The 57,671-nt window shown below is 37.1% G+C and carries 52 protein-coding genes (1 of these 52 cut by a window edge); 26 read left to right on the forward strand and 26 right to left on the reverse strand.

Annotated features, from left to right (window positions below):
- The 6 genes from ACJJVU_RS13940 to ACJJVU_RS13965 form a co-directional block, all read right to left on the reverse strand.
- A protein-coding gene (locus ACJJVU_RS13940) for a rhomboid family intramembrane serine protease (RefSeq protein WP_405226613.1) crosses the window boundary here: on the reverse strand, positions 1-428 show its beginning. Its footprint begins 457 nt before the window's first position; 428 of the gene's 885 nt are visible here — the first part of the coding sequence; the start codon lies at positions 426-428; the stop codon falls past the left edge of the window.
- A 9-nt stretch (positions 429-437) separates the two neighbouring features.
- On the reverse strand, positions 438-1,217 hold the full coding sequence (locus ACJJVU_RS13945) for a rhomboid family intramembrane serine protease (RefSeq protein ID WP_339847965.1): 780 nt from the start codon (positions 1,215-1,217) through the stop codon (positions 438-440).
- Positions 1,218-1,219: 2 nt separating this feature from the next.
- Positions 1,220-3,094, reverse strand: a complete 1,875-nt coding sequence (mutL, locus tag ACJJVU_RS13950) for a DNA mismatch repair endonuclease MutL (protein ID WP_405226617.1) — start codon at positions 3,092-3,094, stop codon at positions 1,220-1,222.
- 12 nt (positions 3,095-3,106) lie between these two features.
- The gene (locus tag ACJJVU_RS13955; protein WP_035334344.1) at positions 3,107-3,394 is read right to left on the reverse strand and encodes a hypothetical protein; all 288 of its coding nucleotides are present in this window, start codon (positions 3,392-3,394) and stop codon (positions 3,107-3,109) included.
- 180 nt (positions 3,395-3,574) lie between these two features.
- A complete protein-coding gene (ribH, locus tag ACJJVU_RS13960; protein WP_108878091.1) occupies positions 3,575-4,072 on the reverse strand; it encodes a 6,7-dimethyl-8-ribityllumazine synthase in 498 nt (165 codons plus the stop codon).
- A gap of 50 nt (positions 4,073-4,122) precedes the next feature.
- The gene (locus ACJJVU_RS13965; protein WP_108878090.1) at positions 4,123-4,908 is read right to left on the reverse strand and encodes a tetratricopeptide repeat protein; all 786 of its coding nucleotides are present in this window, start codon (positions 4,906-4,908) and stop codon (positions 4,123-4,125) included.
- A gap of 143 nt (positions 4,909-5,051) precedes the next feature.
- On the opposite strand from ACJJVU_RS13965, the gene recF reads away from it, so the two are divergent.
- The 3 genes from recF to ACJJVU_RS13980 are packed head-to-tail and all read left to right on the forward strand — an operon-like array spanning position 5,052 to position 6,900.
- Complete coding sequence (gene recF, locus ACJJVU_RS13970) at positions 5,052-6,143, forward strand: DNA replication/repair protein RecF (protein ID WP_339847977.1); 1,092 nt, start codon at positions 5,052-5,054, stop codon at positions 6,141-6,143.
- Positions 6,144-6,190: 47 nt separating this feature from the next.
- Positions 6,191-6,607 carry a hypothetical protein gene (locus ACJJVU_RS13975; RefSeq protein WP_405226623.1) on the forward strand — a complete coding sequence of 139 codons (417 nt, stop codon included), beginning with the start codon at positions 6,191-6,193 and terminating at the stop codon, positions 6,605-6,607.
- A complete protein-coding gene (locus tag ACJJVU_RS13980; protein WP_013749967.1) occupies positions 6,607-6,900 on the forward strand; it encodes a DUF721 domain-containing protein in 294 nt (97 codons plus the stop codon). Before ACJJVU_RS13975 ends, ACJJVU_RS13980 begins: the two co-directional genes overlap by 1 nt.
- Before the next feature lie 69 nt (positions 6,901-6,969).
- On the opposite strand, the gene argS is transcribed toward ACJJVU_RS13980, so the two are convergent.
- Complete coding sequence (argS, locus tag ACJJVU_RS13985) at positions 6,970-8,748, reverse strand: arginine--tRNA ligase (protein WP_405226626.1); 1,779 nt, start codon at positions 8,746-8,748, stop codon at positions 6,970-6,972.
- 177 nt (positions 8,749-8,925) lie between these two features.
- Between argS and ACJJVU_RS13990 the strand changes: the two genes are divergently transcribed.
- Positions 8,926-9,357, forward strand: a complete 432-nt coding sequence (locus ACJJVU_RS13990; protein ID WP_405226629.1) for a hypothetical protein — start codon at positions 8,926-8,928, stop codon at positions 9,355-9,357.
- Positions 9,358-9,362: 5 nt separating this feature from the next.
- The gene (locus ACJJVU_RS13995) at positions 9,363-10,796 is read left to right on the forward strand and encodes an SDR family oxidoreductase (protein WP_405226632.1); all 1,434 of its coding nucleotides are present in this window, start codon (positions 9,363-9,365) and stop codon (positions 10,794-10,796) included.
- Between the two features lie 308 nt (positions 10,797-11,104).
- On the opposite strand, the gene ctlX is transcribed toward ACJJVU_RS13995, so the two are convergent.
- From ctlX to trkA, 4 genes are all read right to left on the reverse strand, one after another.
- Positions 11,105-12,043 carry a citrulline utilization hydrolase CtlX gene (ctlX, locus tag ACJJVU_RS14000; RefSeq protein WP_298326617.1) on the reverse strand — a complete coding sequence of 313 codons (939 nt, stop codon included), beginning with the start codon at positions 12,041-12,043 and terminating at the stop codon, positions 11,105-11,107.
- 157 nt (positions 12,044-12,200) lie between these two features.
- On the reverse strand, positions 12,201-13,175 hold the full coding sequence (locus tag ACJJVU_RS14005) for a YpdA family putative bacillithiol disulfide reductase (protein ID WP_405226636.1): 975 nt from the start codon (positions 13,173-13,175) through the stop codon (positions 12,201-12,203).
- Entirely contained in the window at positions 13,175-14,671 is a 1,497-nt protein-coding gene (locus tag ACJJVU_RS14010) for a TrkH family potassium uptake protein (RefSeq protein ID WP_405226639.1), read from the reverse strand. The genes ACJJVU_RS14005 and ACJJVU_RS14010 overlap by 1 nt, the downstream gene beginning before the upstream one ends.
- Before the next feature lie 5 nt (positions 14,672-14,676).
- Complete coding sequence (trkA, locus tag ACJJVU_RS14015) at positions 14,677-16,026, reverse strand: Trk system potassium transporter TrkA (protein WP_298326623.1); 1,350 nt, start codon at positions 16,024-16,026, stop codon at positions 14,677-14,679.
- Positions 16,027-16,275: 249 nt separating this feature from the next.
- Here trkA and ubiE point away from each other — a divergent pair, with 249 nt between their 5' ends.
- Positions 16,276-17,004: a bifunctional demethylmenaquinone methyltransferase/2-methoxy-6-polyprenyl-1,4-benzoquinol methylase UbiE gene (ubiE, locus tag ACJJVU_RS14020; protein WP_108878081.1), complete on the forward strand. Its 729-nt coding sequence runs from the start codon at positions 16,276-16,278 to the stop codon at positions 17,002-17,004.
- Positions 17,005-17,008: 4 nt separating this feature from the next.
- Positions 17,009-17,713 carry a porin family protein gene (locus ACJJVU_RS14025; RefSeq protein WP_405226642.1) on the forward strand — a complete coding sequence of 235 codons (705 nt, stop codon included), beginning with the start codon at positions 17,009-17,011 and terminating at the stop codon, positions 17,711-17,713.
- A 3-nt stretch (positions 17,714-17,716) separates the two neighbouring features.
- Here the strand turns inward: ACJJVU_RS14025 and ACJJVU_RS14030 are convergent, their stop codons facing one another.
- Positions 17,717-18,457: a TrmH family RNA methyltransferase gene (locus ACJJVU_RS14030; RefSeq protein ID WP_405226645.1), complete on the reverse strand. Its 741-nt coding sequence runs from the start codon at positions 18,455-18,457 to the stop codon at positions 17,717-17,719.
- A gap of 37 nt (positions 18,458-18,494) precedes the next feature.
- Between ACJJVU_RS14030 and ACJJVU_RS14035 the strand changes: the two genes are divergently transcribed.
- From ACJJVU_RS14035 to ACJJVU_RS14050, 4 genes are all read left to right on the forward strand, one after another.
- The gene (locus tag ACJJVU_RS14035; protein WP_405226648.1) at positions 18,495-21,065 is read left to right on the forward strand and encodes a BamA/TamA family outer membrane protein; all 2,571 of its coding nucleotides are present in this window, start codon (positions 18,495-18,497) and stop codon (positions 21,063-21,065) included.
- Between the two features lie 176 nt (positions 21,066-21,241).
- Positions 21,242-22,309: a class II fructose-bisphosphate aldolase gene (gene fbaA, locus ACJJVU_RS14040; RefSeq protein ID WP_144783219.1), complete on the forward strand. Its 1,068-nt coding sequence runs from the start codon at positions 21,242-21,244 to the stop codon at positions 22,307-22,309.
- 207 nt (positions 22,310-22,516) lie between these two features.
- The gene (gene accD, locus ACJJVU_RS14045) at positions 22,517-23,374 is read left to right on the forward strand and encodes an acetyl-CoA carboxylase, carboxyltransferase subunit beta (protein ID WP_405226652.1); all 858 of its coding nucleotides are present in this window, start codon (positions 22,517-22,519) and stop codon (positions 23,372-23,374) included.
- A gap of 121 nt (positions 23,375-23,495) precedes the next feature.
- Positions 23,496-23,822, forward strand: a complete 327-nt coding sequence (locus ACJJVU_RS14050; RefSeq protein ID WP_405226655.1) for a hypothetical protein — start codon at positions 23,496-23,498, stop codon at positions 23,820-23,822.
- Between the two features lie 4 nt (positions 23,823-23,826).
- On the opposite strand, the gene ACJJVU_RS14055 is transcribed toward ACJJVU_RS14050, so the two are convergent.
- The 9 genes from ACJJVU_RS14055 to rsgA form a co-directional block, all read right to left on the reverse strand.
- Entirely contained in the window at positions 23,827-24,804 is a 978-nt protein-coding gene (locus ACJJVU_RS14055) for a polyprenyl synthetase family protein (protein WP_013749982.1), read from the reverse strand.
- A 33-nt stretch (positions 24,805-24,837) separates the two neighbouring features.
- Entirely contained in the window at positions 24,838-25,878 is a 1,041-nt protein-coding gene (gene rlmN, locus ACJJVU_RS14060) for a 23S rRNA (adenine(2503)-C(2))-methyltransferase RlmN (protein ID WP_405226659.1), read from the reverse strand.
- Between the two features lie 255 nt (positions 25,879-26,133).
- Positions 26,134-27,183 carry a tRNA preQ1(34) S-adenosylmethionine ribosyltransferase-isomerase QueA gene (gene queA, locus ACJJVU_RS14065; RefSeq protein ID WP_298326666.1) on the reverse strand — a complete coding sequence of 350 codons (1,050 nt, stop codon included), beginning with the start codon at positions 27,181-27,183 and terminating at the stop codon, positions 26,134-26,136.
- Positions 27,184-27,283: 100 nt separating this feature from the next.
- The gene (locus tag ACJJVU_RS14070; RefSeq protein WP_405226661.1) at positions 27,284-28,531 is read right to left on the reverse strand and encodes a 3-phosphoshikimate 1-carboxyvinyltransferase; all 1,248 of its coding nucleotides are present in this window, start codon (positions 28,529-28,531) and stop codon (positions 27,284-27,286) included.
- A gap of 6 nt (positions 28,532-28,537) precedes the next feature.
- Positions 28,538-28,864: a nucleotide pyrophosphohydrolase gene (locus tag ACJJVU_RS14075; RefSeq protein ID WP_013749990.1), complete on the reverse strand. Its 327-nt coding sequence runs from the start codon at positions 28,862-28,864 to the stop codon at positions 28,538-28,540.
- 51 nt (positions 28,865-28,915) lie between these two features.
- Positions 28,916-30,925, reverse strand: coding sequence for a DUF3857 and transglutaminase domain-containing protein (locus ACJJVU_RS14080; RefSeq protein WP_405226663.1), 2,010 nt, complete (start codon positions 30,923-30,925; stop codon positions 28,916-28,918).
- An 8-nt stretch (positions 30,926-30,933) separates the two neighbouring features.
- Complete coding sequence (locus ACJJVU_RS14085; protein ID WP_405226665.1) at positions 30,934-32,835, reverse strand: DUF3857 domain-containing protein; 1,902 nt, start codon at positions 32,833-32,835, stop codon at positions 30,934-30,936.
- Between the two features lie 63 nt (positions 32,836-32,898).
- Positions 32,899-33,351: a D-aminoacyl-tRNA deacylase gene (gene dtd, locus ACJJVU_RS14090; protein ID WP_405226668.1), complete on the reverse strand. Its 453-nt coding sequence runs from the start codon at positions 33,349-33,351 to the stop codon at positions 32,899-32,901.
- A 2-nt stretch (positions 33,352-33,353) separates the two neighbouring features.
- Positions 33,354-34,310 (reverse strand): ribosome small subunit-dependent GTPase A, encoded by a 957-nt coding sequence (gene rsgA, locus ACJJVU_RS14095; protein ID WP_405226671.1) that lies wholly within the window; start codon positions 34,308-34,310, stop codon positions 33,354-33,356.
- A gap of 146 nt (positions 34,311-34,456) precedes the next feature.
- Between rsgA and ACJJVU_RS14100 the strand changes: the two genes are divergently transcribed.
- Positions 34,457-36,106, forward strand: a complete 1,650-nt coding sequence (locus tag ACJJVU_RS14100; protein ID WP_405226674.1) for a hypothetical protein — start codon at positions 34,457-34,459, stop codon at positions 36,104-36,106.
- Positions 36,107-36,182: 76 nt separating this feature from the next.
- Here ACJJVU_RS14100 and ACJJVU_RS14105 read toward each other — a convergent pair whose 3' ends face one another.
- The 4 genes from ACJJVU_RS14105 to ACJJVU_RS14120 form a co-directional block, all read right to left on the reverse strand.
- Positions 36,183-37,265 (reverse strand): bifunctional 3-deoxy-7-phosphoheptulonate synthase/chorismate mutase type II, encoded by a 1,083-nt coding sequence (locus ACJJVU_RS14105; protein ID WP_298326689.1) that lies wholly within the window; start codon positions 37,263-37,265, stop codon positions 36,183-36,185.
- A 59-nt stretch (positions 37,266-37,324) separates the two neighbouring features.
- A complete protein-coding gene (locus ACJJVU_RS14110; protein ID WP_405226677.1) occupies positions 37,325-38,176 on the reverse strand; it encodes a prephenate dehydrogenase in 852 nt (283 codons plus the stop codon).
- A gap of 78 nt (positions 38,177-38,254) precedes the next feature.
- Positions 38,255-39,397 (reverse strand): pyridoxal phosphate-dependent aminotransferase, encoded by a 1,143-nt coding sequence (locus ACJJVU_RS14115; protein WP_405226680.1) that lies wholly within the window; start codon positions 39,395-39,397, stop codon positions 38,255-38,257.
- Complete coding sequence (locus ACJJVU_RS14120) at positions 39,394-40,212, reverse strand: prephenate dehydratase (protein WP_405226683.1); 819 nt, start codon at positions 40,210-40,212, stop codon at positions 39,394-39,396. The genes ACJJVU_RS14115 and ACJJVU_RS14120 overlap by 4 nt, the downstream gene beginning before the upstream one ends.
- A 395-nt stretch (positions 40,213-40,607) precedes the next feature.
- On the opposite strand from ACJJVU_RS14120, the gene gldA reads away from it, so the two are divergent.
- The 14 genes from gldA to ACJJVU_RS14190 all read left to right on the forward strand — a co-directional run bounded on the left by gldA (position 40,608) and on the right by ACJJVU_RS14190 (position 56,427).
- Positions 40,608-41,504: a gliding motility-associated ABC transporter ATP-binding subunit GldA gene (gene gldA / locus ACJJVU_RS14125; RefSeq protein WP_405226686.1), complete on the forward strand. Its 897-nt coding sequence runs from the start codon at positions 40,608-40,610 to the stop codon at positions 41,502-41,504.
- Between the two features lie 136 nt (positions 41,505-41,640).
- Positions 41,641-42,483: a bacteriorhodopsin gene (locus tag ACJJVU_RS14130; RefSeq protein ID WP_298326704.1), complete on the forward strand. Its 843-nt coding sequence runs from the start codon at positions 41,641-41,643 to the stop codon at positions 42,481-42,483.
- Positions 42,484-42,741: 258 nt separating this feature from the next.
- Positions 42,742-43,011 carry a 30S ribosomal protein S15 gene (gene rpsO / locus ACJJVU_RS14135; protein ID WP_298326707.1) on the forward strand — a complete coding sequence of 90 codons (270 nt, stop codon included), beginning with the start codon at positions 42,742-42,744 and terminating at the stop codon, positions 43,009-43,011.
- 527 nt (positions 43,012-43,538) lie between these two features.
- A complete protein-coding gene (locus ACJJVU_RS14140) occupies positions 43,539-45,743 on the forward strand; it encodes a polyribonucleotide nucleotidyltransferase (RefSeq protein WP_405226690.1) in 2,205 nt (734 codons plus the stop codon).
- Positions 45,744-46,122: 379 nt separating this feature from the next.
- Entirely contained in the window at positions 46,123-47,610 is a 1,488-nt protein-coding gene (locus tag ACJJVU_RS14145) for a TIR domain-containing protein (RefSeq protein WP_405226693.1), read from the forward strand.
- Positions 47,611-47,698: 88 nt separating this feature from the next.
- Complete coding sequence (locus ACJJVU_RS14150) at positions 47,699-48,394, forward strand: hypothetical protein (protein ID WP_405226695.1); 696 nt, start codon at positions 47,699-47,701, stop codon at positions 48,392-48,394.
- Positions 48,395-48,398: 4 nt separating this feature from the next.
- Positions 48,399-48,614 carry a hypothetical protein gene (locus ACJJVU_RS14155; protein ID WP_405226698.1) on the forward strand — a complete coding sequence of 72 codons (216 nt, stop codon included), beginning with the start codon at positions 48,399-48,401 and terminating at the stop codon, positions 48,612-48,614.
- 204 nt (positions 48,615-48,818) lie between these two features.
- On the forward strand, positions 48,819-49,430 hold the full coding sequence (locus ACJJVU_RS14160; protein ID WP_405226701.1) for a hypothetical protein: 612 nt from the start codon (positions 48,819-48,821) through the stop codon (positions 49,428-49,430).
- 112 nt (positions 49,431-49,542) lie between these two features.
- Complete coding sequence (locus ACJJVU_RS14165) at positions 49,543-50,151, forward strand: hypothetical protein (RefSeq protein WP_405226703.1); 609 nt, start codon at positions 49,543-49,545, stop codon at positions 50,149-50,151.
- A gap of 181 nt (positions 50,152-50,332) precedes the next feature.
- Complete coding sequence (locus ACJJVU_RS14170) at positions 50,333-52,375, forward strand: hypothetical protein (protein WP_405226706.1); 2,043 nt, start codon at positions 50,333-50,335, stop codon at positions 52,373-52,375.
- Positions 52,376-52,432: 57 nt separating this feature from the next.
- Complete coding sequence (locus ACJJVU_RS14175) at positions 52,433-52,969, forward strand: hypothetical protein (protein WP_405226709.1); 537 nt, start codon at positions 52,433-52,435, stop codon at positions 52,967-52,969.
- A gap of 4 nt (positions 52,970-52,973) precedes the next feature.
- A complete protein-coding gene (locus ACJJVU_RS14180; RefSeq protein WP_405226712.1) occupies positions 52,974-53,849 on the forward strand; it encodes a CPBP family intramembrane glutamic endopeptidase in 876 nt (291 codons plus the stop codon).
- A gap of 204 nt (positions 53,850-54,053) precedes the next feature.
- Positions 54,054-54,944 (forward strand): hypothetical protein, encoded by an 891-nt coding sequence (locus ACJJVU_RS14185; protein ID WP_405226715.1) that lies wholly within the window; start codon positions 54,054-54,056, stop codon positions 54,942-54,944.
- A gap of 28 nt (positions 54,945-54,972) precedes the next feature.
- Entirely contained in the window at positions 54,973-56,427 is a 1,455-nt protein-coding gene (locus ACJJVU_RS14190) for an FAD-dependent oxidoreductase (protein WP_405226718.1), read from the forward strand.
- Here the strand turns inward: ACJJVU_RS14190 and ACJJVU_RS14195 are convergent.
- A complete protein-coding gene (locus ACJJVU_RS14195) occupies positions 56,424-57,098 on the reverse strand; it encodes an SAM-dependent methyltransferase (protein ID WP_405226721.1) in 675 nt (224 codons plus the stop codon). The two genes, ACJJVU_RS14190 and ACJJVU_RS14195, sit on opposite strands and share 4 nt — an antisense overlap.
- Positions 57,099-57,671 lie beyond the last annotated feature (573 nt).

Genomic DNA, 57,671 nt, shown 5'->3' on the forward strand with positions numbered 1-57,671 from the left:
ACGACAATGGCATTTACAGCTGCACTTGCACCTAGCAAAACGCCTGTCCCTCTAAACGCTGGGAGAACATTGTATAGTAATGCAAAAAGTGTCCCTCCAGCGATAGCTCCCAGAAGGTAAATTGCAATAAATTTCTTTTCAGAAAAGATGTTTAACACAAACCTTGAGAATACATATAGCCAGACCATATTCCAGAATAAATGTCCAAAACCAGCATGTAAAAAAGCATACGTAAGTATACTCCACGGCTGCTGTAAGAATCTCACAAAGTCTGATGGCAATACAAAGTATCTACTAAAGAAATCTGATCCTAAACCAGATATCCATGGAACGATATTAAAAAGCAAGTACACAGCTACATTGATCACAATCAATTTGATTGCAATATTTGCGGTACTATATTTATATGCTAGTGATGTATTTGCCATATGTAAATATCAATATTGACCTAATCCTTTTTTCTTCCAGTAAAACATCATTACAAACCCAAATAAAGCACCACCAAAGTGAGCCCAATGTGCAATGTTTGCCCCAAAAATTGAGAAGCCTGTTACTCCAGAAAATAAATCTATCCCTACAATGATAGGTATAAAGTATTTTGCCTTGATAGGCACAGGAATAAATAATAATCCCAATGAAGCATTAGGAAATAACATCCCAAACGCTACAAGTAATCCCATTATTGCACCAGACGCACCACTTGCACTACCTACAAAACTATTAACCATCGATATTAAGGCCTCACGGCTAACTTCATTTGGAAAACCAGCTAAAGAATAAGCCCTTTCAGGGTTAGACCTCGCTTGTGCTTCAGCTTGAGTTAACAACTCGAAAATTCTATCCCTACTTAAACCCAAATTAATCAAAGAATCGTAAGCAGGTTGAAAATCGTAATAGTTCACTAATGTATGTATCAGAGCTGCTCCAAAACCTGCTGAAAAGTAAAAAAATATAAATCTTTTCTGTCCAATGGCGTTTTCAATAGGGCTTCCAAACATCCATAAGGCATACATATTAAAAAGTATATGCATAGGACTAGCAAAACTATGCATAAACATATGCGTAAGTGGTTGCCAATATTGGAAATTTGGATGCTCCGGAAACCAAAGTGCAAACAATGGAGTTGCAACTATAGGCTTTATAATAAACAAAGATCCTAGATAGAAAATCACATTAACTATCAGTAGTATTTTTACTGTTTCAGTTATTCTTCCCATACCTACTTAAATTTTCTTTCTAAGTCTTCACTTGTCATGGTCACAAACGTCTTGCGATTAGTAGGTGAAATACTCGGTTCTTTACAAGCAAAAAGACTATTTACAAGATGCTCTCTTGACATATTATCTAAAGACACTCCTCCTTTTACAGCTAGACTTTTTGCCATACTCTTTGCTAGTGTGTCCGTTTGACTAAAGCCACTATCTGGCACCTCGTTTTCAAGATCACTTAATAATTGATCTATCACCACTGGCACTTGGCTCTCTGTGATAGAAGTAGGAATTCCATTTATTTCAAGAATATCTCCGCTTATAGTCCCAAAAATAAAACCTGTGTTTTCTAGGCCAGCTTTGAGTTCTTCAATAAGTGCTAGTTCTGTAGTACTATAAGCCAATGTTAATGGAAATAGCAGTTGCTGACTCACAGATTCCTTGACCGTGATGTTACGCAAGAACTCTTCATAAAGGACACGCTGGTGCGCTCTATGCTGATCTATAATCACCATCCCACTCTTTATGGTACTAACTATGTATTTATTATTAAGTTGGTACGTAGATGATTCATCTTTAGAAGGTGAAGTCGATATATTTTGCATCGCACCGTTAAGTCCGCTCTCAAACATATCTGGAGTACTTACCTCTTTTTCAAAAGTCATTGTACTTACGGCAGTTGCTTGAGATTCCATCCCTTCATACATATTCTCCCACCCAGCAGCACTAGGCTTCTCAAATTCTGGACGTTGCGCTCCACGTTTTGGTGGTGCTACGTTTTCAAAAGGATTAAATGTCCGGTCTACTTCTATCTTAGGTGTGACAATGCCCTTATTTTTATAATCGTAAGGAGTATCAAGTTCGCTATCGCGATTAAAATCAAGCACCGGCGCAATACTAAATTGCCCTAAACTATGCTTGATGGTACTGCGTAGCATTGCATACAATGCATGCTCGTCATCAAACTTTATCTCCGTCTTAGTAGGATGTATATTGATATCAATCGTACTTGGATCTACCTTTAGGTATAAAAAGTAGCTCGCTCTAGCTCTTTCTGGCAAGAGACCATCAAAAGCTGCCGTTACAGCATGATTGAGATAAGCGCTTTTTATAAAACGGTCGTTTACAAAGAAAAACTGCTCTCCTCGTGTCTTCTTAGAAAACTCAGGTTTTACTACGAATCCGTTTATGGTAAGAATGTCTGTGTCTTCTTGAACAGGAACTAATTTCTCATTAGTCTTACCTCCAAAAATAGCCACAATACGTTGCTTGAGATTCCCTTGAGACAATTGAAACAACTCACCTTCATTGTGATACATTGCAAAAGCAATATCTGGATGCGCAAGTGAAACGCGTTGAAACTCGTCAATTACATGACGCAGCTCAACACTATTAGATTTTAAAAAATTACGCCTCGCTGGGATATTAAAAAATAGGTTTTTTACAGAAAGTGAAGTTCCCTTAGGCGTAGCACAAACCTCTTGTGCATTAATCTTACTCCCTTCTATCTCTATGCGCGTTCCTACCTCTGCTCCTTCTGGACGCGTCTTAAGTTCTACGTGAGCAACTGCCGCAATAGATGCGAGTGCTTCCCCGCGAAAACCTTTTGTGTTTAAATTGAATAAATCATCTGCTGTAGTAATCTTAGATGTAGCGTGACGTTCAAAACTCATACGAGCATCGGTATCACTCATCCCTTTTCCATCATCTATAATCTGGATCAAAGTTTTACCAGCATCTTTTACTATAAGTTTAATGGTAGATGCTCCTGCATCTATAGCATTCTCAAGTAATTCCTTAACCACAGAAGCTGGGCGCTGCACAACTTCTCCCGCAGCGATCTGGTTTGCTACGTGATCGGGTAAGAGTTTAATAATGTCTGCCATTAGGACTTACGGTTATAGCGGATTTGTAAATATGGATAAGTCGAAGTCTATAATCCAAAGAAATAATAATACCATGAGAATGAATATAATGGCGATTGTACGGTTATATCCACCTTTACGACTTTCTTGGAGCTCGTCCCACGCAGTAGTAATTTTTTTCTTTAGTCCACCGTTGTAGTCGAGCGTTTTACGGTGCTCATCAAAGCGCCCTTCTATCTTAAAAGGGCTCCCTTCCTTATCGCTATTATAATAGCGCGGCTCGTAACTATACTTCTTATTTGTGCGTTTTATAATTCCCATAATACTATTGTTTCAAAGATACAATTTCGTATCCAAAAAGCGTACCGTTCCATTGATTCTCCCTAGAGAATTAAGAACAATCATATCAAAAGGAACCACAAATAGCACGACAACTACTATGAGATATAATAGATTGTTGTTTGTTTATTACGCTTTCGCGAAAGCGTAACCCTACAAAATTTAGAACTTTGCATCTTTTCTCAATTGCGCCATTTTTATAGCTGCAATCGCTGCTTCTGTTCCTTTATTGCCATGTATACCGCCACTACGAGCTCTGGACTGCTCTATGTTATTATCTGTAAGCACACAGAAAATCACGGGAATATCTTGTTGTAAGTTCAGGTCCTTAATTCCTTGAGTCACTCCTTCACATACAAAATCAAAATGCTTAGTCTCACCTTGAATCACGGTACCGATAACGATGACAGCATCTAGCATGTCATATGCTTGTGTCATCTTCTTAGCTCCATAGATGAGCTCAAATGCTCCTGGAACATTCCAGCGCACAATGTTGTCGTTAATCGCCCCACAATCCTTTAAAGCATCAAATGCGCCTTTAAAGAGTCCTTCTGTGATCTCATCGTTCCACTCAGAAACAACAATCCCAAACTTGAAGTCTTTCGAGTTTGGGATGGTTGCTTTATCATAGGCCGAGAGGTTGTTACCTGCTGTTGCCATAATAGTAATTTATGTTATAGTACAAAGCGCTTTAAATGCGCTAGGCTATGTTATTTTGCTGCTTGCGCGCGACCTAAGTATAAGTCTACTTGACTTGCATACTCAGATGTTGCATACTCTTCTTTAATACGAGTAAGATGCTTTACTGCTGCATCCATCTTTCCTAGATCGATTGCTGCTACACCTGCTTTAAATAAGAAACGCGGTGTTGTAAAGTCATTTGCGTTCATCCCTGCTGCTTTCTCATAATAATCAAGAGCCTCATCTGCTTGACCTAGTTGCATGAATGCATCACCTATTGCTCCTTTTGCAAGTGGTGCTAGCATTTTATCATCACTAGAAAAATCTTGCAAGTGAGTGATTGCGTTTTGATAATCTTTAATCTCAAGGTAAGACATTCCAGCATAATAGTGAGCAAGGTTACCAGAAGGAGTACCTCCATAGTTATCTGCCACGTCTAGAAGACCATATTTACCGTTCTTTCCATTAAGTGCCACCATGTAAAGTGAATCTTTAACAGAAGTATTTGTTGCTTCTAGTGCTGTTGTAAAGCTTTCTTGAGCAACTACAAGCTCATTTGCTGCTTCTGCTCTTGCAGGTTCTGCAACAAATTTACTGTATGCTAGGTACAATAAAGCAATCACAAGGATAGCTATGATAACTCCTATCACAGGTTTTTGGTTTTTTTCAAACCACTCCTCTGCTTTATTCGCTCCTTCATCTAGTGATCCAAAGACCTCTGCCGTTGTGCTTTCGCTATCATCTATAAACTCTTCAACTTCTTCCTTTTCAGGCTTCGTTTTCGATTTATATCCTCTTTTATTATATGTTGCCATATTTCGTCGTTTATTAGTCGGGCAAAAATATAATATTTATTGAATTATGAAAGGGAAATTAATGCTTAATTTTGAAGACTAATAAAGCACTATTACTAGATGTACTAAGCTTTTGCAAAAGCGTTGCACACCTACACCACCCTATGATTCTGAAATCTCTCTCCCTTATCAACTACAAGAATTTTGAGTCCAAGGACTTTACCTTTGATGCAAAAATAAATTGTTTCGTCGGAAATAACGGCGTGGGGAAGACTAATATACTCGATGCTATTTACCATTTATCCTTTGGCAAAAGCTACTTTAATCCCGTTACTAGTCAGAATATAAATCACGATGCAGATTTCTTTGTAGTAAACGGCGTTTATGAAAAAGACGGCCGTGATGAGAAAGTCGTGGTTAGCGCAAAAAAAGGTAGCAAGAAAGTAATAAAACGCAATGCTAAGGTATACGAGCGTTTTGCAGATCATATAGGCTTTTTACCACTTGTTATTATCTCACCAGCAGATAGAGATCTAATTACCGAAGGAAGCGACACCCGCCGTAAATTTATAGATGGCGTGATCTCACAAAGTGATAAAAGTTACCTATCTAACCTACTAGGATATAGCAAAATACTTGCCCAAAGAAATGCGCTGCTTAAATATTTTGCAGCAAATAGCACCTTTAACGCAGATACACTCGCCGTTTATAATGAGCAACTAGAGGGCTTTGGAACTCCTATTTTTGAAAAGCGCAAACAGTTTTTAGAACGCTTTGCTCCTATATTTAACGAGCGCTACAAAGCGATAAGTGGCGGTACAGAACACGTCACCCTCACTTACAGCAGTACCCTAAGCGACATGCCTCTAAAGCATTCCCTTACTAATGCACTAGCAAAAGATCGCTCCTTGCAATACACAAGCGTAGGTATTCATAAAGACGATCTCCAATTTGAAATCAATGGACATCCCGTAAAAAAGTTTGGAAGTCAAGGTCAGCAAAAATCATATCTCATTGCCTTAAAACTAGCGCAGTTTGATTTTATAAAACAAGAAAGTGGCACCACGCCGCTACTGCTACTTGATGATATTTTTGACAAGCTAGATGAAAGCCGCGTGCAACATATCATTGAACTAGTAAACACCAATGATTTTGGCCAACTATTCATAAGTGACACCCATCCGGAACGCACGGAAAGTGTGGTTAAAAATATTCATCAGAGTTATGAGCTTTTTCATCTGGAACGCGCTCAATAAGACATTCTTTTTATCGTATTTTGCATTTCAACTTTTAGTACACTTTCGTGAAAAATTTATACCTACTACTCATTCTAGCCATCACTCTAGGCTGCACACAGTCTAATGAGGAAAAACTAAAACACATAAGCGGTTATTGGGAAATTGCTTCTATAGAAAACCCTAACGGACAAGTAAAAGAGTTCAGTATGAGTCAGAATATTGACTTCTTTGAGGTAAATGCAGACGGAAAGGGTGTTCGTAAAAAAGTACAACCTAACGTAGTAGGAGAATTTACAACGTCTCAATCTAGCGAAAACATCAATGTAGTTTACAAGGATGATTTATTACTACTAGAATATGCTACCCCGATGGACACCTGGCAAGAAACCGTTAAGAAAGCAACTACAGATGAGCTTGTCTTAATCAATGAAGATGGACTCATATATACTTACAGAAAATACACACCCTTAGCACTCGATTAATGGCAAAAAGAAACACAGACCCTATTTCCATAAGTCAAGCCTTAGGAGAATTTGTTGAAAAGAATAAACTCAACAAAGGAATGGATAAAGTAGATGTTACAGGCGCATGGTTTGCACTCAATCCAGCTTTTGAGACCTACACTACTTCCATACGTTTTGAGAGGGAAACCTTATTTGTAAACCTAAGCTCTTCTGTCTTTAGAGAAGAACTCTCTTATGGAAAGGAAAAAATTCTCAAAATGATCAATGAAGAATTAGGCAGAGAGGTCGTAAAGAAGATTGTGTTGCGGTAATCATCCGTAATAGATAGACATAAAAAAAGCGAGACTTTCAGTCTCGCTTTTTTTTATATCATTATCCTCCTACATACGTTCTGGAACCTCAATCCCAAGCAAGCTAAAGGCACTTTCTATGACCTGCCCTACTTCTTTACTTAGCGCTACACGGAAACTTTGATCCTCTATATTATCTGTACCTAGAATCTGTACTTGCTGGAAGAATGAGTTATATTCTTTAACTAAATCATAGGTATAGTTAGCTATGATTGCAGGACTCTTCTGTGCTGCAGCAAGCTGTATAGTTGCAGGATATTCTTGAATGATTTTAAGTAATTCCTTTTCTTTAGGATGCAATGTTCTTTCCTGAGCAATTTCCACAGGAACATTCATTTCCTTTGCCTTGCGCAAGATTGCTTGGATACGTACATAAGTATATTGAATAAATGGACCTGTATTCCCTTGAAAATCTACAGACTCCTTAGGATCAAATAAAATACGCTTCTTAGGATCTACTTTTAGTATATAATATTTAAGAGCTCCAAGACCTATCGTCTTATAAAGTGCTTTTTTCTCTTCATCAGAGTAGCCTTCTAGTTTCCCTAATTCTTCAGAGATTTCCCCTGCTGTTTGTGCGACTTCGTTAATAAGATCATCTGCATCTACCACAGTTCCTTCACGAGATTTCATTTTTCCAGATGGAAGATCTACCATTCCATAACTTAGATGGAACAGGTTTTCTGCCCAGTCGTATCCGAGTTTTTTAAGAATCAAGAACAATACTTGGAAGTGGTAATCTTGCTCGTTACCTACGGTATAAATCATACCGCCTACATCTGGATGGTCTTTTACACGTTGTATTGCAGTACCAATATCTTGCGTCATATATACTGCAGTACCATCTGCACGCAATACAATTTTTCTATCTAGACCATCTTCTGTAAGGTCACACCATACAGAACCATCTGGATCTTGCTCAAAAACACCTTTCGCAAGACCTTCCTCTATATTATCTTTTCCAAGTAAGTATGTGTTACTCTCATAGTAATAGCTATCAAAATCTACTCCTATATTTTTATAGGTAACTTCAAATCCGCTATATACCCACTCGTTCATCTTTTTCCACAAGGCAACAACCTCAGCATCTCCTGCTTCCCACTTGCGAAGCATTTCTTGTGCTTCAAGAATAAGCGGCGCTTCCTTCTTTGCTTCTTCTTCAGTTTTTCCAGCAGCAACTAAATCTGCTATTTGCTTTTTATATTCTTGGTCAAACTTCACATAATAATTCCCGACCAACTTATCTCCTTTAAGACCTGTAGATTCTGGCGTCTCGCCATTACCAAAACGCTCCCAAGCAAGCATGGATTTACAAATGTGAATCCCACGATCATTAATGATCTGCGTTTTATACACTTTTGATCCTGCAGCTTTAATAATTTCAGACACAGAGTATCCTAGCAATACATTACGCACGTGACCTAAGTGAAGTGGCTTATTTGTGTTAGGTGATGAGTACTCCACCATTACTGCCTTTCCAGACTCTGGTGTTCTTCCAAAATTTTCGGCTGCTTGTATATCTGCAAATGAAGACATATAAAAACTATCTGCAATTACAAGGTTCAAGAATCCTTTAACCACATTAAATGCAGTGATCACTGCCACATTCTCCACAAGGTATTCCCCTATTTGTGTGCCTATTTGCACAGGGTTTCCTTTTACCACTCTAAGCATCGGGAAGACTACCACCGTAATATCTCCTTCAAATTCTTTCCGCGTTGCTTGAAATTCCACTTCTGGAAGCGTTGCGTTGAATAGTTGGCTTACTGCCGTTTTTACGTGAGTTTCAATGGTAGATTGTAAAGACATAGATTCTTAATGATTGGTACTAGTTGGGTTTGTTACGCTTTCGCGAAAGCGTAATAGAAACATTTATAAAACGTAAAAATCCCCTATTTACGGGTATTACGTGAAGCACAAAGATATGTGAAAATTGAAAGTTAGCGCACAGAATCCATAGCGAAACTCGTATCTTTAAAAGAAAAAATGCTATTAAATGTATCTTACAACAACCCAGATGTAAAACGCAAAATAGATGCCGAGGTGGGTGAAGCCTTTGGACTACGCGAGCGCATCAAACAAGGCGGCATAGGAATAGGACACTTAGTGATCACAGAATCAAGTGTACAGATTCAAAATTTTCTTGCGCTAGATAAATATCGCAACAAGTGCAACATAGAGTTGCGACCACGAGGAATTATCGTAGGCTTTAGAGCATTGCTAGACAGTTATGCGCTCATAATCCCTTACTGGAAATTAAACTTATATAAAGGACGCGCCGAGGAATATAGCATCTATCGTGACAACTATTTTATTAAGATAGAGGCAAAAGCAAAGGATAAAAAAGTACACAACTTTACCAAACGTATTCTTCAAGAAAAAGCTGCACAAGCTCCTACTAACATAGACGACCTTTAAACCATATGAAAATCTTACTCACAGGAGCAAATGGCTATATCGGGATGCGCCTGCTCTCCATGTTACTAGAAGCAAAACACGAGGTTATTTGTGCGGTGCGCAATGAAGCTAGACTTTCTGTATCAAAAAAAATAAGAGAGCAAATCACCGTTGTAGAAATTGACTTTCTAGACGAACCAGATATTTCAAAAATACCTGTAGACATAGATGCGGCTTATTACTTGCTCCACTCTATGAGTTCTAGTACGTCAGATTTTGACGAGAAAGAAGAGCTTTCGGCAATCAACTTTAATAAGTACATCGCTCCTACAAATTGCAATCAGGTCATTTATCTAGGTGGTATCGCAAATGATAAAACACTAAGTAAGCACTTAAAATCGAGACAAAATGTAGAGACTACATTGCGCAAAGGTAAAGCTGCGCTTACCGTATTGAGAGCAGGAATTATAGTAGGTTCTGGAAGCTCATCTTTTGAAATCATAAGAGATTTATGTGAGAAGTTACCGGTGATGATTACCCCAAAATGGGTGCAAACCAAATGCCAACCCATAGCCATACGTAATGTGATGCAATACCTCACAGGCGTACTAGGTAACGAGCAAACATATAATGACCAGTTTGATATAGGTGGCCCAGATGTACTCACGTATCGCGACATGATGCAACGATATGCAAAAGTGCGCGGCTTGAAATTATACATACTGACCGTACCAGTCATGAGCCCAAAAATATCCTCTTACTGGTTGTATTTTATAACCTCTACATCTTATAAACTCGCGCTCAATCTCGTAGATAGCATGAAAATAGAAGTAGTCTCAAAAGATACTAGGCTACAAGATTTACTACAAATAACACCTATTTCTTATGAGGAGGCCATTAATTTGGCTTTCGCCAAAATTGAACAAAACCAAGTAGCCAGCTCGTGGAAAGATAGCCTCGTAAGTGGCCGACTCAAAACGAATCTTGAAGAGTATATACAAGTACCCACATATGGATGCCTCAAAGACAGACAAACTGTACAGCTTAAAGACAGGGAACTTGCTCTAGAAAATATCTGGGCGATAGGTGGTGACAGAGGCTGGTATTATGCAGACTGGCTCTGGAAAATACGCGGATATATAGACAAACTTGCAGGTGGAGTAGGCTTGCGCCGAGGAAGAACACATAGCAATAAGATTTACACAGGTGACGTACTTGACTTTTGGAGAGTACTACTCGCAAGTAAAGAAGAACCACGACTACTACTCTTTGCCGAAATGAGAGTGCCTGGCGAAGCCTGGCTAGAGTTTACTATAGATGAAAACGACGTATTGCATCAAACAGCAACCTTTAGACCTAAAGGATTGTTTGGCAGACTATACTGGTATAGCATGCTGCCTTTTCACTACTTTATATTTGGAGGTATGATTAGAAATATAGCTACTAAAAGATTTAAGTAGCTATAAAAAAGGCGCACTAGAAAAAGTATGATTGAAAGATTATATGGTTCCTTTTTAAATCCTACTAAAAAAAATTACCTGTACTGCTTGCGCAGTTAAATTATAAAAATGAAAACTACAAACATTTTTAAAATTGCTACTTTCAAAACTTATATCCAGAACGCCTATATGATAAATATAACGTCTTATTTTTTAAAAACCAATGATTCATCAATGCTTTAGATGAACGACACAATGTTCATTCATAAAATTAGATAAACCATAGATTTTACAACTAGCCGCCTTCATGAAGCAGCTATGAGATATTACTATTTCTTAGGTAGAAAAACTTCTGCCATCATGCAACGGGCACTACCACCTCCACAAGTCTCAATAGTACCTAAGTCACTACTTAATATTTTACTGTGTCTTTCTATCTTCTTTACCTGATCTGAAGTAAGGCTTTGATGTGCATCTGCACTCATCACAAGATACTTCTTATCATCTGCCCCTAATACTTGAAGCATGTTCCCAGCAAAGTGATGCATTTGATCTTCTGTGATTGCTATAATCTCTTTGTTAGTTGCCTTTAAATGCTTCAACACATTTTTACGCTCCTTCTTATCGTCTATTGTATCAAGACAGATCACACAAAACTCTTCTGCAAGGCACATCATCACATTAGTATGATAAATAGGAAGACGCTCTCCGTTTACAGTTTGATTTGCGGTAAAAACAATAGGCGTATATTCAAAATCTTCACAGAATTCTATAAAAAGCTGCTCATCTGCTCTTGCAGATAGTGCGCAGTATGCCCGCTCATTCTGGCGATCCATTAAGATGCTCCCTGTACCTTCTAAGAAAAAATCTTCTTCCTCTGCCTCTGTGTAGTCTATGACATTATTAATCTGAAAACCTTCTTTCTCAAGACGCACAAGTACTTCTTCTCTGCGCTCTCTTCTTCTATTTTCGGCAAACATTGGGTACAATGCAACATCCCCGTTTTCATGAAAAGAAACCCAGTTATTAGGGAATACAGAATCTGGAGTATTACCCTCCTTATCATCATTTTCAACAATAACATTTACTCCTACAAATCTCAGTTTCGCTACAAAATCATCAAACTCCTGTTGGGCTTTTTTATTAATCTCTTCATTTTTGAGATTGAGCTCTTCCTGAAAATAATTATTTACTGCCGTTTCCTCGTTCATTCTAAACTGGATAGGGCGTATCATCAAGATCGTATTGGTAATTTGTCGTAATGCCATGAGTGTATATTCTTTAAATTATAGCTAGCGCATGAGTCGCTTAGAAATAGGAAATTCTATATCGATTGCGAAGTTAATTTGAAACTTGATGAAGTAGCGTGATTTGACTTACTTTTTTTTCAAAAAGCCTAAGAAAGAAATAACAGTGAAAGTAGCTCTAAAGCTCAGTCACTAAATGATCCATAATCATCTCTGCGTGTACTCGGGTATTTTCAATAAAAAATCTACTAGTCTTGAGGCCTCCCGCAGCTACACCGGCAACAAAGACGTTTTTAAGAGGGGTCTCTAAGGTTTCTTCGTTATAAATAGGAGTTTTATAATCATCGCTTCCTATAGGTAAATTTAAATTCTCAAAAAGATTGTAGTTAGGTTTATAGCCTATCATTGCAAGCACAAAATCATTTTCTATAGTTACTAAGCCTTCTGGAGTCTTAATCGTTACTTCTCTCTCAGTGACATCAACGACCTCTGAGTTAAAGTGTGCGTTTATGGAACCTTCCTTAATTCGGTTCTCAATATTAGGTTTGATCCAATATTTTGTTCGGCTATTTATTTCTGACCCACGTACTACCATAGTCACCTTGGCTCCTTTATAATAGGTTTCTAGTGCGACATCGCAAGCGGAGTTTGCAGCGCCTATCACCACCACATGCTGATCTACATATGGGTGCGGACTATCATAAAAATACTTGACTTTAGGCAGCTCTGCACCTGGCACATTGAGCTCTCTAGGTATGTCATAAAAACCAGTTGAAACAACGACTGCCTTGGTAAAAACATCACCCTTGCCCGTTACGATTTCATAACCACCGTCTTTTGGAGTCATTTTTTCTACAGCAGTATATAAGCTCACATTGAGCTTATACGTTTCTAAGACTCTACGGTAGTACTCTAGTGATTCTTTCCGAGTTGGCTTATCACGATCTGACACAAAAGGCACCTCTCCTATTTCTAGAAGTTCTGAGGTGCTAAAAAAAGTCATGTTTTCAGGAAAATTATATAAAGAATTTACCAGCACTCCTTTTTCAACTATGATATAATTGAGTCCTTTTTTTTGCGCAGCGATTCCACAAGCAAGACCTATGGGACCAGCTCCTATGATGACGAGATCGTATGATGATTTATCCAACATTATCTATTTCTCCAGAAAAATGGGGTTAATAAAATAAGTACTGTAAATAACTCTAAACGCCCTATGAGCATTAAAAATGCCATCCACCATTTCCCTCCTAATGGTAGCCATCCATAATTATCTACTGGACCTAGACCTCCAAAGGCAGGACCTACGTTTCCTAGCGCAGAGGCTGCGCCTCCTAATGCAGTTCTAAAATCTAGTCCCATTGATGCTAGCACGCTAGCTCCTATGATCCACGATAGCATATAGAGTATGAAGAAGGCGAGTATATTAAAAATGATAGACCTATCTACAGATTTTGTATTGTAACGTACAGGTAATATTGCGTTAGGATGCAACGTTCTTTTAAACTCTACGAGCGCATTTCGTATGGTAAGTAAGTGCCTCACCACCTTGATACCTCCAGAAGTAGAACCTGCAGAACCTCCCAGAAACATTAACCCAAAAAAGATTACAGTAAGAAATGGCGTCCACATCGTATAATCTGCTGTGATAAAACCTGTAGTTGTAATTACTGCTAGCACTTGAAATAAAGCGTGACGCACAGATGCTTCTGCTTTACCCCACACCATAGGATGATCTATACTTGAAACTCCTAGATCTACATTAAAGTAAATCACTAGCGAAGCGATAATCCCAAATCCAAATACAAATGCCATATACAGACGAAGCTCCTCATCCCTCAATATCTTCTGAATTCTACCCTTGAAAGCAAAGTAACTAAGTACAAAGTTGGTTCCCGCAAGAAGCATAAAAAAGATTATGATATACTGAATAAGCGGCTTATCATTCCAGTATGCAACACTTGCATTTTTAGTAGAAAAACCACCTGTAGACAGCGTACTCAACGCATGATTAATTGCGTCAAAAAATGACATACCCGCTAGCTTTAGCAAGATGGTTTCTATTACGGTAAAACTCACGTAAATCAACCAGAGACGCTTTGCAGTATCTGTAATTCTTGGGTGAAGCTTATCTGCACTAGGACCTGGAGCTTCGGCAGCAAATAACTGCATCCCTCCTATTCCCAGCAACGGTAGTATTGCTATCGCAAGTACTATAATACCCATTCCTCCTATCCAGTGCGTCATAGAACGCCAGAACAAGATACCTTTAGGCACCGTTTCTATCTCACTTAAAATTGTGGCTCCAGTAGTCGTATAACCACTTATCGTTTCAAAAAAAGCATTTGTAATACCTGGTATAGATCCAGAAAATAGGTAAGGCAACATACCGCTGAGTGACATAAATAACCACCCAAAAGTAACAATGATATATCCCTCACGCTTCTTTAATTCTTTTTCATGCCCTCTAGTGATATACATGAGTAAAGTTCCCACAAGCGCTGTAATCAAAGCAGCAGCAGATACTTCTAGCATCACACCATCCTTTGTGATAAAACTCACTAGCGCTGCTATAAGCATAAAGCCACCGTTAAATAACAGCAGCACACCCATTAAATGAAATATAATCTTGTAATTAAGTTTAGGCATGGGGGCTAGATAAACATTTCTTCTACTTTCTTAATCGATCGTGGTAAACAGCATACTACCACTCGATCTCCTACTTCAATTCTAAAATCTCCTAGAGCAATTAAACCTTGGTCATTACGCACGACTCCTGCAATGGTAGCAGATCGAGGAAAGTCTATATCCTTTATACGCTTGCCCTGCACCTCAGATGAGTTTTTCACAATAAACTCAAGTAGCTCAGCATTCATATTGTTGAGCTTAGTCATAGCTACTACATCACCTTTACGGATGTATCTAAAGATATTATTTGCAGCTAGTAATTTTTTATTAATCAAGGTATCAATCCCAATACTCTGCGAGAGCTGGAAGTAATCCATATTTTCTACTAGTGCGATAGTTTTTTGCACGCCTTTTGACTTAGCAACTAAACACGACATAATATTAGTCTCACTATCTCCTGTTACAGAAATAAATGCATCCATATCATGTATATTCTCCTCATCTAGCAACTCTACATTACGACCATCACCATTTATAATAAGAGCTTTAGGAAGCAAATCTGCAAGATCTATAGCTTTGTCTCTATTTTTCTCAACAAGCTTTACATTAAACTTATCACTACACAGATATTTGGCGGTTTTAGACCCTATTTGACTACCTCCCAATATCATCACATTCTTTATATTCTGGCGCACTTTACCTGTAAGCTTGTAAATTTCTTCTACACCACCTTTTACAGTTACAAAATAAATATGATCACCTTCCTTAAAGATGGTATCTCCACGAGGTATGAGTGTATATTGAGTTCCCACGCGTTGTATAGCAATGGGCATAAAGTGTAGTTTAGGAAAAATCTTTGCGGCTTCTTTTACGCTCTTCCCTACAAAAGATGCTGTACGGGACAAGGTAGTACCTACCATAGTAAGCGCTCCATTATCAAACTCAAAACTATCAGAAAAACCACTTTGATTGAGTAGTAACTCAATCTCGCTAGCTGCAAGACTTTCTGGTGATATCAACTCATCGATACCAAATTTTTGAAATCCAGCTAAGTCCTTATGTTTTATAAACTCGGTATTAGAAATACGAGCTATCGTACGTTTTGCGCCTAGCTGCTTTGCAAGCACACAAACAGTAATATTAGTCGTTTCACTCGCAGTTACGGCAATAAGAAGATCTACACCATCTACACGTGAATCTTGCAATATCGCTATGGAGGTAGCATCACCTTTTATAGTCCTAATATCCAGATGCGTATCTGCATAAGAAAGACTTTCTTTATCGGTATCAATTAACGTAATATCTTGAGATTCGTAAGAAAGTAACTTGGCTAAGTGAAAGCCTACTTCTCCTGCTCCTGCAATGATTATTTTCATAAATGGGTGTGCTCAAAAATGCTTACAAAGATAATACTTTGATAGCCGATTAAAAAAATGCAGCCGTTAATCCTTTGATGGACTTTTATTTATTGGTTCGCTTTCGCGAAAATTTGAATGCATTTCCCAAGAAGCCAATCATTATCCCTTTAAAAGGTCATAATTATAGTTCAATGTGCACAATCAAAATGACCTTAGGTGAGGTTAATCACATTTTGGCGAAAGCCTTATCTTTGTAAAAAAAAGGCAATGTCTAAGAAAGTAACACCCTATAAGTCTTCTGAGCAATCAAAAAAAGATCAGGTCGAGCAGATGTTTGATAATATCTCTGGAGAATATGATGGACTTAATCGTGTCATCTCTTTTGGTATCGATGTAAAGTGGCGCAAAAAAGTGGTGCAACTAGTTGCAGATACAAACCCAACGTCCATTCTTGATATTGCAACAGGAACTGGAGACCTCATCATTAATATGGCTAGTACAAATGCTAGCAGACTAGTAGGTCTTGATATTTCTGAGGGAATGCTCTCTGTAGGAAGAAAAAAGATTGCTGCAAAAAAACTAGATAGCCGTATCGAGATGATGCAGGCAGATAGTGAGAATATGCCTTTTGAAGATAGTAGCTTTGACGCAATCACAGTCGCTTTTGGGGTGCGCAATTTTGAAACACTAGAAAAAGGCCTTGCCGAAATTTTACGTGTACTTAAACCAGGTGGCATCTTTGTAATTTTAGAAACATCTGTACCTACTAAAACACCATTTAAGCAAGGATATAACTTCCACTCTAAAGTAATCTTACCTACCGTGGGCAAACTCTTTTCTAAAGATAAAAATGCTTACGGCTACCTAAGTGAAAGCGCAAATGCATTTCCTTTTGGCGAGAAGCTAAACAATATTTTGCGCAAAACTGGGTTTAAAGACGTGCAACATAAACCTCAAACCTTTGGAGTTGCAACAATTTATACTGCTACAAAATAATTTTATGCGTACATACATTGCTATAATAGCACTTGTTTTAAGTTTCTCAACGGCTCATGGTCAATGGCTCTCTAGAGCTCGAGTTCAAAATGATCAAAATTTTGATAAAAAGCCAATCTCTTGGGGTTACTACTTTGGTGTAAACTCCATGGATTATAATTTTGACTACCAGACAGATCAAGAAGATATTCAAGTAGAACGTTCTGTGGGATTCAATGTAGGTATCGTAGGTGACCTTAGACTTTCTGAGTTTATAAGTTTGCGTACAGAACCTGGACTCGTTTACACACAGCGTAATTTACTGTACGCACCAGATCCTCGTTTTGATAGCGAAAATGACTTACTAAGAGAAGTACCATCTACTTACATCTATCTCCCGCTTGCCCTTAAATTTAATACTAGAAGACTTAATAATGTGCGTCCTTACGTTCAATTTGGGGTCGCTGCGGTTACTAACTTATCTAGTAACGAGAAAAATCCAGATGATAACTTTGCTGGACAGTTCCGTACTACTTCAAGTCCTTTCTTTTATGAGATGGCTATAGGCGTGGAACTTTACCTCTACTACTTTAAGTTTATTCCAAGTATAAAAGGAGTCTTTGCAACCTCTGACGAGCTTGTGAGGGATAACAGACCTAACAGCCCGTGGACAGGTAATATCAACAAAATGCAAACACGAGGAGTATTTTTAAACTTTACTTTCCAGTAGCACTTAGCCTCGTTTAAATTCGCTCAGGCAGATTGCTGTTGCCGTAGCTACATTGAGACTTTCGGTCGCTTGTACTTCGCCAAATCTAGGTATAGCAATACGATCCGATACTAAAGATTCTATTTCTCGAGATATCCCGTTTGCTTCATTCCCCATGATAATGACCCCTTCTGCTGGTAAACTTGTGGCATAAATATTTGTGCCGTCCATAAATGTACCAAAGACTTTTCTGCTGTCATTTTCAAGGTATTCCTCTAGGTTCGTGTAGACAACATCTACCCTAGTTAAAGAACCCATGGTTGCTTGCACCACCTTAGGATTGTAACAATCTACGGTTCCAATAGAACATACTAGCTGTTTTATTCCAAACCAATCGCACAAACGTATAATAGTACCTAGATTGCCAGGATCACGCACATCATCCAGCAGTAATGTAAGTCCAGATCTATCTAGCTGTGCAGCTTCTGGCATCCTAAAAGTTGCCACTGCTTTTTGTGCAGTTTTTAAGAACGTGATTTTCTTCAAATCTGCAGCGCTCACTTCTTCTACTATCGCTTGATTTTTGTTTTGTAACGCTTTCGCGAAAGCAGAAACATCTTCTGCATACAATTCTACAAGTTCTAAATCTGAATCGAGCAGCTCATGTACCACCTTAATTCCCTCAGCCACAAAGACGCGCTCACGCTGTCTGTACTTTTTTTGACCTAAACTCGTTATTCGTTTGATTGTATTTTTGCTTACCACGATTAAGATGTACTTTTGAGATGATGAAAACGCCCTTTTGAAAACGACTTTTACAAAAATATCACTAATTCTGCTAGTGGCGGTGTTTCTATTAGGTTGTGACGCAACAAAGCGCGTACCAGACGATGGACATTTGCTCACAGAGAACACCATTTATGATGGTGATAAGAAAGTAAGTGAGAGCCGGCTTTATAATTTTCTCTACCAAAAACCCAATACCACATTACCTGGCTTAGGGATTCCGCTGCGACTTTATATTTATAATCTTGCGAGACCTAACATAGATTCTATACTCGATGCACAAAGAGCGGCGAGCGAAAATAAATTCACCTTCTGGGAACGCGTACTTTCTCGCAAGCAAGTAGAAGCTGCCCGTAACTTCAAAAAGAGCATCAACACAGGGATTAAAAAAACTGGTGAAGCTCCCGCTATTGTTACAGATGCAATCACTCAAAAATCTGCACAACGTCTTAATTCTTACTACGTAAACAATGGCTATTTTAATGCTACTGTAGATTATGAAATTAAAAAAGACAGCAACCAGCGCGCCAGCGTAGACTATAAGGTTAATAAACGTAAAGCCTATTTTCTAGATAGTATTACACCTATCATAGATTCACCAGTTGCAGACTCTATCTATAATGTTCACAAAAGTGCTTCCTTACTTAAGGCTGGAGATCGCTATGCGACTGGAAACATTAATGCCGAAACACAGCGTCTTACAGAACTCTTTAGAAACAATGGCTTATACCATTTTGAGTCAGAATACATACGCCTCGTTGGGGATACCGTAAACACAAATCATAAAGCCAACTTAGAGTACATTATAGACAACCCTACGGAAAACATAAACGACTCGATTTATGACGTCCCGTTTAAAGTTCATAAGGTTTCTGAAGTAAATATTATTACAGATTACAGTTATGCTAATCGAGATAAGCCTTTTAATGACTCCTTAGTAAAAGATGGTTTTAAGATCTATGCTTATGACAAAATCAATTATAGACCTAAGGCACTCACAGACATCATCCCTCTTAAACCAGGCGACATTTACAAGGATAGAGATCGCATCCAGAGTTTGAGCAGGCTAAGCAGACTTGGCACTTTTAAATATCCAAGTATTCAATACATGGAAGACCCTACAGATAGCACAAGGTCTGATCTTATAGCGAGCATAAGACTCTCCCCTCTTGAAAAATATAAATTGAGAGCAGACTTTGACGTGTCTACCTCAAACATTCAAGATTTTGGGATTGCTGGATTTGGATCTTTATTAATTCGTAACATTTTTCGAGGTGCCGAAACCTTAGAAATATCTGCTCGTGGTAGTATAGGTGCCTCTGATGATGCTGCAAATCCTGACGATAGCTTTTTTAATATTTCAGAAATAGGTGCAGACGTAAGACTCACATTCCCTCGTATATTTTTCCCTGTGAGCACAAGCGCTCTCATTCCAGCCGAATGGCAGCCAAACACACGCTTTAATCTTGGTATAGGCGTACAACAAAACATAGGTCTTGATAAGCAAACGGTAACCGCAGGACTTACCTACAACTGGAGTCCATCGTGGAAACGCAGCTTTAGTGTTGACCTCATCAATGCTCAATATGTGCGTAATCTTAACCCAGACAACTATTTTAATATTTATAGAAATAGTTATGAAGACCTCAATATCATCGCACGCAACAATGAAGCAAATATCAACCCTGGATATTTTATAACCGATGAAAATGGCAATAGAAATCTCTCTATTCCGACTGGAGCAGAGCAGTTTATAAATGACGTAAACCGTAGCCAAGTAGACAATCTTGCTCAAGATGACATAGATGATATACGAGCGATAGGAGAACGCCAAGAGCGACTTACAGAAGACAATCTTATTGTATCCTTAAATATTTCTCATACCTATGACAATAGGGAAAATCTGTTTGATGAAACCTTTAGCCGTCTCAGAACTCGTGTGGAACTTGCTGGTAATGCGCTAGCACTTGCTGGAGGAATTGCAAACACAGAGAAAAACGAGGATGGAAACAAAAGCCTTTTTGGCGTTGTATATTCTCAGTACATAAAAACAGAAATAGAATACTCACGTCACTGGGATTTAGGAGGTAATAACATCATCGCAGCAAGAGCTTTTGGCGGTATTGCAATTCCTTACGGAAACTCTACGAGCATCCCTTTTATACGTAGTTTTTTTGGTGGAGGTTCTAATGATAACAGAGCATGGAGAGCTTATGATCTAGGTCCAGGAAGTAGCGGTAGCCCAAATGAGTTTAATGAAGCAAACATGAAACTTGCCTTTAACCTTGAGTACCGTTTTGATTTAATAGGTCCTATAGAAGGAGCGCTATTTACAGACGCTGGAAATATCTGGAATGTGTTTGATAATGTAGAAGACCCTAGATCACGCTTTAATAATATCGCTAGTTTGAAAGATCTTGCGGTAGGCTCTGGTTTTGGATTAAGGTGGGATTTTGACTTTTTTGCCCTTCGCTTTGATGTAGGCTTTAAATCTTACAACCCAGCACTCCCAGAAGGTGATCGCTGGTTTAAGGAGTATAACTTCTCAAATGCAGTTTATAACGTGGGGATAAATTATCCTTTCTAGTAGTAGTCCGTTTAGATAGTTATTCTCTACTTAGAACTTATTTAGAGATTCTATTGTTTTTTTTCGCTTTCGCGAAAGCGTAACCTAGCTAAAACGTTGTCGTAGTAACCTCCATATCTGGGCTACTTTCCGAGTAATATTTGTTATTTTTACTTCACTAATTTTAAACAACAACAATGTCGCATTCTATAAAACCAGGTGTAGCCACGGGCCACGAAGTACAAGCAATTTTTAACTATGCAAAAGAGAAAGGCTTTGCCCTTCCTGCTGTTAATGTAATTGGGTCTAACAGTATCAACACGGTTCTAGAGACTGCAGCAGCGCTTAACGCTCCTGTAATTATCCAGTTTTCAAATGGTGGAGCACAGTTTAATGCTGGAAAAGGATTAAACAATGACAACCAAAAAGCAGCTGTATTAGGAGCTGTAGCTGGAGCAAAGCACGTACACGAACTTGCAAAAGCATATGGAGCAACCGTAATTTTACACACAGATCACTGTGCAAAAAAATTACTTCCTTGGATGGACGGGATGCTTGATGCAAATGAGGCTTACTATAAAGAACATGGTCATTCACTCTTTAGCTCTCACATGATTGATTTAAGTGAAGAACCACTTGAAGAGAATATTGAGATCTGCAAAGGATATCTTGAGCGCATGGCTAAGATGGAAATGACACTTGAGATAGAATTAGGTATCACTGGTGGTGAAGAAGATGGTGTAGATAACAGTGATGTAGATGATTCAAAATTATACACACAACCAGAAGAAGTTGCTTATGCTTATGAGGAACTAAGCAAAGTAAGTGATCAATTTACGATTGCTGCAGCTTTTGGAAATGTGCACGGAGTTTACAAGCCAGGTAACGTAAAGCTTACGCCTAAGATTCTTAAAAATTCTCAAGAGCATATCTCTGAGAAGTATGGTAAGGAGCACAACCACATTGATTTCGTATTTCACGGAGGAAGTGGATCTACAGTAGAGGAAATTCGTGAGGGAATCTCTTACGGAGTTATCAAAATGAACATTGATACAGATTTACAATGGTCTACTGCAGAAGGTATCCGTGATTATTTTGGTGAAAATGCTGAGTATCTTAAAACACAGATAGGTAACCCTACTGGTGATGACTCTCCAAACAAGAAGTTCTATGATCCTCGCGTATGGTTACGTAAGGCAGAGCAAACTATGGGAGCTCGTCTTAAAAAGGCTTTTGAAGATTTAAATAATATCGATACACTATAGTATCAACACATTATAAAATTTGTAAAAACGGATTGCATCAAAATTGATTTGATGTAATCCGTTTTCCGTATTTTTACGGCTTGCATTAGTAATTAATAAGTCCTAACAATGCTAGGATTTACTTTCTAATAGTAGAAAGGGATTATTTATAGTTATAACATTTTCGCGAAAGCGGAATAAATACCATTAACCAAATTCAAACACAATATGGCTTGGTTCAAACGTAAAGAAAAAGGAATACATACTGCAACAGAGGACAAAAAAGATACTCCTAAAGGGCTGTGGTACAAATCACCTACTGGAAAAATAGTAGATACAGAAGAGCTAGAAAAGAACTTCTACATCTCACCTGAGGATGGATATCACGTACGAATAGGGAGTAATGAATATTTTGAAATCCTCTTTGATGATAATAAATTTAAAGAGCTAGATGCCAAACTTACTTCTAAGGATCCTCTTAAGTTTGAGGATAAGAAGAAGTATGTAGACCGTCTCGCTGCTGCTCAAGAAAAAACAGGACTTAAAGATGCCATTAGAACTGCCGTAGGTAAGTCTAAGGGTGCAGATATTGTAATAGCTTGTATGGACTTCAGCTTTATAGGTGGGTCTATGGGAAGTGTTGTAGGTGAAAAAATTGCACGTGCTGCAGATTATTCTCTTAAAAACAATATTCCATTTATGATTATCTCTAAGTCTGGAGGTGCTCGTATGATGGAGGCGGCATTATCTCTTATGCAACTAGCAAAAACAAGTGCTAAGCTTGCTCAACTTGCAGATGCAGGCATACCTTATGTATCGCTTTGTACTGACCCTACTACCGGAGGTACTACAGCATCATTTGCAATGTTAGGAGATATTAACATCTCTGAGCCTGGAGCACTTATAGGTTTTGCAGGACCACGTATTGTACGTGACACTACTGGAAAGGAATTACCAGATGGTTTCCAAACTGCAGAATTCTTACAAGAACACGGTTTCTTAGACTTTATCACTCCGCGTCAAGAATTAAAAAACAAAGTAAATCTCTACTTAGATTTAGTTATGAATCGAGCAGTAAGAGCTTAAATCTTATATAATACCAAAAAAGGCTAAACATAATGTTTAGCCTTTTTTTTATGTAATATTACTAATGAAATTTTTTATCCATATCATTCTAATATCGTGTTTATTATCTTGTAATAAACAGTTGAAATACGAAGATTACAACGAAGATGACTTTAATGAGGTTCAAGGTTTAATTATGTCTGCAGTTCCAGATGGCCACCCTTTTAATAGCTCTTCAGTAAAAAATATAAAATACCAATACAACTTAGATAAGAGTCCACCTCTTATAGGCTTTGAAAACATTAATATGTTTGAAGCTCAAAGAGGATATCCTTTAATAGTTTTAGTTCATAAAGAAGACGAAAGTATAAGTTTTTATGGCAGAGTTGGAATACTCGACAGTCTCAATGGTAAAGAAAAATCTTTCCTAAAGAAACATTTTCAAGAAGAGTTAGAGAAAATGGAATGAAATTTTACTTCTTCCTATCAATCACATAGTTTACCATAAGCTCAAGAGAGTCGCGGTACACAGACTTAGGATATGTCATTAAGATTTCTAACGCTTCTTGCTGTAATGCCTTCATCTTTGTAACAGCATACTCTAGGCCGCCGTTATCTCTTACAAAAGCAATTACTTCATTTACACGCTTCTTATCTGTATTTTTATTCTTGATGCTATTAATAAGCCAGTTTTTATCTTTTTTAGAAACCGTATTCAGCACATATATGAGCGGCAAGGTCATCTTTTGCTCTTTGATATCAATACCTGTAGGTTTCCCTATTTTGGCAGTACCATAATCAAACAAGTCATCTTTAATTTGAAAAGCCATACCTATAAGCTCTCCAAATTTATGCATACGCTTTACTTCTTTATCCTTAGCATGAACAGCACAAGCTCCCATAGCACAACAAGCAGCAATTAATGTTGCAGTTTTCTGACGGATAATCTCATAATATAAATCTTCTGTAATATCTAGCTTGCGAGCTTTTTCTATCTGAAGTAATTCGCCTTCTGAGATTTCTCTTACAGCTACAGATATAATTTGCAATAAATCTGTATCTCCATTATCTATAGAAAGCAACAGTCCCTTTGAGAATAAAAAATCTCCAACAAGTACTGCAATCTTATTTTTCCATAATGCATTAAGCGAGAAGAAACCTCTGCGTATGTTACTGTCATCTACTACGTCATCATGTACGAGACTAGCAGTATGAATTAACTCTATAACCGATGCTCCACGATAGGTACGATCATTCACCTCACCATTGTTCATCATCTTTGCGGTAAGAAAGACAAACATAGGGCGCATTTGCTTGCCCTTACGGTTTACAATATAATGTGTGATACGATTGAGAAGTGCCACCTTAGAGCGCATAGAAAGTGAAAACTTTTCTTCAAAAAGCTCCATTTCATAAGCGATGGGTTCTTTAATCTGTGCTACTATTTTCATTATAGTAAAGATAAGTAACAGCTACTTTGCATCCTATTGCTTATTAGCTAGTTGTCCGCAGGCTGCATCGATATCCTTTCCTCTTGATCTACGCACGGTCACTGTCACACCATTTGCTTCAAGAACTGACACATAACGGTCTATTGCTTCAGGATTTGCTTGCTGAAACTGACCATCGTCAATAGGATTGTACTCTATAATATTTACTTTGCTAGGTACAGCTTTACAGAAGTCTAATAGTGCCATAATATCAATGTGACGATCATTAATACCATCCCACACTACGTATTCGTACGTAATGCGTTTTCCTGTTTTTTGATACCAGTAAATAAGCGCCTCTTTAAGATCTGCAAGAGGCATTTGCTCATTAAAAGGCATAATCTCTGTGCGCACATCATCAAGTGCAGAATGTAATGAAACGGCAAGATTAAACTTTACGTCATCATCTGCCATTTTCTTAATAATCTTAGGCACTCCAGAGGTTGATACAGTAATACGCTTAGGAGACATCCCTAATCCTTCTGGATCTGTGATTTTGTCTATTGCTTTAATGACATTATTATAGTTCATTAAAGGCTCTCCCATTCCCATAAAGACGATGTTAGACAGCGGCTTATCGTGATATAGCCTACTTTGTCTATCTATCACAACAACTTGATCCACAATCTCATCTGGATTGAGATTACGCATACGTTTTAAACGCGCGGTAGCACAAAACTTACAGTTAAGACTGCAGCCTACTTGCGATGAAACACAAGCAGTCGTTCTATTTTTTGTTGGAATCAATACAGACTCGACCATAAGACCGTCATGTAGTTCAACACCATTTTTTATGGTACCATCACTACTGCGCTGCATTTGATCTACGCGAATGTGATTAATCACGAAGTTCTCATCTAGAAGTATACGAGTATCCTTAGACAAGTTTGTCATATCTATAAAGTCGTGTGCGCCTTTTTGCCACAGCCATTCATATACCTGATTTCCGCGGAAGGGTTTATCTCCTTGAGATACAAAAAAATCTCTAAGTTCTTCCTTACTTAATTTACGTATGTCTCTCTTATCTGTTTTCACAATGCAAAGGTACGTAGTTGTTTTTGTTTTGCCGTTTTTCGGCTATGAGTTCTCTATAAAATAGTAACTCTTAGAGCACTTACTGAGGTCCCTAGCCCCGATTGTAATGAAAATCCCGCAGCTGCCTGGCGAAGTCGGCGCGAGGAATTGTAATGAAAGCGGGAAACTAGATACCACAAATACCACAAGGTGATGCTCCTAAAACAAAAAACCCAAACATTGCTGTTTGGGTTTTTATAATTATATCTGCTGAAATTAGATAATCAACATTGCGTCTCCGTAAGAGTAGAATTTGTATTTCTCTTTTACTGCTTCATCATAAGCTCTCTTCATAAAATCATGACCTGCAAATGCAGAAACCATCATTAATAAAGTAGACTTAGGTGTATGAAAGTTTGTAATCATACAGTTTGCGATACTAAAATCGTATGGAGGGAAGATAAATTTGTTAGTCCATCCACCAAACTCATTAAGTGTATGGTTACTAGAAACAGCACTTTCCATCACTCTCATCGAGGTTGTACCTACGGCACAAATACGACGTTTTTCCTTTAGCGCTTTATTGATAATTTCTGTTGCTGGCTTATGTATATATGCCTCTTCACTATCCATTTTATGCTTAGATAGATCTTCTACCTCAACTGCGCTGAAAGTTCCTAGACCTACGTGCAGTGTAACCTCAGCAAAGTCTACTCCTTTTATCTCAAGACGCTTTAATAAGTGCTTTGAGAAGTGTAATCCCGCAGTAGGCGCGGCTACAGCTCCTTCTTCTGTTGCATAAATAGTCTGGTAGCGATCTTCATCTTCTGGCTCTACCTCTCTATTAATATATTTAGGTAATGGCGTCTCTCCTAGTGACGTTAGCTTTTTTCTAAACTCCTCGTAAGATCCATCATATAAGAAACGAAGTGTACGTCCTCTTGATGTTGTGTTATCAATTACCTCTGCTACTAGACTCTCATCGTCACCAAAGTAAAGCTTGTTACCTATACGTATTTTACGTGCTGGATCTACAAGAACATCCCATAGGCGTGTTTCTGAGTTAAGTTCTCTAAGTAAGAATACCTCGATACGTGCTCCAGTCTTTTCCTTATTACCGTATAAACGTGCTGGAAAAACCTTGGTATTATTAAGCACCATCACATCTTCCGGCTCAAAATAATCAATAATGTCTTTAAACATTTTGTGCTCGATAGTCTGCTCTTTGCGGTTAAGTACCATAAGGCGTGACTCGTCACGATTTTCGGCTGGGCGATCTGCTAGTAATTCATCTGGCAAATCAAAGTTAAAATGTGATAACTTCATAAAGGGTTTTTATTTTAGTTTTTGTGCTCACAAAAGCAGTATGAACCGCTCATTTGCAAGATCGCAAAGATACAATCTTGAGATAGGCGTTGTCAAGTGTTTAGCCAATTATCTCTTGACCAAACCCTAAAGTTTCTAAATCTTTCCAAAAATCTGGATATGACTTAGACACCACCCCCGCATCATTTATCAATAATGGAACCGATAGCGCTAGTGGCGCAAAAGCCATTGCCATACGATGATCATGATATGTCGCAATCGTAATATTCTCGTTAAGCGCTGCTTCTTGTGGCAGTAACGTAAGGTCTGTATCTGTTACCATAATCCCACCGCCTAACTTAGTAATCTCTTCTCGTAGTGCTTCTAGCCTGTCTGTTTCTTTTATTTTGAGTGTATGCAATCCCGTGAGATGACATCCTACTCCTAGTCCTAAACAAGTAACTGCTATAGTCTGCGCAATGTCTGGCGCATTTGCAAGATCCAAAGTGATTGTTTCAGGAAGTTTAAAATCTTTGGCTAGTGACAAGGTAAGTGTATTCCCATTAAATTCAGAAACTACACCTAGCTGCTTGTAAATATCTTGCAATACTGCATCTCCCTGTAAGCTATCTTCTTTATAACTACTTATGGTGATAGAAGTATCTAAAGTACGCTTTCGCGAAAGCGCAACAATACTATAAAAGTAAGATGCACTACTCCAGTCTGACTCTACTGTAATCACTCTATTCTCGCTGCTTGTTCTTCCTGGTTTGATAGTTATAATCTGACCTACAAATGTAGCCTCAATGTCTAGCTGTTGTAATAGTGCTAGCGTCATGTTTATATATGGTATCGAAGTGATTTTACCATCGAGATGAATGGTAAGTCCATTTTCTAGCGCTGCTCCCATCATCATAAGTGCAGAGATATACTGGCTGCTCACATTTGCCTTGAGCGTAACCTCACTTTTTGTGAGTTTGCTTCCTTTAATATGAAGCGGCGGATACCCATCATTTTTTACATAAGAAACCTGAGCACCTAACTGCTGCAACGCTTCTACCAATATTGCCATAGGGCGTTGCTGCATGCGCTCGCTACCCGTAAGCAACGTCTCTCTACCTTCTTGTATAGAAAAATAAGCGGTAAGAAAACGCATTGCCGTACCTGCATGGTAAATATCTACCTCACTTTCTGTAGACGCTAGTGCCTTTTGCATCACCGCAGCATCATCACTATTTGAAATATTCTTTACTACAATACCATCAAAGAGCGCTTGTAAAATAAGCAGTCTGTTAGTCTCACTTTTTGACCCTGTGATTTGTATCTCACCACTGGTGCTGGCTGCAGTATGTTGTACTTTTAAGAGCATAGGCTATTATTTCAATTTCTCATTATTGTGATGACGATCGTGATCACGCTTAGTCTTTATATCAAGCTTTTTATCAAAGGCTTCCTGAAGATTAACTCCAGTCTGATTTGCCAGGCATAATACTACAAACATGACATCTGCAAGTTCCTCACCTAGATCTTTACCTTTATCGCTTTCTTTCTCACTCTGCTCCCCATAGCGACGTGCGATAATGCGCGCCACCTCTCCTACCTCTTCAGTAAGCTGAGCCATATTAGTAAGTTCATTAAAATAGCGCACTCCGTGAGCTTTTATCCAATCGTCTACTGCTTGTTGTGAGTCTGAAATGTTCATTTAATTAAATTTATGAGTACATAGTGCAATCTATTTAAAAATATGCATTCACTAGGCTTTCTTTAAGACAACTTTCTCATTTTCTTTCTTAATAATCATCTCAAAAAAACCTTTTAAAGATTTATAATAATCTACAGCTACTAAAGGAGTTTTAACATTGCGCTGTATTACAATTGACAAACCAGTAGGAGAGTTTGAGATTTTATATTTATAAGATGCTATATCATCTATCATAGATACAGCTATAGGCTCTGGCAGGTTCTCAACCACATATCCTGATGGAATATTAATCTTAATATTGATTCTATCTAAATAAGAGTAATTAAAATCAATAGGCAGCTTACGATCTTCTTCCTTAAAGAAATTCTCTTCAAGACCATATACAACCATAGGGTTAAAGTATATCTTATCGCCTATAGTTTCAAAATACCTTGTAACATCTGTATCAAAAGACAGGCTTAATGGCTTATGAACGTTGTTTAAATTAGAAACTTCTACTTCATTGACTTCATTATTATTAAAAGAGTTAGACACGGCTTCATTAAGCTCCGCTCCTTTCTTACCGTAAAGTTTGCTCCGCATGACATGCGCATAATTACTTGAATATCTATTTCTAGCTGACGCTGTCGCAATTCCATCTTCATCAAAATCTACAGTAATAATTGCATCATGGATCGCTTGGGCATTTTTCAAGCTTACCGCTTTAGAAGTTCCATCCTCAGACATAAGTCGACCTCCTAACCAGTTGAGCAACTCGCTTTTTAAACTATTAGGACTTGCTAATTTATCAGACGCATCAAGTAACATTAATTTACCATCAATCTCTACTCCAGCTATAACAGCATTAAATCCAGTTCTCGTAGGAAAAAGATAAATTCCATGAGATTTTGTTCCTAATAAAATAGGGTCTGCTTTAATACCCGCATACTTTAACATTGACACTAGTAACAGATTAATATCTGCCATGTTTCCAGATTTGTTTTTGAATGTACTAGCTGTACCATTCTCTACAAAAATCCCATAATTACCATTCCATGTAATCTTATTTCGGATGTAATCATAAATTTTTACCACCTTTTCTTTTTCTGACACCCCATTAATTAACAGATCAACTTCATCCTTAAAAAAACCTTGCCTATTAAGTTGTGATCCAAAACCTGAAGATTTGTATATATCACTAGCAACCTCATCCCAACTAGTTGCAAAGGACTCAGGTGCATCATTAGGGAAACGAGTCATTTCTAACTCGAATTGTAAGGTAGTACGGTAATTATTTAAATTACCTGAATAAGGCTCCTTTTTTAGAGACTGAACATTCTTTAAAACTACTTCCGATACATCTTCTCGAAATCTAATAGTGTTAGTCTTAGTTTTTGAATTTCTGACATAAAATGAATCAGAACTCTCTTTATAATTTATGCTTATAGATTTTTCACGTGAACTATTATTAACTGTAAATGGTATCCACCCATTACGGTGTGTTTTGTAGCTAAGATACTCTGGTGTTGCAAAGCGCATGTCAAGCATATCTACCGGAATTCCTTCTTGAAAATAATACTTATCAAACGTAGTCAAAAATGGAGATCGAATACTGTATTTATACTCTATGACTGATCCAGTTTTAATATTGGGCATTGTAAATGATATTTTAGTATACCATTCATTTACCTCCTCTTCATAAATATTCTTCTTTTCTAATTTAATCTCCTCAATTTTTCCATCAAAATTGTAAGTGTAAGCTTTCAATCCATTTAGTTTTTCGCTATTCCCACCTTTACTATTATATAAGTAAATATTAACAGTAGCCCATTCATTACCATTATCATTATAAATTTTTATCCTGTCATGAAACTCAGTAGAGGCAGTAAATCCTTCATCTTTAGAATATGTGAATTTTGTATCAAAAGACCTATATAAAATTGCGGCATTGGCCTCTGGCTCATTAGGGTGCACATCCTGTAACAGCTCTGCTTTTGAGACTTTTCCAAATTTATAATTTTGCGCTAAGCAAGTGGCTGTAGAAAAACTTGCGATAAAAAAAAGGAGTAATAATTTATTCATATTGGTAATTATTTTTTTTCAAGTAAAATTTTTGAGTTATCGTATTTCGCAACACTCTGTAAAAACTGTTTGTATGCCTTATAGTCTTCTTTAGAAAAAGTTCCGCTATTTATATTTAATACACGCCTGTATGATAAGCTGGTATCATTAATCAATTCGACATTTAGCAAATACTCCCCAAAGTCTGAGCTCAAGACTATAGACTCTGGTAAGTATTTGATTTTAAACTCTTTTGGAGTATTAATTGTTACAACATCCACATCCTTATAACCTCTATCAATTCTAAAGGAGCCTGTGCGTGCTATCTCTTTTTTAGGCATACGCCCTATTCTATTAAAGGCATTAAGAGTTAATGTAAAATCGTCACCTACCTTGGAGGCATAATTCTTTGATGTAAAAACTAGCTTTTCTTGTAAGTTCACCTTATCCCTATCGTTGATATAACTGATAGTATCAATTTTCAAGTTATTGATACTATTAAAGAAATTATAGTAATACCTTTTTTGCTTTTTTTCCTCTAACTCAATCAACCCAAATCTACTGTCATATTGAGTTCCATAAGATGAGATACGTGCATTACCTGAAAGTTTCCCGTCCACATCAATTGTATAAATACCATCAATTTCCTGAAGATTATTATCATTAATATATTTAGGAGTGTGGACTATAAATCCGCCCTCCGGTTTAATAACAAGTACATCTCTATCGTCTGTGAAATCTCCTAAAAAACCAAAGGGTATTGTCTGACTCGTACATTCCAACCAAGTATAATCATCATCTTTAGGTATTGCTAGTATTACATGACTACCCTGTAATGAAGTAAAATCTTTTTCTAGACTTCTCTTCTCGTCTCCAGCAAACACCACGGTATAAAATGAGGGCACACCAACGGCTTCCAATAAAGCTTTTGTATAATTAACCAGACCTTTACAATCGCCATAACCTAAATCATGCACTTCTTGAGCAGGAGAAGGCTTCCAACCTCCTATACCTATCTGCACACTTATGTAGCGTGTTTTGCGCTGTACATAATCATAAATAATTCTTGCTTTTTCTTCATCGGTTTTTACTTCAGACACTAAGGTTTTTACTTCGGCTATAGTATTAGCATCTAGCGCAGTCATTCCTTCAAGTAGACTAGTATTCATCCAATTACCAAATTCCTTCCAATTATTAGCATTACCATCCACTCCAGAAAGATGAAACTTCTCTAGAGAAAATAAAACACGTGGCACTACTTCATGTATAGGAAGTCCATAAGGCTCCTTTAACACGCTAGGTATATTGCTAGCTTTTATAGTTAGAGCGCCATCTTGACTTACCACCTCTAAATCATTGTTACTATCAATAATTTTATGACGAAGACCAAGATCAGGAGCTGCATTAATTTTGTAAAATGTTTTCTCAACACTTGTTCGAAAATTATCATACAAATTAAAGGACGGAATAAAAGCTGTGTTGACTGTTTTTACTTTAGATGTAAAAATTACTGTAAAAGGAAAACCAGTAGTAGGCGTAAAGTCCAGATATCTGACTCTAGAACTTGAATAAAGGCTAAAACCATCTACTGCGCTAACATCTCTAAAGTCTCCTTTTTTTACTTTTTCAACTTCATTCCCAAAAGCGTCAAGTATAATTGCCTGTAGGCTTAAGATCTTAGTGTTGTCATCATAAAATTCGACAGCATTTATATGTCTTAAACCTTTTGAACTAAGTACGGTAACTACTCTCGTTTCTTCTCTATAAAGAGTTTTATGGTCTGGGATTTCAATTAAAGTCTCCTGAAGCCTTACAACAGCATCTGTATTGTCTTTGAGCTTCTCAGGAATATCAGCTATAGGGTAGATTAAATCTTGGCTATACATCACAGAGGTAAAGCCCAAGAAGGCAAGAAAGTAAATAAAACGCATTAATTGATTGATGATTGATGAATTATGCGCCAAAATAGGACTTAAAGAATTATCCTACAAGAATTAAATACGGTTTTTTGTATCAATCACAATCGTAACAGGCCCATCATTAAGTAATTGAACCTTCATATCTGCACCAAATTCTCCTGTATAGGTGGGTTTGTTGCGCTTTCGCGAAAGCGTACTCACAAACTCCTCATACATCGTGATGGCTTTGTCTGGTCGTGCTGCTTCTAAAAATGAAGGACGATTACCCTTCTTGGTACTTGCATATAATGTAAACTGACTAATCACCAAAATATCTCCATCTACATCACCCACAGAAAGATTCATTGCGCCATCATTATCACTAAAAATTCGTAAGCCAACTATTTTATTTGTAAGCCACTCAATATCTTCTTTCGTGTCATCATGAGTAACACCCAGCAATACAAGTAACCCTTGGTTAATCTCAGATTTTACAACTCCATTTATAGTGACAGAAGCTTCTGTTACTCGCTGAATTACTGCCTTCATTATTATTGCTCTTCTGGGTAGTGATCTTTTCTGTAATGCTGCTCGTCATCTCCTTCTAACATCTGTGTATAACTTTTATAACGCGACCAGTGGAGCTCATCATTATCTAGCGCTTCTTTTACAGCACATTTAGGCTCTTCAAGGTGTAAACAGTTATTGAATTTACACTCACTTTTTAAAGCAAAGAACTCAGGAAAGTAGTCTCCTATTTCTTCACGTTCCATATCTACAATTCCAAAACCTTTAATTCCAGGAGTATCTATAATTCGTGCGTCAAAATGTAAATCAAACATCTCTGCAAAAGTAGTCGTGTGCTGCCCTTGACTGTGCTGTACGCTAATTTGCTTTGTTTTGAGATCTAAGGTAGGTTCGATAGCATTTACCAGCGTAGATTTTCCTACTCCAGAATGACCTGTAAACATACACGTCTTACCCATCATCATCTCCTTTACAGTATCGATATTTTTACCTATAATTGCCGAAATACCTACACACTCATACCCTATCTCACGATACATTGCCGCAAGATATTTTATCTCCATAATCTCCTCTTCATTATAAGTGTCAATCTTATTAAAAAGCAATACAGCTTTAATATGATAGGCCTCTGCAGTTACTAGGAAACGATCTATAAAAGCCGTAAAAGTAGGCGGATTGTTAAGCGTTACTAATAAGAACACTGTGTCTACGTTACTAGCAATGATGTGCGTTTGTTTAGAAAGGTTTACAGACTTACGCACAATGTAGTTATCTCTGTCGTGTATTTTTGTAATTACTCCTGTCTCTACATCACTTTTGGTGTCAAGATCAAAGTCTACAACATCACCTACCGAAACTGGGTTTGTACTCTTAATTCCTTGAATACGGAATTTTCCTTTTATTCTACATTCAAACCACTGGCCGTCATCCGCTTTTACGGTGTACCAACTTCCAGTAGATTTATAAACAGTTCCTGTCATACGTTTGTGTCAGGTACAAAAATACCTTCTTTTTAGTTACTCACTAGAAATATTAGAAAAACTACTTGCCATAATTTTAAGAATTGTAGGAATTTACAGCAAGATTTTAATATTTTAGCCGCCTAATCAATCAAATTAAAAATTAAATGAAAAAATCATTAAGCATTCTACTTCTTTTACTTAGCACTAGCTTATTTGCTCAATTGAGTGTAGGAAACGTACAATTAGATTTTGGCGATAACATTTCTGAAACTGATGGTAAAATTATAAATATTGCTGGCGTAAAAGCCGACTTGATATATACACTTTCAAAAAAAGGAAAAAAATACTACCTCCAAACATTTGATATTAATAGCAAAGCAAATGTAGGAAGTACACTTTTAAAACTTGATAAAATAGGTGATAACAAGGCTTACGTAGAAGATGTTGTCGTTATAGAAGATAAGGCATATGTGATGGCATCTTATTATAGCAAAGATGACAAAACGTATAATTTTGCTGCATTAGAGATTCTCAATGGGCTTGAGCTAGGCGCTCCAAATGTGATATTATCTGCAGAGGTTGATAGCAGATCAAAAAAAGGAGTTTTCCTATTTGAAATGTCATATGATGAAATAAACTATATGGTTACTCACGTTTATATCAACGACAGAAAGGAGCTATTAGAATATGAATTCTCCTTATTAGATGCAGATATGAGTATTGTTAAGGAAGACAGTCATACAGTAAGTTTTAAAGATAGAAAAGACTTGTTTTTTGATTTTGCCGACTTTGGTGTAAATGAAAATGGTGATGCTTTCATTGTGTACACCGAAAGCTACAGGGACAAGAAGGCAAAAACTACAAAAAACAATATAACACTACAGACCTACTATAGAAATAACAATTACGAACTCACAGAAACTAAAATCCCATTAGACGGTAAGCGAGTAGTAAACTGTGATTTAATATACACAGAAAACAAACTTCAATTAGTTGGATTTTACTCAAAACTAAAAAAGTCTGGAAGATCAGAATATAAAATTGAAGGAATTTTTGATATTGCTGTAAACACTGCAGATAATTCTATTGATAAAAAAGTTTTTAATGATTTCAGTGTTGAAACCAAAACTAAATTAATAGGAGAAAGAAGAGCTAAAAAAGGTAAAAACCTTAACCCTTTTTACAAAAACACTGATTTAATAGAGAGAGAGAATGGAGGTGTAATTATATTATCTGAATATTTTTTCAAAACAGTAGGAAGGTCTTCTGGGCTTGCTATTGCAGGAGTTGGAGTATCTGCCACACCAATTATATATGACACTAATGAGATTATTGTTACAGCACTTAATGCAGACGGAACGCTCGCTTGGAGTAATGTAATACCTAAGGAGCAAAAAGCAGCAATAAGTGTTATTTCTGTGGGATTATTAATTGGAGGTAACAATGGGTCTGTATCTATATCTGCAGGTTTAATGTTTCCTGTAACTTCTTTAGGTGATGGCCCAGAATATTTAAGCTCTATGCCATTTTATAAAGACAATAAATTAACTGTGATAATTAATGATGACCCTAAGAACATTGGAATAACTAGTATGGATGATGTTAAGAAGGTAAAAAACATCAATAAAATGATTCCAGTAGTTTTCGAACTTGATGATGCTACAGGAAAAATGACACGTATTGATCCTGAAGATTTTGAGAAAAAACAAATCGTAGTGCGACCTGGAGTTGTTTACCCTCTCAACGAGGATGAATCTATTATTTATGGTTCAAATAAATCTGAAACTAAACTAGGAATATTGAAAATAAATTAAACAACGCAACTTCAAATAACTAAAAAAGGCTCAACATCATGTTGAGCCTTTTTTTTATAAGTAGCTATCTAAAATCTTACGACCTCGCCACCTTTTTCTGGTGGTTTATAGACTCTTGGTGTACTGCTTTAAACACACGTAGTATAAACTCTTCACTAAGATTGTTTTGCTCTCCTTCTAGAATCATCTTACCTAGAATTTCATTCCAACGCTTAGTTTGTAAGATAGAAACATTATTATCTGCTTTAAGCTCTCCAATACCATCAGAGATTTTCATGCGCTTTCCTAAGCTTTCAATAAGCTGGTGATCTATTACATCAATCTGCGTGCGTAGTGTATTAAGCTTGTTTGTATACTCAAGCTCTGTACCTACTTCTTTTCTTATTTTAAGATCAACCATCATCTGTACTAAAGCTGCTGGTGTGATTTGCTGTGCAGCATCACTCCATGCATTATCTGGATCATAGTGTGTTTCTACCATAATACCATCATAGTTAAGATCTAATCCTGTCTGACATAAATCATGAATAATATCACGACGTCCAGCAATGTGTGATGGATCAAGAATTAAAGGAAGATCTGGAAATTTATTTTGAAGATCAATCGCTATCTGCCATTCTGGATTATTTCTGTAACGTGTCTTTTCATACGTAGAGAAACCTCTGTGTATTACTCCTAAGTTTTTAATATCCTGAGTATAAAAACGCTCTACCGCTCCTAACCATAGGGCTAGATCTGGGTTTACTGGGTTTTTAATAAGTACCGTTTTTTCTGTTCCTTTAAGAGCTTCTGCAATTTCTTGAACGATAAATGGAGATACTGTTGTACGAGCACCTATCCATAAGATATCAATATCTGCCTCAAGAGCTAGATCTACGTGATTTGCATTTGCAACCTCTGTAGTCGTAAGCATTCCTGTTTCTTCTTTGGCTTTTTGTAACCATTTAAGTCCAAGTGCCCCTACTCCTTCAAAGTTTCCTGGACGCGTTCTAGGCTTCCAGATCCCTGCACGTAGTACTGTAGCATCTGTGTCTTTAAGTTGGTGAGCAATTTTAAGCACCTGCGCTTCCGTCTCTGCACTACAAGGTCCTGCAATTACAAGAGGGTGATCAAGGCCAAAAGCGTCTAACCAATTTCTAAGTTCTTTCTTATTTTCCATAACATTTAATTTGTGCCGCTTCGGGCTTTTGATATTTACGCTTTCGCGAAAGCGCAAAACTATTTAATTCCGTTTAATATTTCCTTAATGTGGTTCGTGTTTTCCATCTCATCATGTACTCCTTGAAAATCGTCATTTTCTAAAAGCATTTTAAAATCGCTGAGATTTGCAATATATTCAGTTAACGTCTCTAAGACATTCTCTTTATTCTGTTTAAAAATTGAGGTCCATGTTACTGGATTACTTTTTGCCAAACGTACGGTAGATGCAAACCCGCTGCCCGCCATGTCAAAAATATCACGCTCATTTTTCTCTTTTTGTATCACCGTCTTACCTAGCATAAACGCGCTTATGTGTGAGAGGTGACTCACGTATGCAATATGTTTATCATGAGACACAGGATCCATGTAACGTATGCGCATCCCCATATTTTTAAAGAGGTCGAGCACTTTTTCTTGCAGCTTAAAAGCTGTTTTCTCTACCTCGCATATAATATTAGTCTTCCCATTATATAAGCCTGTAATCGCTGCACTAGGCCCAGAAAATTCTGTTCCTGCAATAGGATGACATGCAAGAAAATTGCGACGTCTAGGGTGTGATGCCACTACTTCACAAATGGCTTGCTTAGTAGAACCCATATCTACCACAATCGTATCTTCTCCTATATGATTAAGAACGTCTGGCAGTACATGAATAGCAACATCTACTGGGATTGCTAGCACTACAAGGTCTGCTGTTTTAATATCTTCTAGTACGGCGCTTTTATCTACAAAACCTAATGATAACGCCTCAGCTACGTGAGCTTCACTTGCATCTATACCATAAATAGTTGCTGCAGGTTCTTGCTCGCGCAAATCTCGCGCAAATGATCCTCCTATAAGCCCCAACCCTATGATGTAAATGTCTTTCATTATCTAAATATTACTCTCTAATTGCTCAAATCCAGTGTCTTACTGATAAAAACACCTCATATCCAGCTATTAATTATCTTAAAATCTACGTATTGCTTCTTTAATTTCTTCTTCTTTTACACAAAGGCTAAACCTGATGTATCCTTTACCCATCGTTCCAAAAATGGTTCCTGGTGTGATAAAAATGAATTTCTCCAGTAAGATGTTATCTATAAAGGCCTCGGCATCGATTCCTTCTGGCAGTTTTGCCCAGACAAATAATCCTACAGCATCTCTGTCGTATGTACAACCTAACCTTTCGGCAAGCTCATAAACTAGTTTACGGCGGCGTCCATAAATGGTATTGATATGCTCAAACCAGTCATCTCCTAAGCCTAAGGCTGCTACAGCTCCTTTCTGTATGCCATAAAACATACCGCTATCCATGTTAGATTTTACACGCAATACATGTCCTATGTTTTCGGCACTTCCTAGTACCATTCCTACACGCCATCCAGACATGTTAAAAGTCTTACTAAGACTGTTCAGTTCTAAGGCTACTTCAGACGCTCCTGGAACTGCCAGCAGTGATTGCGGATTGTCATTAAGTACAAAACTATACGGATTGTCGTTGATTACTAGTATGTGTTGCGCTTTCGCGAAAGCGATCAATTCTTCAAAAAACCCATCTGGCACCTTAGTCCCCGTAGGCATATGAGGATAATTTACCCACATTAACTTTACACCCGAAAGATCTTGAGCCGCCAGCGCTTTTAAGTCTGGCAACCATCCGTTCTCCTCATTAAGATCGTATGTAATTGCTTCTGCCTCCACAAGTCTTGTTACCGCAGCATAACTAGGGTATCCAGGATTAGGGAAAAGCACTTTATCACCAGGATTTAAAAATGCCATCGAGATGTGCATAATCCCTTCCTTAGAACCCATAAGTGGCAATATCTCAGTGTCTGGATTTGCGATTACTCCATATTGTTTTTTATAGAAATCTGCCATAGCTCCTCGCAACTCAGGAATACCTGTGTAACTCTGGTACTGGTGAGCTACGCTATCATGTAATCCTTTGAGCATCGCCGCAACGGCTGCCGGAGGGGCTGGCATATCTGGGCTTCCTATTCCCATATTAATCACAGGATGACCGTCTGCAATGAGCGCGCGAACTTCCTTAAGCTTTCGCGAAAAGTAGTATTCCTTGGTTTCCTGTAACCTATTTGCTGGTTGCATCATTGCTTTCTGTTTTTGTAGGCTCCTAGTACTTTAAAGTCATTTGCCATGATCTCTAGTAATTGTACTGCCTTATTAAAGCTTTCTATTTTTTCAAAAGTGACATCTACAAAAAATGCATATTTCCACGGCTTCTCGATAATAGGCATCGACTGAATTTTTGTGAGATTCATCTTGCAATCACTCAGCACATTTAATATTGCCGCTAGACTACCACGCTTATGATCTGCCGAAAATCTTAGAGATGCCTTATCAATAACACCTTCTACTTGTTTCTTATCCTTATTTAAAATAAAGAATCGCGTTGCATTCTCATTGATGGTCTGTATGGACGCTCTTATGATTTCTAATTTGTAAATACTTGCTGCGGCTGTACTGGCTATGGCTGCTATTCCTTGTAATTGCTTTTCTTGTATCTCACGTGCTACACCTGCGGTATCTGTATCTTCTACAAGTTTTATGTCTGGGTAGTTTCTAAAAAACTCACGACATTGTAAGATTGCCATAGGGTGTGACCACACTTCTTTTATATCCTCTATGCCTTGACCTGGTAGCGCCATTAACTGATGCTGGATGTCAAGGTAGAACTCTCCTTCTATGTGTAAATCATGTTTATCTAGTAATGCATAATTAGGGAGTATTGCTCCTGCGATACTATTTTCTATAGCCATCACAGCATCTTGTACTTCGCCTTCCACCAGTGCGTCTACTAGCCTAGGAAAAGACATGCACTCCACCACAGCAACGTCTGCCCCAAAAAATTCTTGAGCCACCTTGTGATGAAATGATCCTTGTACGCCTTGTATTGCTATTTTCATAATTGTGCAAAAAAAAAGCCCTGATAAAAATTTATCAGGACTTATTGAAATATTGAGTGTTATTAAATTAGCACAATATCAATCCTGATCTCTTCCCGTAAAAGAAGAAATAGAAAAAATTGTTCCAATAATAAACGTTTGATAACATGTTAACTTATTTGACTGCTAAAGTAGAAAAAATATCTAATGAGCCAATTTATTTACAACCTTTTATGAAATATTTTTTATTGAGCATAGATTTTGAGGAATTATCAATCAAACATCTATAAACTAGTGAAAATGAGAATATGATACATATTCCTATTTTAAAATCTCTTTAGCTTAGATGATCGTCACACTTTTAAATGTATCCTCCCGTTATCAATTCTTACATTTACAGTATTAAATACTCCTCTATGTCCATTGTAGTAACAGACATCACAAAAATGTACGGCACTCAGAAAGCGCTTGATCACATTTCATTTTCCTTACAAAAAGGTGAGATTGTAGGCTTTCTAGGTCCTAACGGTGCTGGTAAGAGTACATTAATGAAAATACTCACCACCTACCTCACCCCTACTTCTGGAAGAGCCACAGTACATCACCACGACACAAAAAGCAATGTACAAGAAGTGCGTCGCGCTGTGGGATACTTACCAGAGCACAATCCGCTTTATGTGGAAATGTATGTGCGAGAATATCTAGCGTTTAATGCAGGAGTTTATAAGGTATCAAAAGAACGCATAGATGAAGTTATCACCCTCACAGGACTAACCTCTGAGGCACACAAAAAAATAAGCCAACTATCAAAAGGTTACAGGCAGCGTGTAGGTCTTGCTACTGCTTTGCTACATGACCCAGAAGTGTTGATTCTTGATGAACCTACTACAGGGCTAGATCCAAATCAGCTATTAGACATTAGAAATCTCATTAAAGATATAGGTAAGGAAAAAACGATATTAATGAGTACGCACATCATGCAAGAGGTAGAAGCCATTTGTGATCGTGTCATTATCATTAATAAAGGAACTATAGTAGCCGACAAAAAAATGACGGAGCTACGCGATGGACAGCAGCAAATAGTCATTGCTGAGTTTGATTACCGTGTAGAAGAAGTAGCGCTAAGCAGGCTAGATAAAGTAGCCTCTGTAAAAAACACTACAGGATTTACTTATGAAATCACCTTTAGTACTCAAGATGATATGAGAGCAAAGGTCTTTGACTTTGCTCATGATAACGACCTTAAAATCTTACAACTCAATCAAAAAAACGTGAGCCTAGAAGGATTATTTACAGAACTCACCTCCTCCTAAAAGCACCTTATAAGTCGCATATACACCTAGCACTCTTATTGTTTTCTTAATTTTGTTTAATTAAATATTAAATAACTTAAACAAAGTAATCGTTAGTCGTAATTTTATGGAAAAAAGAAAACCATAAAAAATTGCTATGACACAAGAACTAGGAAATGCAAATTTTGAAAACTTTATAGGCGCGACAGAAGGCTTCTCTGAGATTGCTTATCAATTTACATCACATATTCTCACATTAGGATATGCAGTAATGCTAGCAGGGCTACTCTACTTCATACTTACCATCAAAAATGTAGATAAAAAATTCCAAATGTCGAACATATTATCAGCTGTGGTGATGGTATCGGCATTTTTACTTTTATATGCGCAGGCGCAAAACTGGACATCAAGTTTCACCTATAATGAAGAAGTAGGAAGATATTTTCTAGATCCAAGTGGAGATTTATTTAATAATGGATATCGTTATCTCAACTGGCTCATCGATGTACCTATGCTTTTATTCCAAATTCTATTTGTGGTAAGCTTAACTTCTTCAAAATTTAGCTCTGTACGCAATCAGTTCTGGTTTTCTGGGGCAATGATGATTATTACTGGATACATTGGTCAGTTTTATGAAGTAAGTAACTTGACTGCCTTTTTAGTATGGGGAGCTATTTCATCTGCTTTTTTCTTCCATATTTTATGGGTAATGAAAAAAGTAATCAAAGAAGGAAAAGAAGGCATTTCTCCTGCAGGACAAAAAATACTTTCTAATATCTGGATCTTATTTTTAATATCATGGACTTTATATCCAGGAGCTTACTTAATGCCATACCTTACTGGAGTAGACGGATTTTTATATAGTGAAGATGGCGTGATGGCTAGACAACTAGTATACACTATTGCAGATGTAAGTTCTAAAGTTATCTATGGTGTATTATTAGGTAACCTAGCAATTACATTAAGTAAGAACAAAGAGTTGGTTAAAGCAAATAGCTAATTATAAAGAGCAACTCACAAACTCAAAAATAACAAAATCACGTTAATGGTATTAATCATGCCTTTTAACGTGATTTTTGTGTTTTACAAACAACTCATAACCTTGTAATTTCATTGAAAAACTAACGCTAGAAGCTATTATTTACAGAATTGACTGCAAATTAAGCTCCAACAGTTTGATAATACAAAGAATAATGTATCTTTGCACGCTGATAGAATCGCTATCATATACATGAATTTCATTTAAAACAATACTGGAATGTATTTAACAAAAGAACAAAAACAAGAGCTTTTTGCAAAGCACGGTAAAGGTAAGAACGATACAGGATCTGCTGAAGGTCAAATCGCAATCTTTACACAACGTATCTCACACTTATCTAACCACCTGAAAACAAATCGTAAAGATTATGTTACAGAGCGTTCACTAGTAATGCTAGTAGGTAAGCGTCGTTCATTACTTGATTACTTAATCAAGAAAGACGTATTACGTTACAGAGCTATTATTAAGGAGCTTGGTATCCGTAAATAATATTTTAAAAAAGGAGTTCCTAACGGAGCTCCTTTTTTATTCCTTTTAATAGGAAAACCACGTAAGAGTACATCGCTATAAATTGTAGCCTCTTGCAAAAGCATAAAGCATTACAGATGTTCTCCTCTAGTTTTGATAGTCACAACATGACTAACTTATCTTAAACGAGAACGGATCATTATCTACTCAGTATTAAAAGGTAAGTTTATAAAAGCTTCATTTGATACAAAGCAGATTTTCGCCGAAAGGCATATAATACTCCAAGTCCTTTTATACACAAGTAATTATGTATAGAACGACAAAGAAAGCTTTCACAGCTAGTTTTTCATTGGTGTCCGATTTTTGGGAAGTAACTACCCTTTAATCATCCCGTATCTTTTTACAGATACATCAACTACACAACGCAACGACACATGGAATACCCACGAAGGGTGTTCTACCATTAACAATTTTTGCGAAAGCGGGATTACAATAATCCTTTGCACGTGAGAATATCTCGACATAGATCGAGGTGAAAAACAAATTTTATGATTCCAAAGGTTTACAAAGAGGTCATCGACCTTGGTGATGGAAGAGAAATCTCTATCGAAACAGGAAAACTTGCAAAGCAAGCACACGGATCTGTAGTAGTACAGTCTGGAAAGTGTATGTTGCTTTGTACTGTAGTATCAAACTACGAACAAAAAGATCTTGACTTCTTACCACTTACGGTAGATTACCGTGAGAAGTTTGCAGCAGCAGGTCGTTACCCAGGTGGTTTCTTTAAGAGAGAAGCTCGTCCATCTGACGGTGAAGTATTAACAATGCGTCTTGTGGATCGTGTATTACGTCCATTATTCCCAAAAGATTACCACTCTGAAACTCAGGTGATGATCCAGTTAATGTCTCATGATGACGACGTTATGCCAGATGCAATGGCAGGTCTTGCAGCAAGTGCTGCCATCCAATTATCTGACTTCCCATTTGAGTGTGCTATCTCTGAGGCTAGAGTAGGACGTGTAAACGGTGAGTTTATTATCAACCCTACAAGAGCACAGCTAGAAGAGTCTGACATCGATATGATGATTGGAGCTTCGGCAGATTCTGTGATGATGGTAGAAGGTGAGATGGATGAAATTTCTGAAGAAGAAATGGCAGACGCAATTAAATTTGCTCACGATCACATTAAAGTACAGTGTGCTGCACAGCTTCGTCTTGCAGAAGCTTTTGGTAAAAAAGAAGTACGTGAGTACCCAGCCGAAAGAGAAGATGCAGACCTTAAGCAAAAGGTACACGACATGGCGTATGATAAGGTATATGCAATTGCACAAGCCGGATCTGCAAAGCATGAGCGTAGCGCTGCTTTCAAAGAAATTAAAGAAGAAATCAAAGCAACTTTTTCTGAGGAAGAACTTGAGGACTTTGGTGGACTTGTATCTAAGTATTACCGTGCTGCCGAAAAGGCTGCAATACGTGATCTTACACTTAACGAAGGACTTCGTCTTGATGGTCGTAAGACTACAGAGATACGCCCTATCTGGAGTGAGATAGATTACTTACCATCTGTACACGGATCTGCAATCTTCACACGTGGAGAAACTCAGGCACTTGCTACAGTAACACTAGGTACGTCTAGAGATGCAAATAAAATAGATATGCCATCACATGAAGGAGAAGAAAACTTCTACCTTCACTATAACTTCCCTCCTTTCTGTACAGGTGAGGCAAGACCTATACGTGGTACTTCACGTCGTGAGGTAGGTCACGGTAACCTTGCTCAACGTGGTCTTAAAGGAATGATCCCAGCAGATTGTCCTTATACAGTACGTGTGGTGTCTGAGGTGTTAGAATCAAACGGTTCTTCATCTATGGCAACAGTATGTGCAGGTACTATGGCAATGATGGATGCAGGTATCCAGATGACGAAGCCAGTTTCTGGTATCGCAATGGGACTTATATCTGACGGTGCTTCTGGTAAGTATGCAGTACTTTCTGATATCCTTGGAGATGAAGATCACTTAGGAGACATGGACTTTAAAGTAACAGGTACGGCAGACGGTATTACTGCTTGCCAGATGGACATTAAAGTAAAAGGATTATCATACGAGATTCTTGTAGCTGCATTACAGCAAGCTAGAGATGGTCGTTTACACATACTTGATAAGATTGTAGAGACTATTGCAACTCCACGTGAGGATGTAAAAGACTACGCTCCAAAAATGGTAGGTGTACGTATTCCTAATGAATTCATTGGTGCATTAATAGGCCCAGGAGGAAAAGTAATACAAGAACTTCAAAAAGCAACTGGAACTACTATCGTTATCAACGAAGATCCAGTAACAGAAGAAGGTATTGTAGAAATCTTAGGTACAGGTCAAGAAGGTATCAACGCCGTACTTGCAAAGATAGACTCTATTACATTTAAGCCAGTCGTAGGTAATACGTACAAGGTGAAGGTAATCAAGATGCTAGATTTTGGTGCAGTAGTAGAATATCTTGACGCTCCAGGTAACGAAGTACTTCTTCACGTATCTGAGCTTGCTTGGGAACGTACAGAAAATGCGTCTGACGTAGTTTCTATGGGTGACGAGCTTGACGTAAAATACTTCGGTATAGACAAGCGTACTCGTAAGGAAAAAGTTTCTCGTAAAGCATTACTTGAGAAGCCAGAAGGTTATGTAGCTCCAGCTCCTAGAGAGCGCAGCAGTTCTGACCGTCGTCCACCTAGAAGAGATGATCGTAAGAGAGATTAATTCTTATATAGCTGTAAGTCTTTAAACACTTACACTAATCAATTATAGAAAATCGGTTATCCTTCACAGGGTAGCCGATTTTTTTTTGTGATGCGCTTTCGCGAAAATATGAGCAACCACAACACTTCCCAAGGCATCATTAAAAATAACTTGTAAAAATATGGCTATAATGAGGAAATGCGTAAAGGAGATCGGTTGTGGTAGTGTATTTTAGTAGGCTGTAGCGGAGCTGTTTACGTAGTTTCGTTTATATAACTAAAAACGAGATACGACTTATTAAACTAAAATAACCATCTAGCATACAGTTTTACTGGGCTTACAGGCCGTAAATAGTAAACTTGCTGTTATACGCTAGTTGTAGAGTATAAGAAAACGAACTATGAAAGCATATTTAGAAGATGTATTTAAAACTTCAGGAATTCCCACTCACACATTTGTAAGGCCTGAAGAGTACAACACAATATTAGTTTCTTTAAGGACTAAAGGAAGATGTTTAATTGTTGAAGGACCTTCCGGGATCGGAAAAACGACCTGTGTAATAAAAGTTATTGAGGAATTAGGTTTCAATAAGAAAGTAACTTCTTTAACTGCAAGAAAGAAAGATGATCTTGAAATGATTAAGCTATTACCTGATTTTCAAGGCATGGGTACTGTAATTATTGATGACTTTCATTTATTAGAATTTGATTTAAAATCATCAATTGCTGATTATATGAAAGTCTTAGCTGATGAAGAAAGAGCTGACGATAAATTAATTCTTATAGGAATCAATAAAGCGGGCGATTCATTAGTTCAAATAGCAGGTGACTTAAATAATAGGATTGACACTATCAAGTTTGAACAAAATCCAACAAATAAAATTACCGAATTAATCGGACTCGGAGAAGAAGCACTTAATATCGAAATAAGCACAAAGGATGAAATCGCACAATTAGCAAAAGGTAGTTTTCACATTGCACAGTTATTATCTAAAGAAACGTGCATAGCTTCTGAAGTACTAGAATCTTGCAATCAAACAAAAGATTTAAAATCTAGCATTGAGGTAATTAAGGAAAAAGTATTATCAGATTTCGATAGAATATTTTACCCAAAAGCTAGAAAATTCGCTATTGGAAATAGATTGAGAAGAGAAGGAAGGGCACCGTACTTGCATCTACTCTATTGGCTTTCACTTTCTGAAGACTGGGCAATACAGATTGATGACTTATATTTAAAATATCCTGATAATAAACTTAGTATTACCCAAATTGTAGACAAGGGTTTCCTAGAAGCCATTATAAGGGACAATGAGGAGTTAAAAGATGTAATACATTTTGATTCTAACTCAAGAGTTTTAGCTGTTGAAGACCCAAAATTTATGTTCTATTTGAGAAATGTTCTTTGGTCAAAATTTGCTGAAAAAGTTGGCTACATTAGTCTCACTTTCTCAAACAAATACGACTTTGCTTTATCATTTGCAGGAGAAAATAGAGATCTCGCTTCGAAAATTAATAACCTTCTGCTTGAGCGAGAAATATCAGTGTTTTATGATAAAAACGAACAATCAAGAATATTGGCTGAAAATGTTGAAGAATATTTAGCGCCTATTTATAAATCGGAAGCATATTACGTGGTAGTGATATTAAGCAAAGACTATCCGAAAAAGATTTGGACAAAATTTGAATCTGATAATTTTAAAGAACGATTCGGTACTAATTCAATCATTCCTATTTGGTATACTGATAATTACCCCGGTCTATTTGATGAAACCCAAAAACTAGGAGGGCTAAGTTTTGACCAAGCAGAAAACCTTGATTCACAAGCTAAAGAAATTACAGATATAATAGTTCAAAAACTATCTGACCGCAGAAGCATGGAAAAAGAATAAAAACGCTTTACAATAATACCTACACACAATGCCTTTCGGGACACTGCCCATAGTGCAAACGTTGACGTGCATTTGACAAAAACTCAATATGAGATTAAACAATAAAGAATTATTTGAATTATTGAGCGAAAAAGGTATACATCATCTTTATCACGCAAATACTGTAAGAACATCAAGAACTTTTATTGAACAAGGTGGATTACTATCAAGAGGAGCTGTTGAATCAAAAGATTTAGAACAAACACCACAATCATCCGATAACATCGACAAAATTTTTGATGTTTGGAACGATGTCTTTTTAGATACGGTTGACTTACATACTTATTTTAATCGTCAAAATTATTATGGCCCAGTTTTATTTAAATTAACAACTGATTTCTTGAATGAAATTAATTTGGAAATTTGGGTAACTAAAGACAACCCCATTAACTGGAATCAAGAAATGACAACTGAACAGAAATATTTTTCATCAGTAGCCGAATTAAGGGAAAATTGGGATTCTTATGCTCGTCAAAGGAAAATGACTACGATTAAGAATAATGCTGAACCTGTACTTTTGGATTATGTAGAAGAAGTGATTTATGATAATCCAAGTGTTGTGAATAAAAACACAGGTCTCATATTCTTTAACCAAGGAATGGCTGACTTAAAAGAATCCTTAAAAGTGAATCCGCCATTTAAAAATAAATTTATAACAAGAAATTGTAGTGAATGCTTCTGCACAAGTAATTATCTGCGCCAACATACTATAACGGAATTAAATAAACTTTTCTTATCAAATTAAAATCATGGAGAAAATTAGTCTAGAATGTAAAAATTGCAAATCGAAGTCAGAAATCCGAGAAGAAAAATTAGTGTTTTCAGAGAAAAAAGTACTAGAGGAAGCTTATTGTCCTGAATGCGAAGAAAAGATTTATGAAGGAGAAACTGATGGATGGTTTCACGTAGCCGAAATCGGAAAAAAAGATTTGGCAGATGAGGAATGTACTTATCCAATGCCGTAACTAAAACTCTCTACAACAAATAATTGAGTTGAAAAATACGCCTAATTCGACGCTGCTCAGCACATGCTGTTATGCTAATCCTGATTTATAGTTTTCATCATAAACTCTTCCTGATTTTATGATAGCAAAGGCTTGTTTTAAGAGCTTATTTTTAGTGCTACGCTTTACACATGAGACCGTTGTGCACAATTAAAAAACTACAAAATGAATAAGATTTTGAGAATAGCAAATAAAGTTTTTTATTACTCGTTAGGAATTTCACTTTTACTAGGAATTGGGTTTTTCGGATTTGAGATTTTTAAAAACCTTTATCTTTTCGTTGGTTATTCTTTCGCCTTTGTACTAATTCCTATAATTACATTATCGCTATTAATTATACTTATTTCGAATTTTAAAAAATTCGGATTTCTAAACGGTATCAAAGAATCGAGTATTAATATTTTCGCTTTAATGATATGCTCAGCGTTAATATGGTTTGTTCAATCTTACGCATTAAAAAAAAGTAATCAAATTAATGTAAAAGTCATTAATACATCTGAACTCGGAATTTCAAACATTACGCTCATCGGTCGGAATGCATTGACTAAAATTGACACTTTAGCCCCTGAAGAAAATAAGACTATAGTTTTTAAAGGAAAACAAATCAATTATAAAACGGAAAACAGTTATGAAAATGAAATTCGTTTACTTTACTATTTTGATAAAAAATGGAGAGAAAATAAAATATTGAGCGGTTTTAGTAGATGGAGAGTGATTGATAAGGATTGGGAAATCAAAATCCATAGTGCGGATTCTATTGAATTAAATCAAAAGTAAAAATGCGATAAACAACTAAGCCAAGAACCAAAACTCTCCTAAACTTCACTATCCCCAAACCCACCTCCTCATGTTTGAAAAATCAAAATCTTTTTTATACAGAATCGTATTTATGATTTTGTTTATTGTACTTGCAAAAACCTGCGTATCAGACTATATAAATGGTGGTGATGAGTATAAAATAAGCGAACTAGAACAAATGATTAGTGAGAACACCGTTGTCACTGCAAGCTTATCAAATGAATACACAGAGTCTACAGTGGCAAGTGTGGTCAAGCTTTATAAGTTTGACTATAGGTTTGATCTCAATGGCCAATCTTACACTGGTAAAATCACGCTCAACGCTGTGCCTAATACTAACAAGCTCAACATCTACTACCTAAGCGATGACCCCAGCATCATCGCTGCAGATCCGTATGAATCCATCGCAAGAGAAAAGGAAAAAGGAAGCTCTATTACTGAACTACTCATAGGGATCGTTTGGGGAGTGCTAGCTATCATATTATTGATCTCCTTAATTGCTACCATAAAAAGCACAAGGACACTTAAGGAACCAACTCAGGTCACTAAAACAGCTCCTAAAAGCATCAAAACAAGCACAAAGAAGAAAGCTACCGCACCAATTCCAGAAATCACACCAGAAGAAGAACGCCTACGCGCCCTTGAAAAAGAACGTATCCGTAAAGAAAAGGAGGATCCGTCTAGGTTTATGCCGAGGTAGTTGGTAGTTGGTAGTTGGTAGTTGGTAGTTGGTAGTTGTTAACTGACTGAAATTTAGTTTTTCTAGCTGCCTTAAAAATTGATATTGGTTGTCAGTATAAGAAAAATAAAAAAATCAATTTGCGTTCTTCCGACTATTTTGTCCGTATTATAAAAACTAGTGTAAAACAATATCATAATAAATGAGAAAGTTAATATGTATACTGCTGACATTCATCATCTGGGGAAATGGTATTGCTCAAAATCAAATAATTAGTGATAGTGACATCCCCAAGCTTGATTCTATTATAAAATCTTTAGAAAAGGATTACAATGCAAGTGACAAGCCAATTTTTTACTCATTGCCTCAAACAACTGGTAGTTTTTTTAAAATAATCACTAAAGATCCAAACACATTCCTTCTTAAATTAAAACTATCTGATAATCTAGAGCAACTTCAAAAACAATTCCCTGGACTTCAAGTCGATACTGACTTGTTAGTCATAAAAAATACGTATATCAACTACAAAAAGGAAAGGAAATTAGACATAAAATCTTTCCAGATTTTGAATAATCAAGATCACAATATAACTCTTTCATTTAACGATTCATTAAATCAAAATTCTATAACTCATTTTCATTCTAGTTATACTAGTAAAAGGAATAAAGAAACTACAATACGAGGGTTTTATCTAAAAGAAGGGTTCAAATCATCTATTATATCTAAAGAATTATCTGACTGGATAAATTATACAGATGTATTAGTAAAGCCAGAAACATCTATCTTTTATAAAAATGAGATTGCTAAAAATAAATTTAAAAATCACAAAAAAACTATAATTGATTCTTTGGTACGTTACTATGAATTAAAAACTAACAAGCCACTTTATAAAAAAGGACAAGAGTTTGTAGTTCGTAGAAACGAAATAAATGATTGGCAATCAAAGAAAGAGAAATCTGCAGACAGTCTATATGCAAATGATCAAAATTTTAAAAGTATCCTATCCCAAGCTCTAGATTATGCAGAAAAAAACAAGGTCTCAAATGGAGATTTAGAGGATTTTACTGCTCAATTAATTTCAGAGAAAAGAGCACTAGAATTAATGAGACAAAATAGACAAGTGGGTACTTGTAGTTTTGATAACGGACCAATAATCCAGCAACAAAGAATCGCAAATCTTTCTGCTAAGACTCAAAATTGGGAGATTTTTATTAAATCATTTTTAAATGTGATGAATGATAAAGTCTCGAGAAATGTAAATAGCAATATTGCTTCAAACTCACGGAAAACTTACATTGAAGAACTAGCAAAGCTTGATATCGATATTAATAAAATCTTATTAGGTTCTAACATAAAAATTGAAGATTCGATTGGAGTACACTATTTTTCTGATGGGACCAAAATAGCGAAAGCCTACGCAAACCTAAACTCTAATAAACAAAGCTATTTCGAAAATATGGCTTCGGCAATTATCAAAGACGAAGGAGTTGATGCGTTTAATAAACTTCATTTTTACAACACATTAAAAAGTTATCAATATTTCATTAAAGACAGCCTCAAAAAAAATTATTTAGATAAAAAAATAAAAGATTTAATTCCATTTCTTCCTAATGAAATAAAATCAAGGATTGATAACCCGCACAAACAATTGTATGATTTACTTTTTCGTGAAAAAGAAGAACTAGATAGTTTCAAAATTAATTCTTCAATGATTGCTCACATTGGCTCTTATAGTTATGATGGTGAATGTTGGGAAGCTAAACTTGTAGACAAAGACACTGACGGAAAAATCATTTACGACTTGATTATGGAAATCGGAGAGGACATTACACCTCTTAAAAATTTTATAGACAAAAAAGAAGAATTGACATCTCGTGTTCAACAACATTCATTTCTACAAAAAATCATAAATGACAATAGAGAAAACAAAGTATATATCAAATTCATAACTAATAAGTCCTTTGTGAATAAGAAAAATAGAGTTACAAAAGATATGCCGCAGGAATTGGTAAATAATATTGACTTTGATAATGCAATATCTCTCTATGTATCATTTCCTAACAGAAAACATGTTCGCTTTGTTTTATTAAATAATCAAAACTTACTACTGCTAGGAATACCTAATAACTTTGAATTACCAGGCTATAAATTTGAAGACTTGATGACAATCACAGAAAAATCATTTCTATCAACATCATACAAAAGTTTTAAATTGTTTAACGAGAAAGGAATATTGTTAAATTAAATAATGAATAACCACTAGACAAACATTTCATATTATTTAATTGCAAACCTCTATCAATTGAAAAACTATCTCCTAATCATATTCACTTTACTTATAAGCCTTCAAAGCTTCTCTCAAAGGAAGTATCAAAAGAGTGAGTATTCTAAATACTTAGAGCAACATCCTTTTGGCTCAACATCTGAAAATTATGTATTAATTCTTTCTGGTTATTTTGATGATTGTGGAGAATTTGGTGGGCACGAAGAAACCATTGAACTTACACGAATTGACAGAAAACTAACGGCCATCATCACCATTTTTGATAATAATTGTGATGGTAATACCGCAGCAAAATTAGATTCACAGTCCTACTTAGTTAAAGAAGCTACTGTACCTCTTTTTCAAGATTATTTAAATCAATTATTGACAAAGAGCTTTGCTTATTATATTCCTTATCATGCAGGAAACACCTACACAGCAATTTTAGATTTCAAGAAGACCAACGATAGAGAAGAGCTCGATGATACGTTTAAAAGAGTACACCTTGTATACCCTAGTGTAGGGTCAAAATGGCCTGCTTTCGAGAAACTAAAGCACAACATCATCAATCAATAACTAAATGCTCCAAAACACCACACCTCAACCACCCATAAACAAGCACGTAGGCTGGATACGCGTACTTGCCATTATACTTCCCTATATATTTATTGTTGCCATCATTCAGCTTATAGGCTACTATGTTATTGGTATAGATTATAATGAGATTCCTACCCAGAAATCTCCTTTCCAGTTATACGTAGGCTCCATATTTTCCCTCATTGGGACGTTTATGGTGATATGGATTTTTATAAAATTCGTAGATAGAAAACCATTTGTCGAGCTAGGTTTTGCGCTAAAAAACAGGAAGACAGACATCATCGCTGGTCTACTTATAGGCGCGGCAATCATGGCGCTGGGTTATCTTATCATGTTATCGATGGGCGAAATTCAATTTAAGGGCTTCCATTGGGATGCTACACAGCTGCTGTATGCCATCCTCACGTTTGTAAATATTGCAATATTGGAGGAAGCGCTGCTGCGTGGTTACGTACTGCGCAACCTGATGATTTCTTTTAATAAGTACATCGCCCTTATTGTTTCGGCGCTGCTCTTTTCATTGCTTCACGCAGGAAATCCTAACGTAGATATGTTTGCGCTAGCCAACTTATTTCTAGCGGGTATTTTACTAGGAATTTCATATGTGTACACTAAAAATTTATGGTTTCCTATCGCGCTGCATTTGAGCTGGAACCTTTTTCAAACCTTGTTTGGTTTCAATGTAAGTGGCATTGATTCTTATCACCTTATTGAAATTAGCATCACAGAAAATAACCTACTCAACGGCGGCCTTTTCGGTTTTGAGGGCTCCATATTTTCTATCATTTTTCAGGTGATTACTATTATCCTCATCGTGTGGTATTACCAGAAAAACAAGGACTCTTCAGTGACAGCATAACTAACTGTTTTCTACGATTACATATTGATTTCATAGGAGCTTATGGGGAATGAGTACGCTTTCGCGAAAGCGTGATTCCCCACATCACAACGTCTCACGATTTAATTTTCCATACTTTTAACCCAAAGTCGATCACTAGACACGTGTCAAACCTACCCTGAAACTATCTCAATGTTGATAGTTGGGTCATTATACATCACTACTATGAAGAAAATATCGTTAGTACTCGCACTCATGGTTACTGCAGTTGGATTTACTCAAAATAAGCAAGATGCTCAGCCTAAGCTTGAAAGCAATACAGTCTATTTAAAAAAGATAGCGCATAGAGCGTCAAGTATTGAGCCTATTTCTAATCCTGAGAACAATCCGCTTGTTACTAAAATCAACGTACTAGAGAACGATCTCAAAGAAATGGAGGCTATCAAGATTCAGGATTCATTCTTATCACAAGATGTATCTAGCTACGCCACAAAGGATGATGTCTTTAATGGCTACATCAAGCACTTGCGCGGCTTTAAGACACCTAGCGTATATGTTGAGGAAATTGTAAAATTCCCACCCGTTGTGGATGTGGGCAACACAACGAATAAGTTAAAACTTGGTAATGGCGTAGCAGAAGCTCAAGCAGCACTAGACCAAGGATCCATAAGACAAATGCGTACGGAAGATAGCAATCCATCTACCGGGCTTGAAATTATCTCTAACAGAAATCCAAGTAGTAAACCCTTACCTAATGCGGAAAACAATCCGCTTATAGCGCAAATAAATGCACTAGAAGCTGCACTGATAAAGGCAAGGGTTGCTCAATTTCAACAAGATTTTGAAACCACATTTCATGGAGTAACTGCTAATCAAGGTGAGCATGTTGATAATCCAGATTTTGTTTTAAACAACTACATCAATAATCTTGAAAAAAACCTACAAAAACAGGGCTACTACAGAAGAGTTTCTGAGCGCTTGAGACATAAGAACAGGGCAATGGTAAAGAAACCTGGTCTAGAGCATAAAGCTGGTGTTACCCCTGGCGGAAAATTAATGATGCAACAAAGAACAAATACAAAGGCAACGACTGTCAAGAAAAAAACAAAGCAGTAAATAGCACAGAAATAACTACCCCAAACGAGTGAACACCTCATCACCTACAAATCAAAGCTGGACCACCTGCCCTGCATGTAATGGGCAAGGGAGTAAAAGTCAGCGACTTCGTAAGAAAGTGCGCTTAGCTTACCAGCGAGCGGTTTCGGCTTATGAGGAATCAGATAAAAAAGGCATCGCTCCTACTCGACCAAAAAGACACCAAAGCAAGTGCACTGCATGTAACGGCTCCGGTATCATCCCAGCACCATCTCCACCATCACCAGATACAGAGCACTATCCTCATGTGGCAATTATAGGTGCTGGCATAGGTGGTGTAGCGCTAGCGGTGGCTTGCTTACATCGTGGGATTCCGTTTACACTATATGAACGTGATAAGAGTTTTGACGCACGGTCGCAAGGCTACGGCCTTACCTTGCAACAAGCTAGCAAGGCAATCGAAGGTTTTGGAATCACTCAGTTAGATGAGGGAATTGTATCCACTAGGCATCTCGTTCATACTCCAGAAGGTACGGTCGTAGGTGAATGGGGCATGAGAAAATGGATGGAAGAAGATGATGATGCAAGCCCGAAGCGCACAAATATTCACATAGCCAGGCAGTCATTGCGACTTGCGTTGCTAGAACAACTGGGCGACTCGCCACACGTACAATGGGGACATCAATATGTGGAGCATAGCAGTGCTCAAAATGGAACTTTAGAAATAAAATTTCAAGTAGGTGGAAATATTAAAACCACAAACGCCCATCTCATTGTAGGCGCAGACGGCATACGCAGCGCAGTGCGCAATACCGTTATAGACGAGAAAACGTCACCATTGCAATACCTAGATTGTATGGTGATTCTAGGTATTTGTTCGCTAGACAAACTAGATGATTTAGAAAGCACCCTACTAGATCAAGCAACAGTTTTTCAAACGGCAAATGGTCACGAGCGGATCTATATGATGCCCTATGACAAAAATGCTATCATGTGGCAGCTTAGCTTTCCCATCTCAGAGCAAGAAGCAATGGCGCTTAATACTGCCGGTCCCGCAGCACTTAAAAAAGAGGCTATCAAGAGAACGCAATGGCATGACCCTATCCCACAAATCATGGCAATGACTCCAGAAGCCTTAATTTCTGGCTATCCTGCTTACGACAGGGCACTATTAAAACCTGAAACTTTACAAAATATTGGAGCAATCACCTTGCTAGGCGACGCTGCACACCCTATGAGCCCTTTTAAAGGACAAGGAGCAAACCAGGCACTTCTTGATGCACTAGCGCTAGCCAGAGCAATCTCGGCAGGCTGTAAATCTGGCTCAAACTGGCAAGAAAGAGGATTAAGAGAAAACGTACTCAACACTTTTGAAGAAAGCATGCTAGAGCGAACCGCGTCAAAAGTAACTGACTCCTCAAAAGCAGCTGCTTTTTTACACTCTACTGTGGTACTTGAAAAAAACAATGCACCTCGCGGAAAATCCTTTAGAAATAAGGATTAATACATTGTATAAATAGTAGTTACAATTCGCCCTTTCCCATCAGTTGGCTGAGTAACACTCAGCTCTTGTTCTTGCACAGCCTTCATATTAAAAGGCGGCATGAGCAGCTGGACACCACTATTCTTTTTTAACCTCGTCCCCTGACCAGAAATAATATCTTGATTAGGTGTAAAATCACCATCAGGCAAATGTTCCGTGAGAATCACATATTTAAAGGAAGCTAATTTATCTACAACACTGGCTATCTCACGATTAGATAGATGTTGTAATACCTGTCTCAATAATGCACAATCTCCCTTAGGAAGTATATCTGTAGCTATGTCAAGACAATTAAAACTGAGTCGTTCATTTTTAAAGGTAGCTTTATTATGCGCAATGAGATCTTCTACGATATCTACACCTATATAGCTCTGCGTATATGGTACAAGCTTGCTACCTATATTAAAATCTCCACAACCCAAATCACATACTACAAGTGGCTCTTCAAAAGAGCTAAGAAATGCCGCTACTGCTTCCACATATGGAACAACAATCTCAGGATGATGCGATCCTTCTCCAGAGTAAAACGAAGCACCACCAGCTCCCCACAGCTTCAAATCATACACCTGCTCCATCGCCTTTTTAGTAGGCCATGGTTTTTTAGCTTTTACCGAGAGATTATCTTTTGACATTTAAAACGCTTATAAAGCTCAAAGTACTAACATCTATCCTTCACCTGCAACCCATCAGATACGTTGGATTAAAATATCGCTATGGTAAATGGTACTCAAGCATTGATGCATCACGCTTTCGCGAAAGCGTAAACTATAAATTTCAATCCACACAAGAAAAAAACAAAGTCCCTCTTCGAAGAGGGATGTAGGGAGATGTCCGCAAAGAGAAAATCAATAACAACTTACCATAAATAAAAACAAAGAACCCTTGCTCTGTCAAGAGCAAAATGCAACCCATACAAGAAAATAAGAAGTCCCTCTTTGAAGAGGGATTTAAGGAGATGTTCGCAAAGAGAAACTCAATAACAACTTACCATAAATAAGAACAAAGAACCCTTGCTCTGTCAAGAGCAAAATGCAACCCACAAAACAAATAAAAAGTCCCTCTTCGAAGAGGGATTTAGGGAGATGTTGGCGCAAAGAGAAACTCAATAACAACTTACCATAAATAAAAACAAAGAACCCTTGCTCTGTCAAGAGCAAAATGCAACCCATACAAGAAAATAAGTCCCTCTTTGAAGAGGGATTTAG

It is taken from the genome of Dokdonia sp. Asnod1-B02, from assembly GCF_045063955.1.
In the GTDB taxonomy this organism is placed as follows: Bacteria; Bacteroidota; Bacteroidia; order Flavobacteriales; family Flavobacteriaceae; genus Dokdonia.

What these genes read in the sequence shown, in the direction of transcription:
- ACJJVU_RS13945 (WP_339847965.1), bottom strand. Translation starts at nt 1,217, where the DNA reads ATGGGAAGAATAACTGAAACAGTAAAAATACTACTGATAGTTAATGTG.
- mutL (WP_405226617.1), bottom strand. Translation starts at nt 3,094, where the DNA reads ATGGCAGACATTATTAAACTCTTACCCGATCACGTAGCAAACCAGATC.
- ACJJVU_RS13955 (WP_035334344.1), bottom strand. Translation starts at nt 3,394, where the DNA reads ATGGGAATTATAAAACGCACAAATAAGAAGTATAGTTACGAGCCGCGC.
- ribH (WP_108878091.1), bottom strand. Translation starts at nt 4,072, where the DNA reads ATGGCAACAGCAGGTAACAACCTCTCGGCCTATGATAAAGCAACCATC.
- ACJJVU_RS13965 (WP_108878090.1), bottom strand. Translation starts at nt 4,908, where the DNA reads ATGGCAACATATAATAAAAGAGGATATAAATCGAAAACGAAGCCTGAA.
- recF (WP_339847977.1), top strand. Translation starts at nt 5,052, where the DNA reads ATGATTCTGAAATCTCTCTCCCTTATCAACTACAAGAATTTTGAGTCC.
- ACJJVU_RS13980 (WP_013749967.1), top strand. Translation starts at nt 6,607, where the DNA reads ATGGCAAAAAGAAACACAGACCCTATTTCCATAAGTCAAGCCTTAGGA.
- argS (WP_405226626.1), bottom strand. Translation starts at nt 8,748, where the DNA reads ATGTCTTTACAATCTACCATTGAAACTCACGTAAAAACGGCAGTAAGC.
- ACJJVU_RS13990 (WP_405226629.1), top strand. Translation starts at nt 8,926, where the DNA reads ATGCTATTAAATGTATCTTACAACAACCCAGATGTAAAACGCAAAATA.
- ACJJVU_RS13995 (WP_405226632.1), top strand. Translation starts at nt 9,363, where the DNA reads ATGAAAATCTTACTCACAGGAGCAAATGGCTATATCGGGATGCGCCTG.
- ctlX (WP_298326617.1), bottom strand. Translation starts at nt 12,043, where the DNA reads ATGGCATTACGACAAATTACCAATACGATCTTGATGATACGCCCTATC.
- ACJJVU_RS14005 (WP_405226636.1), bottom strand. Translation starts at nt 13,175, where the DNA reads ATGTTGGATAAATCATCATACGATCTCGTCATCATAGGAGCTGGTCCC.
- ACJJVU_RS14010 (WP_405226639.1), bottom strand. Translation starts at nt 14,671, where the DNA reads ATGCCTAAACTTAATTACAAGATTATATTTCATTTAATGGGTGTGCTG.
- trkA (WP_298326623.1), bottom strand. Translation starts at nt 16,026, where the DNA reads ATGAAAATAATCATTGCAGGAGCAGGAGAAGTAGGCTTTCACTTAGCC.
- ubiE (WP_108878081.1), top strand. Translation starts at nt 16,276, where the DNA reads ATGTCTAAGAAAGTAACACCCTATAAGTCTTCTGAGCAATCAAAAAAA.
- ACJJVU_RS14025 (WP_405226642.1), top strand. Translation starts at nt 17,009, where the DNA reads ATGCGTACATACATTGCTATAATAGCACTTGTTTTAAGTTTCTCAACG.
- fbaA (WP_144783219.1), top strand. Translation starts at nt 21,242, where the DNA reads ATGTCGCATTCTATAAAACCAGGTGTAGCCACGGGCCACGAAGTACAA.
- accD (WP_405226652.1), top strand. Translation starts at nt 22,517, where the DNA reads ATGGCTTGGTTCAAACGTAAAGAAAAAGGAATACATACTGCAACAGAG.
- ACJJVU_RS14055 (WP_013749982.1), bottom strand. Translation starts at nt 24,804, where the DNA reads ATGAAAATAGTAGCACAGATTAAAGAACCCATCGCTTATGAAATGGAG.
- queA (WP_298326666.1), bottom strand. Translation starts at nt 27,183, where the DNA reads ATGAAGTTATCACATTTTAACTTTGATTTGCCAGATGAATTACTAGCA.
- ACJJVU_RS14070 (WP_405226661.1), bottom strand. Translation starts at nt 28,531, where the DNA reads ATGCTCTTAAAAGTACAACATACTGCAGCCAGCACCAGTGGTGAGATA.
- ACJJVU_RS14075 (WP_013749990.1), bottom strand. Translation starts at nt 28,864, where the DNA reads ATGAACATTTCAGACTCACAACAAGCAGTAGACGATTGGATAAAAGCT.
- ACJJVU_RS14080 (WP_405226663.1), bottom strand. Translation starts at nt 30,925, where the DNA reads ATGAATAAATTATTACTCCTTTTTTTTATCGCAAGTTTTTCTACAGCC.
- ACJJVU_RS14085 (WP_405226665.1), bottom strand. Translation starts at nt 32,835, where the DNA reads ATGCGTTTTATTTACTTTCTTGCCTTCTTGGGCTTTACCTCTGTGATG.
- dtd (WP_405226668.1), bottom strand. Translation starts at nt 33,351, where the DNA reads ATGAAGGCAGTAATTCAGCGAGTAACAGAAGCTTCTGTCACTATAAAT.
- rsgA (WP_405226671.1), bottom strand. Translation starts at nt 34,310, where the DNA reads ATGACAGGAACTGTTTATAAATCTACTGGAAGTTGGTACACCGTAAAA.
- ACJJVU_RS14100 (WP_405226674.1), top strand. Translation starts at nt 34,457, where the DNA reads ATGAAAAAATCATTAAGCATTCTACTTCTTTTACTTAGCACTAGCTTA.
- ACJJVU_RS14105 (WP_298326689.1), bottom strand. Translation starts at nt 37,265, where the DNA reads ATGGAAAATAAGAAAGAACTTAGAAATTGGTTAGACGCTTTTGGCCTT.
- ACJJVU_RS14110 (WP_405226677.1), bottom strand. Translation starts at nt 38,176, where the DNA reads ATGAAAGACATTTACATCATAGGGTTGGGGCTTATAGGAGGATCATTT.
- ACJJVU_RS14115 (WP_405226680.1), bottom strand. Translation starts at nt 39,397, where the DNA reads ATGATGCAACCAGCAAATAGGTTACAGGAAACCAAGGAATACTACTTT.
- ACJJVU_RS14120 (WP_405226683.1), bottom strand. Translation starts at nt 40,212, where the DNA reads ATGAAAATAGCAATACAAGGCGTACAAGGATCATTTCATCACAAGGTG.
- gldA (WP_405226686.1), top strand. Translation starts at nt 40,608, where the DNA reads ATGTCCATTGTAGTAACAGACATCACAAAAATGTACGGCACTCAGAAA.
- ACJJVU_RS14130 (WP_298326704.1), top strand. Translation starts at nt 41,641, where the DNA reads ATGACACAAGAACTAGGAAATGCAAATTTTGAAAACTTTATAGGCGCG.
- rpsO (WP_298326707.1), top strand. Translation starts at nt 42,742, where the DNA reads ATGTATTTAACAAAAGAACAAAAACAAGAGCTTTTTGCAAAGCACGGT.
- ACJJVU_RS14140 (WP_405226690.1), top strand. Translation starts at nt 43,539, where the DNA reads ATGATTCCAAAGGTTTACAAAGAGGTCATCGACCTTGGTGATGGAAGA.
- ACJJVU_RS14145 (WP_405226693.1), top strand. Translation starts at nt 46,123, where the DNA reads ATGAAAGCATATTTAGAAGATGTATTTAAAACTTCAGGAATTCCCACT.
- ACJJVU_RS14150 (WP_405226695.1), top strand. Translation starts at nt 47,699, where the DNA reads ATGAGATTAAACAATAAAGAATTATTTGAATTATTGAGCGAAAAAGGT.
- ACJJVU_RS14155 (WP_405226698.1), top strand. Translation starts at nt 48,399, where the DNA reads ATGGAGAAAATTAGTCTAGAATGTAAAAATTGCAAATCGAAGTCAGAA.
- ACJJVU_RS14160 (WP_405226701.1), top strand. Translation starts at nt 48,819, where the DNA reads ATGAATAAGATTTTGAGAATAGCAAATAAAGTTTTTTATTACTCGTTA.
- ACJJVU_RS14165 (WP_405226703.1), top strand. Translation starts at nt 49,543, where the DNA reads ATGATTTTGTTTATTGTACTTGCAAAAACCTGCGTATCAGACTATATA.
- ACJJVU_RS14170 (WP_405226706.1), top strand. Translation starts at nt 50,333, where the DNA reads ATGAGAAAGTTAATATGTATACTGCTGACATTCATCATCTGGGGAAAT.
- ACJJVU_RS14180 (WP_405226712.1), top strand. Translation starts at nt 52,974, where the DNA reads ATGCTCCAAAACACCACACCTCAACCACCCATAAACAAGCACGTAGGC.
- ACJJVU_RS14185 (WP_405226715.1), top strand. Translation starts at nt 54,054, where the DNA reads ATGAAGAAAATATCGTTAGTACTCGCACTCATGGTTACTGCAGTTGGA.
- ACJJVU_RS14195 (WP_405226721.1), bottom strand. Translation starts at nt 57,098, where the DNA reads ATGTCAAAAGATAATCTCTCGGTAAAAGCTAAAAAACCATGGCCTACT.